56 protein-coding genes and 1 pseudogene (2 of these 57 cut by a window edge) are annotated in these 55,252 nt (G+C 68.8%); 33 read left to right on the top strand and 24 right to left on the bottom strand.

What is annotated here, in order from left to right; translation table 11 throughout:
* Together K244_RS22380 and K244_RS0120350 are read right to left on the bottom strand one after the other, a co-directional pair.
* On the bottom strand, positions 1-1,341 hold the 5' portion of the coding sequence (locus tag K244_RS22380; RefSeq protein ID WP_020188146.1) for an ATP-binding protein. The gene continues 210 nt to the left of window position 1, outside the view; the window shows 1,341 of its 1,551 coding nt (coding positions 1-1,341); the start codon lies at positions 1,339-1,341; the stop codon falls past the left edge of the window.
* Complete coding sequence (locus K244_RS0120350) at positions 1,334-2,038, bottom strand: response regulator transcription factor (RefSeq protein WP_020188145.1); 705 nt, start codon at positions 2,036-2,038, stop codon at positions 1,334-1,336. The genes K244_RS22380 and K244_RS0120350 overlap by 8 nt, the downstream gene beginning before the upstream one ends.
* Positions 2,039-2,546: 508 nt before the next feature.
* Between K244_RS0120350 and K244_RS0120345 the strand changes: the two genes are divergently transcribed.
* The 13 genes from K244_RS0120345 to K244_RS0120285 all read left to right on the top strand — a co-directional run bounded on the left by K244_RS0120345 (position 2,547) and on the right by K244_RS0120285 (position 16,334).
* Positions 2,547-2,822, top strand: coding sequence for a hypothetical protein (locus tag K244_RS0120345; RefSeq protein WP_155931883.1), 276 nt, complete (start codon positions 2,547-2,549; stop codon positions 2,820-2,822).
* A gap of 329 nt (positions 2,823-3,151) precedes the next feature.
* Positions 3,152-4,459, top strand: a complete 1,308-nt coding sequence (locus K244_RS0120340; protein ID WP_024816651.1) for a transporter substrate-binding domain-containing protein — start codon at positions 3,152-3,154, stop codon at positions 4,457-4,459.
* A 131-nt stretch (positions 4,460-4,590) separates the two neighbouring features.
* Positions 4,591-5,466, top strand: coding sequence for an urea ABC transporter permease subunit UrtB (urtB, locus tag K244_RS0120335; RefSeq protein WP_020188142.1), 876 nt, complete (start codon positions 4,591-4,593; stop codon positions 5,464-5,466).
* A gap of 45 nt (positions 5,467-5,511) precedes the next feature.
* The gene (gene urtC / locus K244_RS0120330) at positions 5,512-6,615 is read left to right on the top strand and encodes an urea ABC transporter permease subunit UrtC (protein WP_020188141.1); all 1,104 of its coding nucleotides are present in this window, start codon (positions 5,512-5,514) and stop codon (positions 6,613-6,615) included.
* 8 nt (positions 6,616-6,623) lie between these two features.
* Positions 6,624-7,370, top strand: a complete 747-nt coding sequence (gene urtD, locus K244_RS0120325; RefSeq protein ID WP_020188140.1) for an urea ABC transporter ATP-binding protein UrtD — start codon at positions 6,624-6,626, stop codon at positions 7,368-7,370.
* Complete coding sequence (gene urtE / locus K244_RS0120320; protein ID WP_020188139.1) at positions 7,367-8,071, top strand: urea ABC transporter ATP-binding subunit UrtE; 705 nt, start codon at positions 7,367-7,369, stop codon at positions 8,069-8,071. The genes urtD and urtE overlap by 4 nt, the downstream gene beginning before the upstream one ends.
* 186 nt (positions 8,072-8,257) lie before the next feature.
* Positions 8,258-8,698 carry a hypothetical protein gene (locus tag K244_RS0120315; RefSeq protein WP_020188138.1) on the top strand — a complete coding sequence of 147 codons (441 nt, stop codon included), beginning with the start codon at positions 8,258-8,260 and terminating at the stop codon, positions 8,696-8,698.
* 147 nt (positions 8,699-8,845) lie between these two features.
* Positions 8,846-11,233 (top strand): N,N-dimethylformamidase beta subunit family domain-containing protein, encoded by a 2,388-nt coding sequence (locus K244_RS0120310; protein WP_036307175.1) that lies wholly within the window; start codon positions 8,846-8,848, stop codon positions 11,231-11,233.
* Positions 11,234-11,313: 80 nt separating this feature from the next.
* The gene (locus K244_RS0120305; protein WP_020188136.1) at positions 11,314-12,405 is read left to right on the top strand and encodes a ring-hydroxylating oxygenase subunit alpha; all 1,092 of its coding nucleotides are present in this window, start codon (positions 11,314-11,316) and stop codon (positions 12,403-12,405) included.
* 4 nt (positions 12,406-12,409) lie between these two features.
* Entirely contained in the window at positions 12,410-13,108 is a 699-nt protein-coding gene (locus K244_RS0120300) for a tetratricopeptide repeat protein (protein ID WP_020188135.1), read from the top strand.
* Positions 13,109-13,113: 5 nt separating this feature from the next.
* Entirely contained in the window at positions 13,114-13,410 is a 297-nt protein-coding gene (locus tag K244_RS0120295) for a hypothetical protein (protein ID WP_020188134.1), read from the top strand.
* 250 nt (positions 13,411-13,660) lie between these two features.
* Positions 13,661-14,476 carry a TorF family putative porin gene (locus K244_RS0120290; protein ID WP_024816649.1) on the top strand — a complete coding sequence of 272 codons (816 nt, stop codon included), beginning with the start codon at positions 13,661-13,663 and terminating at the stop codon, positions 14,474-14,476.
* A 115-nt stretch (positions 14,477-14,591) separates the two neighbouring features.
* Positions 14,592-16,334 (top strand): nitrilase-related carbon-nitrogen hydrolase, encoded by a 1,743-nt coding sequence (locus K244_RS0120285; RefSeq protein WP_020188132.1) that lies wholly within the window; start codon positions 14,592-14,594, stop codon positions 16,332-16,334.
* Between the two features lie 35 nt (positions 16,335-16,369).
* Here K244_RS0120285 and K244_RS0120280 read toward each other — a convergent pair whose 3' ends face one another.
* Together K244_RS0120280 and K244_RS23785 are read right to left on the bottom strand one after the other, a co-directional pair.
* Positions 16,370-17,746: a PLP-dependent aminotransferase family protein gene (locus tag K244_RS0120280; RefSeq protein ID WP_020188131.1), complete on the bottom strand. Its 1,377-nt coding sequence runs from the start codon at positions 17,744-17,746 to the stop codon at positions 16,370-16,372.
* Between the two features lie 15 nt (positions 17,747-17,761).
* Complete coding sequence (locus K244_RS23785) at positions 17,762-17,950, bottom strand: hypothetical protein (RefSeq protein WP_155931881.1); 189 nt, start codon at positions 17,948-17,950, stop codon at positions 17,762-17,764.
* Positions 17,951-18,047: 97 nt separating this feature from the next.
* On the opposite strand from K244_RS23785, the gene K244_RS0120275 reads away from it, so the two are divergent.
* The 9 genes from K244_RS0120275 to K244_RS0120235 all read left to right on the top strand — a co-directional run bounded on the left by K244_RS0120275 (position 18,048) and on the right by K244_RS0120235 (position 25,924).
* Entirely contained in the window at positions 18,048-18,530 is a 483-nt protein-coding gene (locus K244_RS0120275; RefSeq protein ID WP_020188130.1) for an MSMEG_0572/Sll0783 family nitrogen starvation response protein, read from the top strand.
* Positions 18,531-18,700: 170 nt separating this feature from the next.
* Entirely contained in the window at positions 18,701-19,753 is a 1,053-nt protein-coding gene (locus K244_RS0120270; protein WP_020188129.1) for a Nit6803 family nitrilase, read from the top strand.
* A complete protein-coding gene (locus tag K244_RS0120265; protein WP_051460175.1) occupies positions 19,668-20,807 on the top strand; it encodes an MSMEG_0568 family radical SAM protein in 1,140 nt (379 codons plus the stop codon). Before K244_RS0120270 ends, K244_RS0120265 begins: the two co-directional genes overlap by 86 nt.
* Positions 20,789-21,331 (top strand): MSMEG_0567/Sll0786 family nitrogen starvation N-acetyltransferase, encoded by a 543-nt coding sequence (locus K244_RS0120260; protein ID WP_020188127.1) that lies wholly within the window; start codon positions 20,789-20,791, stop codon positions 21,329-21,331. The genes K244_RS0120265 and K244_RS0120260 overlap by 19 nt, the downstream gene beginning before the upstream one ends.
* A complete protein-coding gene (locus K244_RS0120255) occupies positions 21,328-22,317 on the top strand; it encodes a sll0787 family AIR synthase-like protein (protein ID WP_020188126.1) in 990 nt (329 codons plus the stop codon). Before K244_RS0120260 ends, K244_RS0120255 begins: the two co-directional genes overlap by 4 nt.
* Positions 22,314-23,471: an MSMEG_0565 family glycosyltransferase gene (locus K244_RS0120250; protein WP_020188125.1), complete on the top strand. Its 1,158-nt coding sequence runs from the start codon at positions 22,314-22,316 to the stop codon at positions 23,469-23,471. Before K244_RS0120255 ends, K244_RS0120250 begins: the two co-directional genes overlap by 4 nt.
* Entirely contained in the window at positions 23,464-23,745 is a 282-nt protein-coding gene (locus K244_RS0120245; RefSeq protein WP_020188124.1) for an MSMEG_0570 family nitrogen starvation response protein, read from the top strand. Before K244_RS0120250 ends, K244_RS0120245 begins: the two co-directional genes overlap by 8 nt.
* Before the next feature lie 23 nt (positions 23,746-23,768).
* Positions 23,769-25,034 carry an MSMEG_0569 family flavin-dependent oxidoreductase gene (locus K244_RS0120240; protein WP_024816646.1) on the top strand — a complete coding sequence of 422 codons (1,266 nt, stop codon included), beginning with the start codon at positions 23,769-23,771 and terminating at the stop codon, positions 25,032-25,034.
* Positions 25,035-25,036: 2 nt separating this feature from the next.
* Positions 25,037-25,924 (top strand): Pnap_2097 family protein, encoded by an 888-nt coding sequence (locus K244_RS0120235; protein WP_020188122.1) that lies wholly within the window; start codon positions 25,037-25,039, stop codon positions 25,922-25,924.
* Here K244_RS0120235 and K244_RS0120230 read toward each other — a convergent pair.
* The 3 genes from K244_RS0120230 to K244_RS0120220 form a co-directional block, all read right to left on the bottom strand.
* On the bottom strand, positions 25,905-26,153 hold the full coding sequence (locus K244_RS0120230) for a DUF2934 domain-containing protein (protein ID WP_020188121.1): 249 nt from the start codon (positions 26,151-26,153) through the stop codon (positions 25,905-25,907). The genes K244_RS0120235 and K244_RS0120230 overlap by 20 nt on opposite strands.
* A gap of 60 nt (positions 26,154-26,213) precedes the next feature.
* Positions 26,214-28,025, bottom strand: a complete 1,812-nt coding sequence (locus K244_RS0120225) for a monovalent cation:proton antiporter-2 (CPA2) family protein (protein ID WP_020188120.1) — start codon at positions 28,023-28,025, stop codon at positions 26,214-26,216.
* A gap of 145 nt (positions 28,026-28,170) precedes the next feature.
* A complete protein-coding gene (locus tag K244_RS0120220) occupies positions 28,171-28,356 on the bottom strand; it encodes a hypothetical protein (protein ID WP_020188119.1) in 186 nt (61 codons plus the stop codon).
* 539 nt (positions 28,357-28,895) lie between these two features.
* On the opposite strand from K244_RS0120220, the pseudogene K244_RS0120215 reads away from it, so the two are divergent.
* From K244_RS0120215 to rfbA, 6 genes and pseudogenes are all read left to right on the top strand, one after another.
* Positions 28,896-29,174 (top strand): annotated as a pseudogene (locus K244_RS0120215) (LysR substrate-binding domain-containing protein); the annotation flags it as partial.
* A gap of 173 nt (positions 29,175-29,347) precedes the next feature.
* Positions 29,348-30,391 (top strand): fatty acid desaturase, encoded by a 1,044-nt coding sequence (locus tag K244_RS0120210; protein WP_020188117.1) that lies wholly within the window; start codon positions 29,348-29,350, stop codon positions 30,389-30,391.
* Between the two features lie 78 nt (positions 30,392-30,469).
* Entirely contained in the window at positions 30,470-31,024 is a 555-nt protein-coding gene (gene rfbC, locus K244_RS0120205) for a dTDP-4-dehydrorhamnose 3,5-epimerase (RefSeq protein ID WP_020188116.1), read from the top strand.
* A 10-nt stretch (positions 31,025-31,034) separates the two neighbouring features.
* Positions 31,035-32,078 (top strand): dTDP-glucose 4,6-dehydratase, encoded by a 1,044-nt coding sequence (rfbB, locus tag K244_RS0120200; protein ID WP_020188115.1) that lies wholly within the window; start codon positions 31,035-31,037, stop codon positions 32,076-32,078.
* 7 nt (positions 32,079-32,085) lie between these two features.
* Positions 32,086-32,943: a dTDP-4-dehydrorhamnose reductase gene (gene rfbD / locus K244_RS0120195; RefSeq protein ID WP_020188114.1), complete on the top strand. Its 858-nt coding sequence runs from the start codon at positions 32,086-32,088 to the stop codon at positions 32,941-32,943.
* A complete protein-coding gene (rfbA, locus tag K244_RS0120190) occupies positions 32,940-33,824 on the top strand; it encodes a glucose-1-phosphate thymidylyltransferase RfbA (protein ID WP_020188113.1) in 885 nt (294 codons plus the stop codon). Before rfbD ends, rfbA begins: the two co-directional genes overlap by 4 nt.
* 16 nt (positions 33,825-33,840) lie before the next feature.
* On the opposite strand, the gene K244_RS0120185 is transcribed toward rfbA, so the two are convergent.
* The 10 genes from K244_RS0120185 to K244_RS0120140 all read right to left on the bottom strand — a co-directional run bounded on the left by K244_RS0120185 (position 33,841) and on the right by K244_RS0120140 (position 43,691).
* Positions 33,841-34,596: an ATP-binding cassette domain-containing protein gene (locus K244_RS0120185; RefSeq protein ID WP_020188112.1), complete on the bottom strand. Its 756-nt coding sequence runs from the start codon at positions 34,594-34,596 to the stop codon at positions 33,841-33,843.
* Positions 34,593-35,543 carry an iron chelate uptake ABC transporter family permease subunit gene (locus tag K244_RS0120180; protein WP_020188111.1) on the bottom strand — a complete coding sequence of 317 codons (951 nt, stop codon included), beginning with the start codon at positions 35,541-35,543 and terminating at the stop codon, positions 34,593-34,595. Before K244_RS0120180 ends, K244_RS0120185 begins: the two co-directional genes overlap by 4 nt.
* Positions 35,536-36,510, bottom strand: a complete 975-nt coding sequence (locus tag K244_RS0120175) for an iron chelate uptake ABC transporter family permease subunit (protein WP_020188110.1) — start codon at positions 36,508-36,510, stop codon at positions 35,536-35,538. The genes K244_RS0120180 and K244_RS0120175 overlap by 8 nt, the downstream gene beginning before the upstream one ends.
* Complete coding sequence (locus K244_RS0120170; RefSeq protein WP_155931879.1) at positions 36,507-37,478, bottom strand: siderophore ABC transporter substrate-binding protein; 972 nt, start codon at positions 37,476-37,478, stop codon at positions 36,507-36,509. Before K244_RS0120170 ends, K244_RS0120175 begins: the two co-directional genes overlap by 4 nt.
* A 101-nt stretch (positions 37,479-37,579) precedes the next feature.
* A complete protein-coding gene (locus tag K244_RS0120165) occupies positions 37,580-38,542 on the bottom strand; it encodes a pirin family protein (RefSeq protein WP_020188108.1) in 963 nt (320 codons plus the stop codon).
* Between the two features lie 113 nt (positions 38,543-38,655).
* Positions 38,656-39,780 carry an iron-containing alcohol dehydrogenase gene (locus tag K244_RS0120160; RefSeq protein WP_020188107.1) on the bottom strand — a complete coding sequence of 375 codons (1,125 nt, stop codon included), beginning with the start codon at positions 39,778-39,780 and terminating at the stop codon, positions 38,656-38,658.
* Positions 39,781-39,984: 204 nt separating this feature from the next.
* Positions 39,985-40,989 (bottom strand): NrtA/SsuA/CpmA family ABC transporter substrate-binding protein, encoded by a 1,005-nt coding sequence (locus K244_RS0120155; RefSeq protein WP_020188106.1) that lies wholly within the window; start codon positions 40,987-40,989, stop codon positions 39,985-39,987.
* 10 nt (positions 40,990-40,999) lie between these two features.
* Positions 41,000-41,737: an ABC transporter ATP-binding protein gene (locus K244_RS0120150; protein WP_020188105.1), complete on the bottom strand. Its 738-nt coding sequence runs from the start codon at positions 41,735-41,737 to the stop codon at positions 41,000-41,002.
* Entirely contained in the window at positions 41,734-42,618 is an 885-nt protein-coding gene (locus tag K244_RS0120145; RefSeq protein WP_020188104.1) for an ABC transporter permease subunit, read from the bottom strand. The genes K244_RS0120150 and K244_RS0120145 overlap by 4 nt, the downstream gene beginning before the upstream one ends.
* Positions 42,615-43,691: an LLM class flavin-dependent oxidoreductase gene (locus K244_RS0120140; RefSeq protein ID WP_020188103.1), complete on the bottom strand. Its 1,077-nt coding sequence runs from the start codon at positions 43,689-43,691 to the stop codon at positions 42,615-42,617. The genes K244_RS0120145 and K244_RS0120140 overlap by 4 nt, the downstream gene beginning before the upstream one ends.
* Positions 43,692-43,934: 243 nt before the next feature.
* Between K244_RS0120140 and K244_RS0120135 the strand changes: the two genes are divergently transcribed.
* Positions 43,935-44,255: a hypothetical protein gene (locus K244_RS0120135; protein ID WP_020188102.1), complete on the top strand. Its 321-nt coding sequence runs from the start codon at positions 43,935-43,937 to the stop codon at positions 44,253-44,255.
* A gap of 25 nt (positions 44,256-44,280) precedes the next feature.
* Here the strand turns inward: K244_RS0120135 and K244_RS0120130 are convergent, their stop codons facing one another.
* The 3 genes from K244_RS0120130 to K244_RS0120120 all read right to left on the bottom strand — a co-directional run bounded on the left by K244_RS0120130 (position 44,281) and on the right by K244_RS0120120 (position 46,717).
* The gene (locus K244_RS0120130; protein ID WP_020188101.1) at positions 44,281-45,579 is read right to left on the bottom strand and encodes a cation:proton antiporter; all 1,299 of its coding nucleotides are present in this window, start codon (positions 45,577-45,579) and stop codon (positions 44,281-44,283) included.
* A 96-nt stretch (positions 45,580-45,675) separates the two neighbouring features.
* Complete coding sequence (locus K244_RS0120125; protein ID WP_020188100.1) at positions 45,676-46,212, bottom strand: 2'-5' RNA ligase family protein; 537 nt, start codon at positions 46,210-46,212, stop codon at positions 45,676-45,678.
* Between the two features lie 100 nt (positions 46,213-46,312).
* Positions 46,313-46,717: a helix-turn-helix domain-containing protein gene (locus tag K244_RS0120120; protein WP_020188099.1), complete on the bottom strand. Its 405-nt coding sequence runs from the start codon at positions 46,715-46,717 to the stop codon at positions 46,313-46,315.
* Positions 46,718-46,944: 227 nt separating this feature from the next.
* Here K244_RS0120120 and K244_RS0120115 point away from each other — a divergent pair, with 227 nt between their 5' ends.
* A complete protein-coding gene (locus K244_RS0120115) occupies positions 46,945-47,961 on the top strand; it encodes an LLM class flavin-dependent oxidoreductase (protein ID WP_024816645.1) in 1,017 nt (338 codons plus the stop codon).
* A gap of 127 nt (positions 47,962-48,088) precedes the next feature.
* The gene (locus K244_RS0120110) at positions 48,089-48,985 is read left to right on the top strand and encodes a LysR family transcriptional regulator (protein ID WP_020188097.1); all 897 of its coding nucleotides are present in this window, start codon (positions 48,089-48,091) and stop codon (positions 48,983-48,985) included.
* 23 nt (positions 48,986-49,008) lie between these two features.
* Here the strand turns inward: K244_RS0120110 and paoC are convergent, their stop codons facing one another.
* From paoC to paoA, 3 genes are read right to left on the bottom strand one after another with little or no spacing between them, the layout of a single operon-like run.
* Positions 49,009-51,204, bottom strand: a complete 2,196-nt coding sequence (gene paoC / locus K244_RS0120105) for an aldehyde oxidoreductase molybdenum-binding subunit PaoC (RefSeq protein WP_020188096.1) — start codon at positions 51,202-51,204, stop codon at positions 49,009-49,011.
* Between the two features lie 4 nt (positions 51,205-51,208).
* Positions 51,209-52,159: a xanthine dehydrogenase family protein subunit M gene (locus K244_RS0120100; RefSeq protein WP_020188095.1), complete on the bottom strand. Its 951-nt coding sequence runs from the start codon at positions 52,157-52,159 to the stop codon at positions 51,209-51,211.
* Positions 52,156-52,797: an aldehyde dehydrogenase iron-sulfur subunit PaoA gene (paoA, locus tag K244_RS0120095; protein ID WP_024816644.1), complete on the bottom strand. Its 642-nt coding sequence runs from the start codon at positions 52,795-52,797 to the stop codon at positions 52,156-52,158. Before paoA ends, K244_RS0120100 begins: the two co-directional genes overlap by 4 nt.
* 260 nt (positions 52,798-53,057) lie before the next feature.
* Between paoA and K244_RS0120090 the strand changes: the two genes are divergently transcribed.
* Positions 53,058-53,309, top strand: a complete 252-nt coding sequence (locus tag K244_RS0120090; protein WP_020188093.1) for a hypothetical protein — start codon at positions 53,058-53,060, stop codon at positions 53,307-53,309.
* Positions 53,310-53,318: 9 nt separating this feature from the next.
* Here K244_RS0120090 and K244_RS0120085 read toward each other — a convergent pair whose 3' ends face one another.
* The gene (locus tag K244_RS0120085; protein ID WP_020188092.1) at positions 53,319-53,981 is read right to left on the bottom strand and encodes a TetR/AcrR family transcriptional regulator; all 663 of its coding nucleotides are present in this window, start codon (positions 53,979-53,981) and stop codon (positions 53,319-53,321) included.
* A 270-nt stretch (positions 53,982-54,251) separates the two neighbouring features.
* On the opposite strand from K244_RS0120085, the gene K244_RS0120080 reads away from it, so the two are divergent.
* Positions 54,252-55,252, top strand: partial view of an NtaA/DmoA family FMN-dependent monooxygenase gene (locus K244_RS0120080; protein ID WP_020188091.1) — the 5' portion only. Its footprint extends 313 nt past the window's final position; only the first 1,001 of its 1,314 coding nucleotides appear in the window; its start codon is at positions 54,252-54,254; its stop codon lies off the right edge, out of view.

Genomic DNA, 55,252 nt, shown 5'->3' with positions numbered 1-55,252 from the left:
CGTCCGCGTCTTCAGGTTGTAGTCCGCCACGATCAGCTGGGGCACGACGCCGCCTTCCACCAGGCGGATGGCTTCGCTTTCGTCGGCCGCCGCATGCACGTCGATCCCCCAGCGGCGCAGCAGCTGGGTCATGGTCTCGCGCAAAATGTCGTCGTCCTCGACCAGGATGACCGGCGTGCCGACGAACTCGCCCGCGACCGCCTCGCTGATCTCCACCTCCCGGCCGGCCTCGCTGTGCCAGATGTTCCCGAGCGGCACGGTGACCGAGAAGATCGAGCCCTTGCCGACCTCCGAGCGCAGGCGGACGGGGTGCTCGAGCAGCTCGGCCAGCCGCTTGACGATGTTGAGGCCGAGGCCGAGGCCGTTCTTCTGCATCCGCCGCTCTTCGGTCGCGCGGTAGAACTCGTCGAAGACCCGCTCGCGGTCCTGCGGCCGCACGCCCCGGCCGGTGTCGACGACCTCGATGCGGAGGTTCTTTCCCTCGCGGCGGCATCCGACCACGACGCCGCCGACCTCGGTGAAGCGGATCGCGTTGGCGACGAAATTGCTGAGGATCCGCTCCAGCAGCGCGCGGTCGGTCGCGATCGTGCCCCGCGGGGCGACGAACTTCAGCCGCAACGCCTTCTCCTCCGCCTGATGGCGGAACTGGATGTCGAGGCGCTCGAACAGCTGCGACAGCTGGAACGAGGTGATCCGCGGCTGGATGCGGCCGGCGTCGAGCTGCCCGATCTGCAGCAGCGCGCCGAGCAGATCCTCCATGATCGAGACGGCCACGCCCATGGCGTGCAGCATGTCGGAGCGATGCTCCTCGACCGGCTCGCGAATGCAGTTGTAGATCAGGATCTTGAGCGATGCGAGCGGCTGGCGGAGGTCGTGGTTCGCGGCCCGCAGGAAGCGCGACTTCGCCTCGTCGGTGGCCTCCGCCGCCTCCTTGGCGAGCTGCAGCGCCGTTTCGTTGCGCTTGATCGCGGTCACGTCGGTGAAGGTCACCGTCATCCCGCCGACGCGGGAGGCCGCATGGGTCACCTGCATCACCGCGCCGGTCGCGAACAGATAGTCGCGCTGCTTCTCGACGCCGAAGTCGGCGATCTCCTCGCGCTCCCACGCGTCCGGCTCGCACGGCAGGAAGCACTCGTGCGAGCGCGCCATGGCGGAAACGAAGGCGTCGTAGGTCATCCCGACCGACGCCGGGAGATCGCAGGTCTTGCGGAACCGGTCGTTGACGTAGAGCAGGCGGCGATCCTCGCCCCAGACCAGGATGCCGTTGGGCGCGACGTCGAGGCCGGCCCAGATGGCGGCCAGCCGATCGTCCGCGCCCGCGGCGCGGTCGGTATCAGCCACGTCCTGCGGTCGCCGCGGCGCCGAACCGGCTGATGGCGTAGTGCACCGCGGCGGAACGATCGCGGATGTTCAGCTTCCGCATGGCGTTGCCGAGATGGACGCGGACGGTCTGGCTGCTGAGCTCCAGCTCCTCGGCGATCCGCTTCACCGAATAGCCGCGCCCGAGCAGGCTGAGAACGCCCCGCTCGCGGGCGGTGAGGGCGTCGAGATCGCGCTCGGGATCGATCGCGGCCGCCACGGCCTTCGTCGCCTCGGCCGAGGCCGGAGCCCGCGGCGCCGCCGGCGGCTGTGCGGAGGCCGAGCGCTCGATGATCCGGCGGGGGAAACTGACCTCGCCCGCGAGCACCCGTTCGAGCGCGCGCTCGATCTCCGGGCCGCCGGACGATTTGGGAATGTAGCCGATCACGCCCTGTTCGACCGACCGCAGGACGTGGTCCACGTCCTCGTGGACCGACACGACCACTACGGGGACGTCGGGGAAACTCGCGCGCAGCCGCCTCAGTCCGTCGAAGGCGTCGAAGCCGGGCATCACGAGGTCGACCAGCATCAGATCGATGTCGTCGTGCTCGACCAGCATGGCGGCCGCCTCGTCGAACGTTTCGGCCTCGTAGGTCTCGAGCGCCTGATGCAGGCGCCGCATGACCTGCTTCAACGACTGTCGAACCACCCAGTGGTCGTCGGCGATGAGAACCTTCATGCCTTCACGCGATCGTTTCTCTCGGCGCTGCGTTGCGTCTAGCGCTGACGCTGCTTCGACGCGCGCGCCGCCCGGCCATCCAAACCTTCTGTCACGATTGCCGCACCTTTCCAAGAGGACAGCAAAGCCGCTCCACCGCTGCTTTGGGCCAACCGACGGCACAGGGCTTGGTCATCGCGAACGGCGACAAGCGCCGCGCGAGACCTCACGCGGCCGCGAAACTCAACGGACTCCGCGTCGCTCGGAGGCTCGTCGCCTTCTGCGCTCGACGCGAAGACGACAGCTTGACGGCTGGATCGACGCGGCGTTAGCCTCGACAAATATCTAGACAATACATCTAGATTAAACCGCGCACTGCGACGGCTATCCGTGGGAAGCGATCGATGAGCCCCCTCTCCCGGCCGCTGGGCTAACCGGCATGCTCCCGAAGCCCGCCGCTGGTGATCTCAGGACTCTTCCGGAGCGCCGGCGCTACGGACGAAAACAGCGCGAGTTTTTGCGGTCCCTCGTGACCGACGCCGTGATCGGCGAGCACCGCCGCGCCCCGCAGCCCGGCCAGCGCAGCGAAGCGCTCGAGCGGCTGATGGTCTATTTCCAGCGGGAGGCTGCGGCCGACGGCTACGCGGTGCTGGTGGTGAAGCCGTTCGAGGCCTACCGACTCGTTGAAAACGCAAGGGGCTTGGGCCTTGGACCCCGCGCCCTCGACGACCAGCTCTACGCGTCGCCGGAGGAGGCAGAGCACGGTCTGTTCCTCCGCCGCATCCACGACCTCTTCGAAACATGACGACGCCGGCGCGCGCAACCGCGCGCTCCGCCCTCGGCGCAAGTAAGCCGACAGATCAGGCGAGCCGCCTCCGCCGACCGCTTCGCCGGGGCTCACGGCCGAATCCGCTCAATTTCGCGACGCCGTGCACAGCAAGGGAGCGGCCTTTGAGCACGAAAACGGCGCCGGGCTGCGTCGCACGGAGAAATTTCCATGCCTCTAAAGAAAGACCTTGACGACCTTTCGCACCGCACCCTAGCATCTAGATGTAAAGTCTAGTTGCAAGTGCTTGAGCCTTGCCGGACCGCCTTTTCTTTCGCCTTTACGCCTTTCACCTAGGGGCCGCCCACATGCAGTTCACCCGCCGTAATTTACTGAAGACGACGGCAGCGGCCTCCGCCGCTCTTGCTGCGCCGCATCTTTGGTTGCCGACCGCCAGCGAGGCCTGGGGCGCGACCCTGAAGAAGGGGGAGCCGATCAAGGTCGGCCTGCTGTTCTCCCTCACCGGCTCGCTCGCGGTTCCGGAGGAAGATTCGACCCTCGTGATGCAGTACGCCATCGAGGAGATCAACAAGGCGGGCGGCGTCGCCGGCGTGCCGATCGAGCCCGTGATCGTCGACGCCAAGTCGGACTTCGCGGTCTACTCCGAGAAGGCCAAGGAGCTGATCCTGCGCGAGAAGGTCATCGCGCTGTTCGGCTGCTACACCTCGGCGAGCCGCAAGGCGATCCTGCCCACCGTCATGCAGCGCGACCACCTGCTGTACTACCCGACCTGCTACGAGGGCGCGGAGTGCACACAGAACACCATCTGCACCGGCCCGCTCGCCAACCAGCACTCGCAGGACCTGATCCCCTTCATGGTCCAGCAGTTCGGCAAGCGCGTGTTCTTCGTCGGCTCGAACTACGTGTGGCCGAAGGAGTCGAACAAGAACGCCAAGGTGTGGTTGCAGAAGGCCGGCGGCGAGCTGCTTGGCGAAGAGTACATCCCGCTCGGCAGCTCCGAGTTCGGGCCCGTGCTGAACAAGATCCGCGAAGCCAAGCCCGACTTCATCTTCTCGACGGTGGTCGGCGCGTCGGACATCGCGTTCCACAAGCAGTTCAAGCAGGAAGGCTTCAAGGCCGACAAGATGCCGATCGCCTCGCTCACCACCGGTGAGATCGAGACGCGCGCCATGGGCGCCGAATTCGGCGCTGGCCACTTCCTGTCGGCCCCCTACTTCCAGTCCCTCGACAACCCCACCAACAACAAGTTCGTCGAGAGCTTCCTGAAGTCGAAGTACGGCAAGAACGGCACGACCCACTACAACATGGAGGAGACCTACACCTCCGCCTACGTGTTCAAGGCCGGCTTCGAGAAGGCCGCGGCCGCGGTGGGCTTCGAGAACGTCACGCCGCGCGCGATCCGCGATCATTCGGGCGGCGTCCGCGTCGAGGACAACGTCTCGCCGGAAGGCCTGATCTGGATCGACGAGAACAACTTCAACTGCTGGCTGAAGCCGAAGATCGGCCAGTGCCAGGCCGACGGCACCTTTAAGATCGTGAAGGCCGCCGACAGCCACGTCGCGCCGGACCCGTACTCGATCTACCCCGACGCCGGCGTCTGCACCAAGGACGGCCTCAAGTCGCCCGACGGCAAGATCCGCAAGAGCGTCATCTGACCTGACGTCTCCGCCCCGCGGCGCCCACGCGCCGCGGGGCACGTTTATTGCAACGCAACATCAGCGCCGCGCTCGCCGACGGCGCGACTTGCGCTGGAAGGGCCCAAAGCGGGCGAAATGGGTAAGGCGCCATGGATCTTGGATCGCTACTGAACGCGCTCATTCTGGGCGTCAGCATCGCCAGCATCTGGCTGATCGCGGCGCTCGGGCTCACGATCATCTACGGCACGGCCGGGGTGATCAACATGGCGCACGGCGAGTTCATCATGCTCGGCGCCTACAGCTCCTATATGCTGCAGTTCTATCTCGGGCTGCCCTATCTGCTGTGCCTGCCGGCGTCCTTCGTGATCGTCGCGCTGGTCGGCCTCGCGCTGGAACGCGGGCTGATCCGCTACCTCTACAACCGCCCGCTCGACACATTGCTCGCGACCTACGGCGTCTCGCTCGTGCTGATGCAGGGCGTCCGCCTGATCTTCGGCAGCGACCCGAAGTACCTCGCCGTGCCGGAGATGTTCCAGAGCAACGTGATGCTCGGCTCCGCCTCGATCTCGGCGTTCCGCATCGTCGTCCTCGCCATCACCGCCTTCCTCGTGTTCGCGCTCTGGCTGCTGTTCTACAAGACGCGGTTCGGCGTGCAGGTCCGCGCGGTGATGCAGAACAAGGAGATGGCGGCCTCCTTCGGCATCAACTCCGGCCGCATCTACATGATGACCTTCGCGCTCGGCGCGGGCCTCGCGGGCGTCGCCGGCGCGCTGTTCGGCGTGCTCGCCATCGTGCTGCCGACCATGGGCGCGAGCTATGTGGTGCAGGCATTCCTCATGGTCGTGGTCGGCGGCGGCTCCCTCGCCGGCAGCGTGGTGGCGAGCGGCGTCACGGGCGAGATGCAGTCCGTCTTCGCCTTCTTCACCAACGACACCTTCGCCCGCTTCATCATCTTCGTGCTGATCGTGGTGTTCCTGCGGTTCCGCCCGCAAGGCCTCTTCGCCCAGGCCGGCGCGCGCCGATGAGCGCGCTCTCCATCAGCAACGCCACCGCGGGATCGCTCTGAGACCATGGGAAATCTCTATCACAACAAGACGGCGCAGTGGCTGGTCTACGCCGTGTTCTTCGCCGGCTTCGCCATCATCCCGATGACGGTCGACGACAGCTTCCTGCTGAACCAGCTCGCGACCTACGGCGTCTACGGGATGCTGGCGCTGTCGATCAGCCTGTGCTGGGGCTTCGGCGGCATCCTGAACCTCGGCCAGGGCATCGCCTTCGGCCTCGGCGCCTACGGCATGGCGATGACCATGCAGATGCAGACCCAGGACGAATCCAATCCGATCCCGCCGTTCATGCTGAACAACAGCCTGGACCACCTGCCGATGCTCTGGCAGCCGTTCCAGAACACCTACGTCGGCATGATCCTCGCGGTCGCGGCGCCCACGCTGTTCTGCGCGGTGTTCGGCGGCATCATGTTCCGGGCGCGCGTCTCGGGACCGTTCTTCGCGATCATGACGCTCGCGATGCTCTCCGCCTTCTACACCATCATCATCGACCGCCAGCCCTACACCGGCGGCGTCAACGGCCTGACGCCGCCCTCCTCCCTGCAGTTCGCGGGGTTCGAGGTCGATCCCTACAGCCCGACCGCCTATTGGGTGGTGTTCGGCTTCCTGCTCGGCGCCACCGTGATCGCCAAACTGATCACACAGAGCTCGTTTGGGCTCGTGACCCAGGCGATCCGCGACGACAGCGAGCGCGTCCGCTTCCTCGGCTACAGCGTCGCGGGCTACGAAACGGTGATCTACACCGTCTCCGGGCTCATCGCCGCGATCGCCGGCTGCTGCTGGGTCATGCTGGTGCAGTACGTCTCGCCGGCCCAGCTCGACGTCGGCTTCAGCCTCTCGATGGTGATCTGGGCGGCGATCGGCGGGCGCTACTCGCTGCTGGGATCGATCCTCGGCGCCTTCATCATCCAGGGCGCGCAGAGCTACCTCGGCGACACCTTCCTCGCCACTTGGCTCCTGATCCTCGGCGGCTTCTTCATCATCGTCGTCCGGTTCCTGCCGAACGGTCTCGCGAGCCTGGTCGAATCCGGCCTCGGCCTGTTCGCGGCCAAGCGTGGACCGGCCTCGGCCGAGCCGAACGGCGACGCCAAACCCATTCCCGCGGAGTAAAGGCGGCGATGCCAGGCCTTCTCGAAATCCACAATCTGTCGAAGAGTTTCGACGCCACCAAAGTCATCAACGACTTCAGCATGGAGGTCACCGAGGGGACGCTCTGCTGCCTGGTGGGTCCCAACGGCGCCGGCAAGACCACGACGATGGACCTCATCACGGGCCGCATCAAACCGACCTCGGGCAGGATCGTCTTCGCGAACGAAGACATCACGGCGAAGCACGAGCACATCATCGCCCGCGCCGGCATCGGCCGGAAGTTTCAGGTGCCGGCGGTGCTGCGCGACATGACGGTGCGCCAGAACCTCGAGGTCGCCTACAGCCGGCAGACCAACCCGTTCTGGAACCTGTTCAAGTTCCGCGTCACGGGCCTCAAGCAGAAGCTCGACGAGATCGCGACCCTCGCCGGCCTCACCGACCGCCTGAACGACCGCGCCGGCATCCTCTCCCACGGCGAGACACAGTGGCTTGAGATCGGCATGGTCTTGATGCAGGAGCCGCGGCTGCTGCTGATGGACGAGCCGATCGCCGGCATGACCGAGGGCGAGATCGAGAAGACCGTCCGTATCTTCAAGGATCTCCGCAAGACCGCGACCCTCGTCGTCGTCGAGCACGACATGGGCTTCGTGCGCGAGATCGCGGACGAAGTCGTGGTGATGCACATGGGATCGCTCCTCGCCCAGGGCACGATCCAGCAGATCGAGGGGAACGCGCGCGTGCGCGAGGTCTACCTCGGCGAGCAGGAGGCGGCATGACCACGCTGCTCAACTTCGAGAACGTCACGTCGTATTACGGCGCCACCCGCATCCTGAAGGACTTCTCGTTCGAGCTGGAGCAGGGGCAGTGCCTCTGCGTGCTCGGCCGCAACGGCGTCGGCAAGACGACGCTGATGCGGACCATCATGGGGCTGACCGATCGCTCCACCGGGGCGATCCGCATCAACGGCGCGGAGCTTTCGGGCAAGCCGACCAACGTCCGCGCCACCTACGGCTTGGGCTACGTGCCCCAGGGCCGCGGCATTCTCTCGGACTTCACGGTGCGGGAGAACATCCTGCTCGGCACCTTCGCCCGCGCCGACAAGGCCTCCGAAATTCCCGACATCTGCCTGAGGATCTTCCCCTATCTCAAGGAGAACCTCGACAAGCGCGCCGGCCTGCTGTCGGGCGGGCAGAAGCAGCAGCTCGCGATCGCCCGCGCGCTCGCGGTCGGCCCGCAGATCCTGCTGCTCGACGAGCCGACCGAGGGCATCCAGCCAAACATCGTCAACGAGATCGGCGAGATCCTGAAGATGTTGAACAAGGAGCTGGGCATCAGCCTGATTTTGACCGAACAGCACATCAAGGTCGCCCGCAAGCTCGGCGACGCCTTCCTGATGGTCGACAACGGCCGCGTCGTCGCGCGCGGCCCCATCGCAGAGATGACCGACGAACTGGTCAACCGCCATATGACCATCTAGACGTTTACGCGAATAAACATCTAGACGTATCGTCCAAATTGATTGCGCCTACGCTGGAATTGGTTTAGTTTCGGCAAGTCATCATCGGCGGGACGATGTCTTACTCCCGCCCGGTATAGTGTCCTTCCGCAGCTCTTTATTGCGGCGGGTCCAGCTTTTTCATGACTACGCCTTGGGAGGACTGCAATGATTCCGATCCCGAAGAAGGGCACGCCCGAACGCGAAGCCCTGATCAAGGAGCACAAGGAATGCGTCGACTCCATGAAGGGCGTCGCCGGCTTCTCGGTGCTGAAGTGCGAGACGCCCGGCGACACCACGGTGGTCACCGGCGGCGTCCATGAGGATCCGGTCCTGAGGCGCGTCCTGCTGCGCATGCGCGGCGAGTCGCCCAAGGGCAAGCTGATCGTGATCTGCACCAAGATCGACGCCGAATGGCGCATCGGTCGCCTGTCCGGCATCCGCGGCGTGCCGCCGGAGTTCGTGAACGACAAGGTCTACACGGACGAGCAGGAGATCCAGCACGACATCTTCCTGATGCGGCTCGACGAACTGCCGGAGACCGCCGGCATGCCCGAGCATTTCGAGGAAGGCTGGAAGCACCGCGACGACAACTGGCCGGTGACCTGATCCTTCGTCGCTTCGGTCTTTGAAGCTTTAGACCCGTCCAGCTCGCTTCACGCATGAACGCCCTTCGCGCGGCCCTGTCAGGGGCCGCGGATGCCGACGGCTTGCCTGACGCCAGCACTCACCTTGGAGACTGACCCCATGTGCGCCATGCGGTTGACTGGATACGCTGACAAATTCAGCGTCCACCCCGGCGACAAGATCAAGTTCTACGTCAATTGCGACGGACCCGCCGAATTCAAGGCCGAGATCGTCCAGATGATCCACGGCGACACCAACCCGCGTGGTCCGGGCTTCATCGAGAAGCCCGTCGCAAGCGACGTGACCGGAACCTACAAGGGCCGCAAGCAGATCATCCACGGCGGATCCTATGGATACGTCGAAGACGCGAAGCAGTTCCACGTCGAAAGCTTCACCCTGCAGTGCTGGATCTGGCCGACCACGCCGAAGACGCATCCGCGCTACTGGAAGCATGGCGCCCAGGGCCTCGTCACCAAATGGACCGACGGCAAGGGCTATGGCCTGTTCATCAATGAGGACGGCTTCGTCGAACTGCGGATCAACGAGCACAAGATCACCACGGGCGCGCCGATCCGCGACCACGCGTGGCATTTCGTGGCGGCGAGCTTCGACGCCGCGACCGGCGACGTCACGCTCTACCACGAGCCCCAGATTGTCTACGCGCTCGATCCGGTGATCGAGCCCGTCAAGACCATCGTGGACGCCACGATCGTCCACACCGCCGCTCCCGTCGCGCTTGCGGCCTATGTCGAGAAGATCGACGACGATCCGCTCGCCGCGTCGTCGCTGCCGAAGGGCGTGTGGTTCACCGGCAAGTACAACGGCAAGATCGACAGCCCGCGCATCTGCAACAAGGCGCTGAGCCGGTTCGAGATCGAGCAGATGAAGGGCGGCGCGCAGCCGGGCCTCACCGAGCGCCGCAACTCCGGCCCGACCGGCGCGCTTTCCGGCGTCATCGTCGCCGCGTGGGACTTCTGGGACGGGATCAGCACGATCGTCGCCAAGGACAACGGCCCCTACCGTTTCGACGCCCAACTGGTGAACTGCCCGACCCGCGCCCTGACGGGCTACAACTGGGCCGGCGAGAACTTCGACTGGAAGCACGCCAAGAAGGAATACGGCGGGATCCACTTCCACGACGACGACGTCGACAACGCCCGCTGGGACGTGGACGTCGAATGGCTGGCGCCGGACGACGTCAAGAGCCGGTTCTACGCGCTCAAAATCACGACCGCGGAAGGCGACGAGGACTATGTCCCGTTCTGGATCGTCCCCGAGATCGGCAAGGAGCAATCCAAGATCGCCGTGATGGTCCCGACCATCAGCTACATGGCCTACGCCAACGAGCACGTGGCCTGCAACGCCGGCGGCGCGGAGCTGTTCGTCTACCGCGTGCCGATCATGCAGCACCAGAACATGTTTCTGGCCGAGCACCGCGAGTACGGCGGCTCGATCTACGACACCCACACCGACGGCTCCGGCATCTGCCTGTCGTCGCGGCTGCGCCCGATCCTGTCGATCCGGCCGAAGTACGACCACTTCCTGGCGCAGGCGCCCTGGCAGTATCCCGCCGACCTTCACCTGATCTACTGGCTGGAGCAGATGGGCTACGAGTACGATGTGATCACCGACGAAGACGTCACCTACGACGGCCTCGCTCGGCTCGAAAACTATAACGTCGTCATCACGGGCTCGCATCCCGAGCACAATTCCGGCACGCAGCTCGACGCCCTGCACAACTACACGCAGCGCGGCGGCCGGCTGATGTATATGGGCGCGGACGCCTGGTACTGGGTGCATTCGTTCCACCCGGCCTACGATCATCTCGGACGCGGCGTCGTCACCGAGATGCGCCGCTGCGAGAGCGGCATCCGCACCTGGCGCGCGGAGCCTGGCGAATACTACCACCAGGGCACCGGCGAACTGGGCGGCATGTGGCGCTTCCGCGGCCGTTCGCTCTATTCGGTCGCCGGCGTCGGCATGACGAACGAAGGCTTCGACATCTCGACCTACTACAGCCGCACGCCGGACAGCCTTGACCCGCGCGTCGCCTGGGCGTTTGAGGGCATCTCCTACGACGAGCCGATCGGCAATTTCGGCCTCGTGGGCGGCGGCTGCGCGGGCCTCGAGCTCGACATCGTCGACGTCACGCTGGGCTCGCCGCCCCACACGCTCGCGGTCGCGACCTCGGCCGGTCGGCACACGGAAGCCTATCTGCTGGTCATGGAGGACTTCGGCTTCAACCAGCAGGGCCTCGACGGCACGGTCCACCCGCGCGTGCGCGGCGACATCGCGTTCCACGAGACGCCGAACGGCGGCGGATGCTTCGCCTTCTCATCAATCGCCTTCTGCGGCTCGCTGCCCTGGAACGAGGGCAAGAACAACGTCTCGACCCTGGTCGGCAACGTGCTGAACCGCTTCATGGCGGACGGCCCCCTGCCGCCCCCGCCGGCCGGCGCGATCAAGCACCGCGGCCGCGCCGACTACGAGTCCCCCGCTCTGGCGTCGCGCGCTTAAACGCGCGGGGCCAGCCGCCGGCGCCCGCACTCTTCCCCTGCGGGCGCCGGCTCTTCCATCGATCAATGAGGGATCGGACCATGTCGCACAGACCCGACCTCGGCTATCACGACGAGGGGCGCGACCTGGCGTCGTCCGCCTTCTACGCGGAGGCCCTCGGCGACGCGCCCCGCGTGCTCCCGCCGGCGGCGTTCCGGTCGCTGCCCTTCACCCTGCTCGAAGACGAGGCGGTGTGGACGCGGGACTGGATCTGCGTCGGCGCGCATGAGGCGATCCCGCACGTCGGCGACCTGCTGCCCTTCACGATCGGAACCCATGGCGTCCACGTGCAGCGCACGGAGGGCGGCCTCGCCGCGCGCTTCAACAAGGCGCAGCACGGCGGCTGCCGCATGGTGCCGCTGCAGTGCCAGACCGGCGCCAAAACCAAGTGCTCCTTCACCTCCTGCGGCTACAGCCGCGACCGGTCCGCGATCCCCGCGCGCGATCTCGGCGAGGGCGCGCCGGAGATGCACCAGTATCTCGGGCTGCGACCGGAGCGGCTGCTGACCGCGCACGTCCGCAGCTGGGGGCCGCTGATCTTCGTCAACCTGGACGTCGCGCCCGCTGCGCCCGAGGCCAGCCTCGCCACGCTGAACCAGCTCGGCGGCTTCTTCGGCAACCACAAGAGCGCCCGGTTCGACGGGATCTGGCTCGAACATCCCGCCAACTGGAAGCTCGTCGGGCAGCATCTCGCCGGCGGCGAGCCGCTGTTCGACGACAGCGACCGCTGGCTCCTCGGCGTGACCACCTTAGCCGACGGCCGCGAAGCGCGCACGGCCTGGCTGTTTCCGAACCTCGTGCTGCTCGCGACCGCCGACGAGACCTGCGTCGTCGTCCTCCAGCCGACCGCGATCGGACAGACGCTGTGCCGCGTCTCGGTCTATGGCGAGGGCGCTGCGACGAGCGCAGCCTTCTGGCGCGCCGAGATCGACCGACGCGCCGGCGGGGCCGCCCAGGAGCATCTCGCGCTGTCGCGCTGGGGCACGCAGTTCCGGCCCGAGACCATCGGCGCGCCGCCCCCCCGCCAGTCCGAACCTCACGGCCTCTGGATGCAGCGCGCGCTCGCGGAGCGGGTGGCCCGGGCGCCGCGCGAGGACCTTCCCCAGCCCCTGTTCCAGAATCCGAGAGGCTGATCCCATGCTCTCCCTTCAGATCCCCGTCGACGACGCCACGGTGATCGGCGCCGCGGTCTCCGCGTACAAGCGCGGCGACTTCGACGACGCCTTCGCGCAGTTCTCGAGCCTCGCCGACGCCGGCGACGCGGAGGCCAAGACCTGGCTCGGCGCGATGTACGCGCACGGCGAGGGCGTGTCCGCCTCGCTCCCGAAGGCCTTCGCCCTCTATCTTGAAGGCGCCGAGGCGGGCAATCCGCTCGCGCAGACCAACGTCGGCGCGATGCTGGCGATGGGACAGGGCGTTGCGACCGACGTCCCCGCCGGCGCCGCCTGGCTGCGGCGCGCCGCCGAACAGGGCGACGTGTTCGCCCAGTACAATCTCGCGACCCTCTGCTCGAAGGGCGAGGGCGTCGGGCTCGATCCCGTCGAGGCGGCGCGCTGGTATCGCGCGGCGGCGGAGGCCGGCCATTACCCGTCGCAGGCGCGTCTTGGGTTTTTGTACGCCAACGGAATAGGCGTCGAGAAGAACCGGGCGCAGGCCTATGTCTGGCTGTCGCTGGCGGCCCAGCATGGCGTCGGCTCCGCGCTCAACGCGCTGGAGGCGATCGCCGGGCAGATGTCCGCCGACGAGAAGCGCGAGGGCGCCGCGGGCGTCGAGCGCTGGCGCTCGCGCACGGCCGAGACCTCCCGGCACGCCCGCCTCAATCCGATGCCCGGCTGACCGCGATGGTGTTCAGCCCCCAGCAGGTCAAGTTCGAATTCCTGAGCTACATCAAGGAATTCGGCGGAAATCCAACGGAGTGGCGCGTCGGCTGCGCCGAGGATGCTAGGGCGGCGCTGTTCGACGAGAACGCGGTGGATCAGGACCGCGACATCTGGCTCTGGAAGCCGACCTTGTCGGCTGCGGCCGCGCGCATCGTGTTTCGATACCTGACCGAACAGCTGCACGTGCCCTCCGCGGACAGCACAACCAGCGGTTCAAGCATCTTTCTGTTCAAGCGGAGCGACCTGCCGCTTGTTTGATCATTTCATCTAGTCAGACTGCCTTTTGCTGCGGCGCCCGCGCGTAGTTTTAATCCGATCATCGCGAGCAACGTGCGGCGTCTTGCCTCGCGTGTGCATGTCTTTCCAATCCCTTAACCGCCAATCCGAAGTGCTGCATTCTCGCAACACGTGCTTCTCTTCTTCGCCAGCGCAGCATTTTTGGCCTAGCGACCGCATCTAGATGAAGCTTAGATGACTTATCAGAATTGTCTGACGGGGACCTTCGGGAATGTCTTACGCTATGAAACTTGCCTGCGCCGCGCTCGTCGGGGCCGCGGCTCTGCCGCTGAGCGACGCCGCCATGGCCGCGGATCTCGCCGCCCCCGAAGCCTTCGTCGTCGAGACGATGTCTCCGATCGACGTCTCGTTCGGCGTGAAGTTCGCCACCGAGTACAACCTGCGCAGCGTCAGCCAGAGCAAGGGCGACCCGGCGGTCCAGGGCTACGTCGAAGTCTCGGCGTTCGATTGGGTCTACGCCGGCTTCTGGGCGTCGAACGTCAACTTCGGCGGCGCTGACCCCACGGCCGAGCTCGACTACTACGGCGGCGTGCGTCACACCTTCGACGCGCTGACCCTCGACGCCGGCTTCCTCTACATCGACTACGTCGGCCAGATCAACGGCACGCGTTCGCTCGACTTCTGGAAGATCTACGGCATCGCGAAGTACGCGGTGACCGCCGACTTCTCGGTCGGCGCAAACGTCTATTGGACGAGCGACTTCGTCAACATCGGCGACGACAGCACCCACAGCTCGCTGTTCGCCAAGTACTCGATCCCGTCGTCGCTGATGCCGATCCCGGACGTGGGCGCCTACGTCTCGGCCGAAGTCGGCAAGTTCTGGATCAAGTCGCCCATCATTCCGGACTACACCTTCTGGAACGCCGGCGTGGGCTTCACCTACAAGGCGATGACCCTCGACCTTCGCTACACCGACAGCAACCTGTCGCGTCGCGAGTGCGCCACCTTCATCGGCCAGTTCAACTCGTGCGGCGATCGCTACATGGCGAGCCTGTCGTTCGACACGTCCTTCAGCAAGCTGAAGTAACCGACCCCACTCCGGCTTTCAGCCGCGGCGTCGCGCCCCTGAACAGGCGCGACGCCTTTTCCTGTTTGAACGACGCCCGCGTCAGGCGGCGTCGTCTTCTCCGGCGGAGATAACGGTGCCGATCTTCAAAGCAGCAGCGGTCCAGTTCGAACCCACGATGTTCGAAAAGGAGCGCAACATCGCGCGCCTGCTCACGCTCGTGCGCGAAGCGGCGGACAACGGCGCGAAGCTGATCGTGACGCCCGAGATGGGGACGACCGGGTACTGCTGGTTCGACCGGGACGAAGTCGCCTCCCAGGTCGAGACCATCCCGGGACCGACGACCGATCGCTTCGCCGCGCTCGCCCGGGAGACCGGGACCTACATCGTCATCGGAATGCCGGAGGTCGACCCGACGACCAACCTCTACTTCAACGCCGCCGCGCTGATCGGTCCCGAGGGCCTCGTCGGCAAGCACCGGAAGAGCCACCCCTACATCTCCGAGCCGAAATGGGCGGCGCCGGGCGATCTCGGCCATCAGGTGTTCGAGACGCCGATCGGCCGCATCACGCTGCTCATCTGCATGGACATCCACTTCGTGGAGACGGCGCGGCTCGTCGCGCTCGACGGCGCCGACGTCATCTGCCACGTCTCGAACTGGCTGTCGGAGCGCACGCCGGCGCCGTACTGGATCAGCCGCGCGTTCGAGAACTCCTGCTACCTCATTGAGAGCAACCGCTGGGGCCTCGAGCGCACGGTGCAGTTCTCCGGCGGCAGCTGCGTGATCGAACCCGACGGCGCGATCGCGGCGGTGATCGACGGCGGCGACGGCGTGATCTACGCGGACGTCGACACCGACCGGGCGCGGGCGCGCACCGTGCTGGGCGAGCCGACCTTCGCCCAGCGCCGCCCCGAGCTCTACGCCGAACTCGCGACCGGCCAGTCCGGCTGGAACCCGCTCGACTTCCACGGCCTCTATGGCCACCAGCCGCTCCCGGCGGGCCGCGTGTCCAAGGTCGCCGCGGCGCAGTTCAGCCCGACCTCCGACGTCGACGCCAACCTCGCCCGCATCGCGGAGCTCGCCGCGGACGCCGCCGCGCGCGGCGCCAGCCTGGTCGTGTTTCCCGAGCTGTCGCTCACAGGCCTCGACGATCCGGCGAGCCGGGCGGAGCCGCTCTCGGGCGTCGCCGTGACGCGCCTCTACGCGATCGCGGCCCGGCTCGGCGTCCACATCGTGGCGGGCCTTGCCGAAGCCGACGGCGACGCCGTCTACAACGCCGCCGTCCTGGTCGGCCCCGAGGGCGTCGCAGGCGACTACCGCAAGACGCATCTCAGCGACCACGACCGGCCCTGGGCCACGGCGGGCGACCGCTGGCGCGTGTTCGACCTGCCGCTGGGGCGCATCGGCCTCCTGATCGGCCATGACGCGCTGTTCCCGGAAGCCGGCCGCGTGCTCGCGCTGAAGGGCTGCGACCTGATCGCCTGCCCCGCCGCCCAGGGCGGCGTGTTCTCCTACGGGCACGCGGGCACGACGGTGCGGCAGAACTATCCGATCCCGACCGGCGCGGACCCCGTGCACTGGCACCATTTCCGCGCGCGGGCGGGCGAGAACAACGTGGTGCTCGCCTTCGCCAACGTGGTCGACGCCGAGCGCGGCTATGCCGGCAAGAGCGGCGTGTTCGGGCCCGAGACCTTCACCTTTCCCCGGACCGAGTCCGTGGTGTTCGAGGGCGAAGGCGTCGCGGTCTCGACGCTCGACACGACGAACCTCGCGACCCCCTACCCCACCAATCCGATCCGCCGGAAGGACCTCGTGACGATGCGCCAGCCGCACCACTACGTCCCGCTGGCGGTCGCGCGGGACAACGTCCGGAGCTGAGACGCCGTCGCTGACCCTTCGAGGAGAAGCGTGCGTCAGATGTAGGACGAGGCGAGCTCAGGCGGCTCGGCCAGCGCGTGGCCGATGAACTCCAGCGCGCGGCGGATCTCGTCGCGGGTCGACGGGCCGCCTATGCACACGCGCACGGCCTCGCTCGGCGGGCCGCCGGCGGCGAAGGCGTCGCTCGCGACCACGCCGATGCCGGTGTCGCGCAGGTGCCCGACGAAGGACGAGCGGTTCCAGGGAGCCGGCAGCGGGATCCAGAGGTTGAAGCTCAACGGGTCCGCCACGAAGGATCCCGCCGGCAGGATCTCGGTCGCAAGCTTCTGGCGCGCCGCGGTTTCGGCCCGGATGAACCGCAGGATGGCGTCGGCCGTGCCGTCCTCGATCCAGGCGGTGGCGAGCGCGACGGTGAGTGGCGAGGCCATGACGTTCGCGGCCCGGAGCGCCGCCACGAAGGGCCACGAGGCTTTCGCGCTCGGCGCCACCACATAAGCCGCACGCAGTCCCGCGCCGATGCATTTGGCGAGGCCTGCGACGTGCCAGGTGAGGTCGGGCGCGATCGCCGCGAAGGGCGAGATCTTGCGCGTCGGGATGAAGCCGTAGGCGTCGTCTTCGACGATCGGCAGATCGTGGAGCCTCGCCACGTCCGCGAGGGCCGCGCGCCGTTCTTCCGAGATCGTCAGGGTCGTGGGGTTCTGCAGTGTCGGGTTGAGGTAGAGCGCCTTGGGCTCCAGCCGCTCGCAGGCCTCGTCGAGGGCGGCCGGCGTCACGCCGTCCGCGTCCATCGCCAGACCGACGAGCCGGACGCCGAGCTGCGCCGCGATCGCCCGCACGCCGGGGTAGGTCACGGCCTCGCACAGCACCACGTCGCCGGGTTTGGCGAGGATGCCGAGAATGCCGAGCAGGGCCGCGTGCGCGCCCGGGGTCACGAACAACCGGTCCTGCGACGGCACCAGCGCGCGGCGGCCAAGCCAGGCCGAGGCCGCGTCCTTGTCCGCCGGCGACCCGCCGAAGTTCTGGTAGCGCAGCCGGCTCACGAGGTCCCGGCCGACCTGCGCGAGCCCGCCCCGCATCATCTCGAGCAGCTCGGGCTCCGTCGGCTCGGGCGGCAGGTTCATGGTGAGATCGGCGGAGAGCCTCGCGGAGGCGCGCAGCGCCGCGGTCTTGGGCGCGCCGAGAACGAAGGTGCCCTGCCCCACGCGGCTGTCGATCAGGCCGCGCTTGCGGGCCTCCGCGTAGCCGCGCGCGACGGTGGTGAAATCCATGTCGAGGCGCTTCGCGAGCGTCCGTTGGGGCGGCAGGCGATCGCCCATAGCAAGCCGGCCGGACTTTACATCGGCCGCGATCACGTCGGCGATCGCGAGGTAGCGGGGCTTGTCGCTGAGCGTCAGGTCGGGGGTCCAGGGCATCGACGGTCGCGGCTTTCACAGAAGCGTCGCAGGCAATATTGACTGGATTGAAGCGGCCGTCCAGCGCCCAATCAATGCATTCAATTTCATGCCCAGCAGATGCGCATCAGGCGCCCTCATCCTGCGCAATTCCAAGAGAATCCGTTTGCCGAAATGAGCATAAGCGCCAAAATTGAATGTATTATTGAATGCATATTGCGTCATTCAATGACCGCATTCCTAAAACGGCGATTGGCACGCGGATTGCTCTTTTGTTTGCGACCTGCGGCCCGCGCCGCGGAGGCCACACGAGGAGAGAGCGATGCCCGAAGTGACGAAGCCCGCCAATCAGAAGGGCGACTTCCTGGTCGATTACGAAACCAAGGTGTTCGAGGACGTGAAGGCCGCGCCCGGCGAAAAGGCGCTCGTCACGTTCCACACCGTCGCCTTCGAAGGCTCGATTGGCCTCGTGAACCTGCTGCAGGCCTCGCGCCTGATCGCCAAGGGCTTCGAGACCTCCGTCCTGCTCTATGGCCCCGGCGTCACGCTCGGCGTGCAGCGCGGCTTCCCGAAGCTCGGCGACGAGGCCTTCCCGGGCCACCTCAACTTCAACAACCGGATCGAGAAGATCCTCGCCGACGGCGGCAAGGTCTACGCCTGCCGGTTCGCGCTCCAGGCGCTCTACGGCCACGGCGAAGGCGCGCTGATCCCCGGCGTCACGCCGATCAGCCCGCTCGACGTGCTCGACATCGTGCTCCTGCACCGCAAGGAGAACGCCTTCATCCTCGACACCTGGACGCTGTGAGCTCGGCCTTGAACGCGAAGAGCCCCCTCACCCGCCATCGCTGACGCGATGTCGACCTCTCCCCGCCGGGGAGAGGTGAAGAGAGGGCGCCGCCGCCTCTTACCTCTCCCCAGTGGGGAGAGGTCGGCCCGAAGGGCCGGGTGAGGGCCCCTGACGTCAGGAGGATGAGCATGACCGAGAAACGCACGGTCCGCGCCGCGGCCGTCCAGATCGCGCCCGACCTCGAGGACGGCGCGGGCACGCTCGACCGCGTGCTGAACGCGCTCGACGGCGCGGCGGGCAAGGGCGCGGAGTTCGTGGTGTTCCCCGAGACCTTCCTGCCCTGGTACCCCTACTTCTCCTTCGTGCATCCACCGGTCACGACCGGCGCAGAGCACCTGAGGCTCTACGAGCACGCCGTCGCCGTGCCCGGGCCCGTCACCGACGCGGTGTCGGCGGCGGCCCGGCGGCGAGGCCTCGTGGTCGTGCTCGGGGTGAACGAGCGCGACCACGGCTCGCTCTACAACGCCCAGCTGATCTTCGACGCCGACGGGACGCTGAAGCTCAAGCGCCGCAAGATCACGCCGACCTACCACGAGCGCATGATCTGGGGCCAAGGCGACGGCTCGGGCCTGCGCGCGGTCGACACCAAGGTCGGCCGCGTCGGCGCGCTGGCCTGCTGGGAGCATTACAACCCGCTCGCCCGCTACGCCCTCATGGCGGACCATGAGGAAATCCACGCCGCCCAGTTCCCGGGCTCCATGGTCGGGCCGATCTTCGCCGACCAGATGGAGGTGACGATCCGTCACCACGCGCTGGAGAGCGGCTGCTTCGTCGTCAACGCCACGGGCTGGCTGACCGACGCGCAGCGCGCCCGGATCTCGCCCGACGAAAAGCTCCGCAAGGCCCTCACCGGCGGCTGCATGACGGCGATCGTCTCGCCGGAGGGCGCGCATCTCGCCCCGCCGCTCACCGAGGGCGAGGGGATCCTGATCGCCGATCTCGACATGGCGCTGGTGACGAAGCGCAAGCGGATGATGGACTCAATCGGCCATTACGCCCGGCCCGAGCTCCTCAGCCTCGTCCTCGACGACCGTCCGCAGGCGCCGCTGCGCCGGTCCGACACTCATTCTTCCTGGAGCGCATCCGATGACGCCGATGCCGACCAAGCCGAAGCCGACGCTGCGGACCGAGGAGCTGATCAACGAGTTGCAGTCCTTCGGGGTCCGGCTCGTCGACCCTAGCGCCGGCGCCGCCAGCCGGCGCGGCGGCGCCGGGCCCTCCGACCACAAGGCGATCACCATCGACGGCATGACGGTGATGGCGCCGGTGCACACCGCGCCAGCGTTCGACAGCCCCTATCTCGTGGAGAAGCCCGACGCCTTCGGCCGCAGCCGCATCACCCGGGACGGCGCGGTCGTGGCGGAGGCCTCGTTCCCGCTCGGCCCGAAGTTCTACGAGCTGACGACGGCCGAGGGCGTGCCCTACCGGCACATCGCCACGTTGCACGGCCGCGACGTGCTGGCGACCACGGTGCTGCAGACCTGCATCCGCTACCAGAGCCGCACCAAGACCTGCCAGTTCTGCGCCATCGGCCAGTCGCTCGCCGCCGGCCGCACCATCGCGCACAAGACGCCCGCCCAGCTCGGCGAGGTGGCGGAGGCGGCCGTCCGGCTCGACGGCGTCCGGCACATGGTCATGACGACCGGCACGCCGAAAGGCGCGGACCGCGGCGCCGTCGTGCTGGCGGACAGCTGCGTCGGCGTGAAGGCGCGGGTGAACCTGCCGATCCAGGTCCAGTGCGAGCCGCCGGACGACGACGCTTGGTTCGAGCGCCTGCGGACCGCGGGCGCGGACGCGCTCGGCATGCATCTCGAGGCGGTGTCGGAGCCGGTGCGCCAGCGCATCATGCCCGGCAAGGCGACGGTGTCCGTCGAACGCTACTTCGAGGCCTTCGCGGCGGCGGCGCCCGTGTTCGGCCGCGGCCAGGTCTCGACCTACATCCTCGCCGGCCTCGGCGACACAGCCGAGGAGATCCTCGCCGTCTGCGAGCGGCTGACGGCGCTCGGCGTCTATCCCTTCGTGGTGCCGTTCACGCCGATCTCCGGCACGCCGCTCGAAAGCCATCCGACGCCGCCGGCAGCCTTCATGGCCTCCATCCTGGGCCCCCTCGCCCGCATGCTGATCGCAAGCGGCCTGCGCTCCGTCGACGTCAAGGCCGGCTGCGCGAAGTGCGGGGCGTGCTCGTCGCTTGCGGCCTACGAACGCGGAGAGAGCGCATGTTCTTCGAAGCGGTGACCCCCTTCGTCCCGACCGGCTACCAGATCAAATGGGCGGTCGGTGAGTGGGAGCGGCGCGGCGCGGCGGCCCTGCGCCGAAAGGTGTTCTGCGAGGAGCAGAAGATCTTCGCGGGCGACGACCGCGACGCGCTCGACGAGGTAGCGATCCCGCTGGTCGCGGCGTCGTCGCTTGCGGTCGCCTACGACGCCGTGGTCGGCACGGTCCGCATCCACGAGAAGGCGCCCGGCGTGTGGTGGGGCTCGCGGCTCGCGGTCGACGCCGGGCACCGGCGCGTCGGCGCTCTGGGCGCGGCGCTCATCCGACTCGCGGTGTCCTCGGCCCATGCGCGCGGCTGCACGCGGTTCTTCGCTCATGTGCAGGAGCAGAACGGCCCGCTGTTCGAGCGGCTGCGCTGGCGCCCGCTGGAGACCGTCGTGCTTCATGGCCGCCCGCATCTCAGGATGGAGGCGGACCTCGCCTTCTATCCGCCCTTCGCGACGCCGGAGGCCGGGTTCCTGACGCTCGTCCGGAGAGCGGCATGAGCCTCGCCCTGGACAGCACGGTCGATCTCGAGGCGCTGGCGGCGGCTTTGAGGTCCGGCCGCGGGATGGAGGCCAAGGCCGACATCGCGGCGGCCGTCGCGCGCCTCGGCGTCTCGGGCGCGTCGGTGGTGGCGGTTGGCGACGACTGCGCGGCGATCCCCGAGGGCGACGGCTATCTGCTGTTCGCCATCGAGGGCTTCATGAACGCCTTCGTGGAGAGGGATCCCTGGTTCGCCGGCTGGTGCGGCGTGATGGTGAACCTGTCCGACATCGCCGCCATGGGCGGGCGGCCGATCGCGGTGGTCGACGCCGTCTGGGCGAACGGCGAGGCCGGAGCCGCGCCGGTGCTGGACGGCCTGCGCGACGCCTCCGCCCGCTTCGGCGCGCCCATCGTCGGCGGCCACAGCAATCTCGCCTGCGACCGCGGCCAGCTCTCGGTCGCCGTGCTGGGCCGGGCCCGGCGCCTGCTCACGAGCTTCGACGCGGCGCCCGGCGACCGCCTGATCGCCGCCATCGACCTGCGCGGGCGCTACCGCGAGCCCTTCGACAACTGGGAGGCCGCGACCGACGCGCCGTCGATGCGCTTGCGTGGCGACCTGGAGCTCTTGCCGGAGATCGCGGAGGCGGGCCTCAGCCGCGCGGCGAAGGACATCAGCCAGGCCGGCGTGGTCGGCACCGCCGCCATGCTCGCCGAATGCTCCGAGGTCGGCGTTCGGATCGATCTCGACGCCGTGCCCCGGCCGGACGGCGTTTCGCTGGAACGCTGGCTGCGGAGCTTTCCGAGCTTCGGCTACCTGATCGCCGCGCCGCAGAACCACGTCGACGCGATCCTTGGCCGGTTTCATGCGCGCGGGATCGCCGCCGCCGATATCGGCGGGATCACCCGGGGCGGCCGCGTCGAGATCGCGTCCCACGGACGCGTCGCGACCGTCTGGGACCTCGCCTCGCGTCCGCTCATCGGCTGCGCCGCAGGACCGGCGTCATGACGGCGCCTCTCCGCATCGCCTTGCTCTGTCATTCGGTCAATCCCCGCGGGAGCGTCGTTCACGCCATAGAGCTCGCGAGCGCCCTGCGCGACCTCGGCCACACGCCCGTGGTTCACGCGCCCGACCCCGCGGCGCGCGGGTTCTTCCGCCCGACCGCGTTCGAGACCGTCTGCGTCGAGGCCGCCCCGGTCGAGGGCGACACCCACGACATGGTGGTCAGGCGGGTCGAGGACTACCGCCGGCATTTCGCGAAGCCGGAGAACCGCCGCTTCGACGTTTTCCACGCTCAGGACGGGATCTCCGGCAACGCGCTCGCGACGCTCAAGGACGACGGGCTCGTCCGCGCCTTCGTGCGGACGGTGCATCATCTCGACACCTTCGCGGACGCCCGCGTCGCCGCGCTGCAGACGCGCTCCGTGACGACCTCCGACGCCCAGATCGTCGTCAGCGACCTCTGGCGCGCCGCGCTCCGCGCCCGCTACGGGCTGGAGCCGACGCTCGCCGGCAACGGGGTCGACGCCCGCCGGTTCCGGCCCGATCCGGACGGCCGCGAGGCGACGCTTCGCCTCCGCCTCGGGCTCGGCTCCGGTCCGATCATTCTCTCGGTCGGCGGCGTCGAGGAGCGCAAAAACGCGCGGCGGCTGCTGGAGGCCTTCCGGCAGGTCCGCCGGTTCCACGAGCGGGCGCAACTGGTCATCGCCGGCGGCGCCTCGGTGCTCGACCACGGCGATTACCGCGCGGCCTTCGAGCGCGACGCCGCCGCGAGCGGACTTCCGCCGAGCGCGCTGATCCGCACCGGGCCGCTGCCCGACGCCGACATGCCCGCGCTCTACCGCATCGCCGACGTGCTCGCCTTCCCCTCGGTGCGGGAAGGCTTCGGCCTCGTGGCGCTCGAGGCGATGGCGAGCGGAACGCCGGTCGCCGCCTCCCGCATCGCGCCCTTCACGGAGTACCTCGGCGACGGAGACGTCGCCTGGTGCGACCCGCTGAACCCGGGATCGATCGCGAACGCGCTGATGCTGGCGCTGGCGGAACCCGTCCGCTCGCGGCTCGCGGAGCGCGGCCAGGCGGTCGCGCTTCGCCGCGACTGGCTCTCCGTCGCCCGCACCCATCTCGACGTCTACAGCCGCTTGACGGAGGCCGCCCATGCCTGAAATGCGCTTCATCATCCGCTGGCCCGACGGCGCGGAAGAGAGCTGCTACTCGCCCTCGCTCGTCATCTCCGAACACATGACCGCGGGCGAGAGCTATCCCGTCTCCGACTTCGCCGAGCGCTGCCGCACGGCGCTGAACATCGCGAGCGAACGGGTCCGCGCGAAATATGGCTTCGCCTGCTCCAGCGCGCTCGACCAGCTCGGACGGATCGAGCGGGCCTCCGCGCGCTTCGCGCCGGACGCCCCCGTCACCGTCGTCTCCTTCGAAACCTGATCCTCCGGGAGGACAGCATGAGCATGTCCGAAACTCCGCATTTCAGCGTCGTCGTCGTCGGTGGCGGCCAGGCGGGCCTCTCCATCAGCTACTGGCTGCAGCGGCGCCAGATCGACCATCTCGTGTTCGAGAAGCGCTCCGCCGCCCACACCTGGTCGACGCAGCGCTGGGACAGCTTCAGCCTGGTCACGCCCAACTGGCAGTGCGACCTGCCGGGCCACCCCTACGACGGCCCCGACCCGGACGGCTTCATGAAGAAGGACGAGATCGTCGCCTATGTCCGCGGCTTCGTGGAGAAGGTGAAGCCCCCGATCCGCGAGGGCGTCGGGGTGACGCGCGTGACGCGGCGGCCGGAGGGCGGCTTCGCGATCGCGACCTCCGAGGGCGACTTCACCGCCGACGAGATCGTCGTGGCGTCCGGCGGCTACCACACGCCGATCATCCCGCGCATGGCGGAGAAGCTGCCGAAGTCGATAGCGCAGATCCACTCCGAGCAGTACCGCAACGCCGACCAGCTGCCCGCCGGCGAGGTCCTGGTGGTGGGCTCCGGACAGTCCGGCGCCCAGATCGCCGAAGACCTCCACCTCGCCGGCCGCAAGGTGCATCTCGCCGTCGGCGAAGCGCCGCGATGCGCCCGGTTCTACCGCGGCCGCGACGTCGTCACCTGGCTCGCGGACATGGGCTACTACGAGATGACGGTCGACAAGCATCCCCTGCGTGAGGGCGTGCGCGACAACACCAACCACTACGTCACCGGCCGCGACGGCGGCCGCGACATCGACCTCAGGCGCTTCGCGACCGAGGGGATGGAGCTCTACGGCGTGCTGGAGGACTACGACGACGGGATCCTGCGCTTCCGCCAGAACCTCGCCTCAAGCCTCGATTTCGCAGACCGCACCTACAACGGCATCAACGCCGCGATCGACAAGCACATCGCCGAGACCGGCGTCGAGGCGCCGCCGCCGTCGGTCTACGCGCCGGTGTGGACGCCGCCTGCCGAGCGCGGAACGCTCGACCTTGCGGGCTCCGGGATTACGTCGATCGTCTGGTGCATCGGCTTTACGCCGGACTTCCGCTGGCTCGACGCGCCCGTGTTCAACGGCGCCGGTCGTCCGGTCCATCGGCGGGGCGAAACCGAGGTCGAGGGCGTCTCCTTCATCGGCCTGCCCTGGCTGAACACCTGGGGCTCCGGGCGCTTCGGCGCGGTCGGCCGCGACGCGGAGTTCGTGGTGTCCAGGATCGCGGATCGGCTGTCGCGCAAACGCGCGCCGCTCAGCGTCGCCGTCTGACCATGAACGTCGCGGTCGACCGCTCGGCGCTCGAGGGCGCCACCGTCTTTGCGGGTCCTGTCCGAACGACGCGGGTGACGCTCGGCATGCCGGAGCTATGCCTCGGCGGCGTCTCTGAGACCTGGTTGCTGAAAACCTGCGGCGACCTGCACTGGCGGCTCATCGCCGAATTCTGCGGCGTCGCGGCCGCGGACTTCCGGGACGTGACCGGAGAGAAGATCTACGCCGCGTTCTGCGCCATGCAGTCCGAGGCTCTCGCTCTCGACGCCTTCGTTGAGCATGACGAGCTGACGATCCGCTCGGAGATTACGCGGGTCTCCCGCACTCGCTTCGCCAGCACCCATTGGCTTCAGCGCCGCGGCGCGCCGGCGGGGAAGGTCGCGCTGCTGTCGACCTTCGTGAAACGCGCGGAGGGGGACGGCAACCGGTCAATCGCTAAGGTCGGCCTGCCCGGACTGCCGGCGTTCGGAAGCTTCCAGCCCGCTCCGGCGATCGCCGGCCTGCCGGCGCTGCTACGACCGGGGCGTTGGACCGCGCATCTCGGGTTCAAGCGAGGCGAGGGCCTCGACGCTTCACGTTTCGATATCCGGCCCTGCCCGAGCCAGGACTTTAACGGCGCGGAGCTGCTGTACTTTTCGGCCTATCAGGGCTTCGCCGACCGCGCGGAGTGGGAGCTGACCGACCTGCCGGCCCGCGGCGTCGCTGTCCGCGAGCGCGAAATCGTGTTCCACGGCAACCTCGAGCCCGGCGAAGGCCTCGTGGTCCGCCTGCGCGGGACCATGCCGGTCTTGGGCGAGATACGTCATTGGATGTCGCTGGAGGCCGCCGCGGATGGGCGGCCCCTCGCGGACATCTTTACGACGAAAGCGATCAGTTCCCGGGGCCGGTGATCCCCCCGCCGGGCTGGCTTTCCGACGACGGATCGCTGCCCGGAAAGCTCTCCTTCAACGTCTCGTCGAGCCGGCTCTCCTTGTCGGCCTCGGAGCCTTCGACGTCAGTCCCAGCGCCCTCGACGTCGCGGCGCGCCTGCTCCCAGTGCTCCTCCTCGCGCCCGATCGGCTGGCCGGCCTCGATCCAGATCTGGTAGGCGCGTTCCCGAATTTCCTGTGTGCGGTCCATTGCGAATTCTCCTTTCGAAGGAGACGCCGCGGAGACCGTGAAAGTTCCGCCGGGACATCGTCAGATCGCCTCCGGCTGCGGCGCCCCCTGGTCCACGATCTGGCCGGCGCGGCGCGGCCGGGTGAGCGGCGTCGGGATCGGCGCGTTGCCGCGGATCAGGCTGGAGCCGGAGTGGATGTCGCCCGCGACCTGGAGCGCGAACCGCTCCGCGTCCCGCCGCCGCACGTCGTCGGCGATCTCGGACGCCTCCTCCTCCGGCACGCCGAGGGCGACCAGCGCCGCCTCGCCGAACGCCATGGCGGATTCGAAGGTCTCGCGGATGTGATAGTCGACCCCGGCCCGCACGAGATCCATCGCGTGACCGCGGTCGAACGCGCGCACGAACAGCTTGGCGAGCGGAAACTCGGACTGCACCAGCTCGACGATCTTTTCCGCCGCCTCCTGCTTGTCGACGCACACCAGCACCGCCCGCGCCTGGCCCGCGCCGGAGGCCCGCAGCGTGTCCAACCGCGTGCCGTCGCCGTAGTAGACCTTGAAGCCGAAGGTCGCGGCCGCCTCGATCATCTCGACGTCGTTCTCGATGATGGAGACTTCGAAGCCGCGGGCGAGCAGCGACTGGCTCGCCACCTGCGCGAACCGGCCGAAGCCGATCACCAGCACCTCGCCGCTGAGGCCGTCCGCCTTGTCCACCCCGTCGAGCGACGGCGCGCTGCGGGGCATGAGGCGTTTGAGCGCCAGCGCGGTGAGCGGCGTCAGCGCCATCGAAAGGATGACGACCGACGTGAAGATAGCGTTGGTCGGCGCGTCCATGATCCCGACCGCGGAGGCCGCGGAGTAGAGCACGAAGGCGAACTCGCCGCCCTGAGCGAACAGCGCCACGCGGTCGATCGCCTCCCGCGAGGACGAGCCCAGCAACCGCGCGACCCCGAAAATCGCGGCCGCCTTGACGGCGATGAACAGCGCGGTGAAGGCGAGGATCGTTGGCCAGTGAACGGAGATCGCGGCCAGGTCGAGCGACATGCCGACCGCCAGGAAGAACAGGCCGAGCAGGATGCCGCGGAACGGCTCGATGTCGGCTTCGAGCTGGTGGCGGAAGGTCGATTCCGACAGAAGCACCCCGGCGAGGAAGGCGCCCATGGCCATCGACAGGCCGCCGAGCTCCATGAGCAACGCCGCGCCGAGCACCACCAGCAGCGCCGCCGCCGTCATCACTTCGCGGGCCTGGGAGCGGGCCAGGATCCGGAACATCGGGTTCAGCAGGTAGCGGCCGGCGAGCACGAGGCCGGCCACCGCCGCGATCGCGATCGCGATCTCGCGCCAGCGGTCGGCGGCGTTCTCGCCGCTGTCGGCCGGGGCGATGAAGGCCACGATCGCAAGCAGCGGCACGATCGCGAGATCCTCGAGCAGGAGGATCGACACCGCCTTCTGGCCTTGCGCCGTCGACGTCTCGCCGCGCTCGTCCAGCATCTGCATGACGACGGCGGTCGAGGACAGCACGAAGCCCATGCCGGCGACGAAGGCGACCGCCAGGTCAAGTCCCGCCGCGGAGCCAGCCAGCGTCAGCAGCGCGCCGGAGGCGACGACCTGCGCCACGCCGAGGCCGAAGATCTCGCGCCGCAGCGCCCACAGCCGCGAGGGCTGCATCTCGAGGCCGATGACGAACAGCAGCATTATGACGCCGAACTCGGCGACGTGAAGGATCGCGCCGGGATCCGAGAATAGCCCCAGCCCGAATGGGCCGATGACGAGGCCGGCTGCGAAGTAGCCGAGCACCGAGCCCAGCCCCAGCCGTCGGAAGATCGGCACGGCGACGACGCCCGCGCCGAGCAGCGCCACGACCTGCACCAGTTCGCTCTGGCCTTCAGCCGCCATCGTTCAAAGCCCCCGCTTCGCATATCCTGAGCGAAGAGGCTTAGCCGGCCCGTCGCCGCCGCGCATGCCAATGCGCGGCCTGCGGCGTCACGAGGCGCTGCGAACGGGCGATCGCGGAGACAGGCGTGGCCGATCGGCCACGGTTTCAGCGCGCGGCGGCCGCGAAAATCGCGCGGGCGGCGCGGCTGGCGTCGGCGGCCGAGCGGAACACCTTACCTTCGAGCGCCAAGGCTTCGGAGACCGCCGCGAAAAAGCGGTAGCCGCCGCGATCCTGGCGCACGACGAGACCGGCCTGCCGGCCGCGCACTTCGATGACGAACGCTGCGCTCATGGCGCGCTCCTTTTCACGTCTCTCAAGAAAGAACCCCGGCGCCGTCGCGGCGGCCGGACCACATCGACCCTGGCGTCAGGGGCGACATCGTCCCGCAGCCGCGCGGAGCCGGGGTTTGAGGTGGTCGAGAGAGGACGTCGGGAACGCAGGCATGACGGACCTTCGGGGCTGTCGGAACCACGGGCGTTCGTCACGCCGTGGCGCTTTAGCGATTGGTGACGCGGCGCAAGCTGCTCGTTCAAAAGCCGCGGCGTTCAGTCGGGGACGACCGAACACAAAGTGACGATGCGTCAGACCGATCGCCCGGTCAACATAAATATATTCATTACATAGATTTTATATTTTTCGTTATGAAGGGCTGGACCGAGCCCGCGCGCCGCAAGCGCCACGATCTCGGTAGGCGTCGCGAGCGGGCATCGCCTCGGGGCCGATGACGGTCAACCCGGTGGACAAGCCCGCTTTCTAGGCGGAGGCCGGCGACCGCCGCCGCACCCAGTAGACCGCGATCGCGTAGTGGCCGATCGACAGGAGAAAGCGACGGCATGCGGTTCGACCGCAGCTTCCTCGCCATCGCGGCGGCGGTCGAAGGCCTCGGCGTGGCGCTGGAATCGACGCGTCTCGCGGAACGCGAACTGAAGGCCGGTCGGCTGGTCGCGCCGCTCGCCGGCCGCGCCCTCGACGTTCGCTATGTCGGACACCATCTTGTGTTTCCGCAGGCGAGCCGGCAGCCGCGGCCGGTCCGTCTGTTCGCGCACTGGCTCCTGGCCGAACTCGAGGTTGCGACCGTGCAGGATTTCGCCGACCCGCGCGATGGGTGACGCCTCTTGGGCCGCCGTCTAGCGCACGAAATGATGGATGTCCGCGGCCGCGCAGGATATGCGGGGGCTCCCCGCGGGCTTGCGGGGCGGCGCGTCGCATACGACTTGCCGTGATCGATCTCCGAACTCTCCACAGCTGGCAGCCTCACCGCCGCAGCAGAAAGCGACGCGCCATGGCGCCGGACGACAGCCGAACGGCCTCCCTGGACGCGAACCAGCTGCGCGGGAAACTGCGCGCCTACCACGAGCCGAGCACCGCTCGCAGCGTCTATGAAATCGGCCTGACGGTCGCGTTGTTCGCGGGAACCTGGGCGGCCATGGCGGTCGCGTTGAACCAGGGCCTGGTGTGGCTCTACCTGCTGCTGATTGCGCCCGCCGCCGGCTTCCTCGTGCGGCTGTTCATGATCCAGCACGACTGCGGCCACGGCTCGTTCTTCCCGCGCCGCTCCGCCAACGACTGGGTCGGCCGCGTGATCGGCGTGTTCACCCTCACCGACTACGACTACTGGCGGCGCAGCCACGCCGTGCACCACGCGACCTCCGGCAACCTGGACCACCGCGGCGTCGGCGACATCGACACGCTGACGGTCGCCGAATACCGGGCGCGCTCGCCCTGGGGCCGGCTGCGGTACCGCCTCTACCGCAACCCGCTGGTGATGTTCGGCTTCGGCCCTTCGTACGTCTTCATCCTGCAGGGCCGCCTGCCCGTCGGCTTCATGCGCAAGGGACGGACGCTCTGGCTCAGCACCATGGCGACCAACGCCGTCATCGCGCTGATCGCGGGCCTGATGATCTGGGCCGTCGGGGCCAGCTCGTTCTTCCTCATCCAGCTGCCGGTGGTCGCGCTCGCCGCCTCCGCCGGCGTGTGGCTGTTCTTCGTCCAGCACCAGTTCGAGGAGACGCACTGGCGCGAAGGCGACGAATGGAACGCCTCGGAAGCCGCGCTGCACGGCAGCTCGCACTATGATCTTCCCGCGCCGTTCCAATGGCTGACGGCGAACATCGGCATCCACCACGTCCATCACGTGTCGAGCCGCATCCCCTACTACCGCCTGCCGGAAGTGCTCCGCGACTTCCCCGAGCTGCGCGCCGTGGGACGGCTGACGTTCACTGAGAGCCTGAAGTGCGTGCCGCTCGCGCTGTGGGACGAGACCGCCCGCAAGCTGATCTCCTTCAAGGAGGCGCGCCTGGCGGGGCTTTCCCCCAGCCCGGCCTGATTGTTAGAAATCTCGACGGCGGGGGGATTCACGCGAATATCCCCCGGAGTGGGCCGCACTGGAGCCATGAAGGGGCGCATGCGCGTCGAGCGAACCGACATCGCGGGCCTGCTCATCATCGCTCCGCCCCAGTTCCGGGACGACCGGGGCGTGCTCTCGGAAACGTGGAGCAAGCGTCGGCTCACCGACGCGGGCCTCGAGCTTCCGGAGTTCGTCCAGGACAACCGCTCGCTGTCGACGCGCCGCTGGACCCTCCGCGGGATGCACTACCAGGCGCCGCCGCACGGCCAGGGCAAGCTCGTGCGCTGCGGGCGGGGACGGTTCTTCGACGTCGCGGTGGACGTCCGGACGAGCAGCGCGACCTACGGGCGGTCGTTCGGCCTCGAGCTCAGCGCGGACAACGGGCTGCAGCTCTACATCCCCGAGGGCTTCCTCCACGGACTGCTGACGCTCGAGGACGATACTGAGGCGCTCTACAAGTGCACCGCGGACTACGCTCCGGACGCGCAGGGCGCCGTCCGCTGGGACAGCTGCGGCGTGGACTGGCCAGCGCCGGCCGGGGTCGCGCCGCTCACCTCGGCCCGCGACGCCGAGGCGCAGCCCCTCGCCGCCTTCGTCTCGCCGTTCGCATGAGGAGCGGCCCATGCGCCTGATCGTGACCGGCGGCGCGGGGTTCATCGGATCGGCCGTCGTGCGCCTCGCCATCCGCGAGGGCCATGACGTCCTCAACATCGACGCGCTGAGCTACGCCTCGTCGCTCGCGAACGTCGCCGAGGTTTCGGGTTCGGCCCGGCATCGCTTCGCGCACGCCGATATCCGGGACGCCGAGGCGATGCGCGCGCTGTTCCACGACTACCGGCCGGACGGCGTGATCCATCTCGCCGCCGAGACCCACGTCGACCGCTCGATCGACGCGCCTCGCGTCTTCGTCGAGACCAACGTCGTCGGCACGCTGAACCTGCTCGAGGCGGCGCGCGTCTTCTGGCTCGACGCGGGCTCGCCCGCGCGCTTCCGCTTTCTGCATGTCTCGACGGACGAGGTGTTCGGCGCGCTCGACGCCGACGGCAAGTTCACCGAAGCCTTGCCCTATGCGCCGAACAGCCCCTACGCGGCCTCGAAGGCGGCGTCGGATCATCTGGCGCGGGCGTGGCATGCGACCTACGGCCTGCCGGTCGTCCTCACGAACTGCTCGAACAACTACGGCCCGTTCCAGTTCCCCGAGAAGCTGATCCCGCTGACGATCCTCGCGGCGCTCGGCGGGCGGCCCCTCCCGGTCTATGGCGACGGCCGCAACGTGCGCGACTGGCTCTACGTGGAGGATCATGCGGCTGCGCTGCTGCTCGCGCTCTCATGCGGAGTCGTCGGGCGAAGCTACAACGTCGGCGGCGACGCCGAAGCGACGAACATCGACATCGTCCGCGCGCTTTGCGCGATCCTCGACGCGAAACGGCCGAAGGACAGCCCCTACGACCGCCAGATCGCGTTCGTCGCCGACCGGCCCGGCCACGATTTCCGCTACGCGATCGACGCGACCCGCATCCGCGACGAGCTGGGCTGGGCGCCGCGCACGACGCTGCAGGTCGGCCTCGAAACGACGGTGCAATGGTTTCTCGACAACGAAGCCTGGTGGCGCGGCCGGATCGACGAACGCGCCGCGCGGCTCGGCCTCGGCGTGACGCCGCCATGAGTCCGCGATGACGCTCCTCGTCTTCGGCTCCACGGGACAGGTCGCGCGCGAGCTGGCGCTGGTGGCGCCCACGGCGCGCTTCGTCGGCCGGGCCGAGGCCGACCTGACCGATCCGGCGGCCTGCGCCCGGCTGATTTGCGACGCCCGGCCCGACGCGGTGATCAACGCCGCCGCCTGGACCGCCGTCGACCTCGCCGAAGAGCAGGAGGCCGCCGCGCGCGTCGTCAACGGCGAGGCGCCCGGCCGGATGGCGGAGGCCTGCGCGGAGCTTGGCGCTGCCTTCGTCCACATCTCCAGCGACTACGTCTTCAGCGGCGCCGGCGAGGCCCCCTGGCGCGAGGACGACGCCACCGCGCCGATCAACGCCTACGGACGCAGCAAGCGGCTCGGAGAGGAGCAGGTCCTGCGGCATGGCGGGCGTTGCGCGATCCTGCGCACCTCCTGGGTGTTCTCGCGCTTCGGCGCCAACTTCGTCCGCACCATGCTGCGGGCCGGCGAAGGCCGATCGTCGCTGCGCGTGGTGAACGACCAAATCGGCGGCCCGACGCCCGCCTCGGCTGTGGCGCGCGCCTGCCTCGATTTGGCGACCGGGCGGCGGGAATCCGGAGCACGCCCCGGCCTTTATCACCTCGCGGGAGCGCCCGACGTCAGCTGGGCGGGCTTCGCCTCGGCGATCTTCGCGGCGGCCGCGATGGAGTGCGAAGTGGTCGGCGCTCCCTCATCGGACTGTCCGCGGCCGGCGCGGCGCCCGTCCAACTCCCGCCTCGACTGCGGCCGGATTAAGCGTCATCTGGGCGTACAACGACCCGACTGGCGATCCGCGCTTGGCCCGATCGTCGGCCATCTTCGAACGGACGACGCGTGAGCACGAGAAAAGGCATCATCCTCGCGGGCGGATCGGGCACGCGCCTCTATCCGATAACCCACGGCGTGTCGAAACAGCTGATGCCCGTGTTCGACAAGCCGATGATCTACTACCCGCTGTCGGTGCTGATGCTGGCCGGCATCCGGGACATCGCGATCATCACCACGCCCGGCGACGCCGACCAGTTCCGGAAGGCGCTCGGCGACGGGCGTCAGTGGGGCGTCGAGCTGTCGTTCTTCACGCAAGACAGTCCGGACGGGCTCGCCCAGGCCTATCTGATCTGCGAGGATTTTCTCGCGGGCGCGCCGTCCTGCATGATCCTCGGCGACAACATCTTCTTCGGGCACGGCCTGCCCGAGATCCTCCAGGCCGCAAGCGCCGACCAGGGGGGTGGAACGGTCTTCGCCTACCGTGTCACCGAGCCCGAACGCTACGGGGTCGTGGCGTTCGACGCCGCGGGGACCGCGACCGCCATCATCGAGAAGCCGCAGGCGCCGCCGTCGAGCTACGCCGTCACGGGCCTCTATTTCCTCGACGGAACCGCGTCGCGGAAGGCGAAGGACATCAGGCCCTCCGGCCGGGGCGAACTGGAGATCACGTCGCTGCTCGAGCTTTACCTGCAGGAGGGCTCGCTGAGCGTGGAAAAGCTCGGCCGGGGGTTCGCCTGGCTCGACACCGGCACGCACGAAAGCCTGCTCGACGCCGGAAACTTCGTGCGGACGCTCCAGCAGAGGCAGGGGGTGCAGACCGGGTGCCCGGAGGAGATCGCGTTCCGCAAGGGCTGGATCACGGGCGAGGCCCTGTCCTCGATCGCCGCCGGACTGTCGAAATCGGACTACGGCCGATATCTCAAGCAGCTCTGCATGGAAGAAGGCTTCTAAAGCCTCGCCGTCGGCGTCACATGTGGTGCAGCGCCATCGGTCGGCCGTCGACGTCCACGACGCGCATGCGGTAGCCGAAGACGGCGTCCAGCGTCTCGGGCGTCATGATCTCCGCAGGCGCGCCCATCGCCACCAGCCGGCCGTCGCGCAGGGCGACGATGCGGTCGGCGTAGGCCGCGGCCTGGTTCACGTCGTGGAGCACCGCGACGATTGTGCGGCCGGCGTCGGCCAGCGCCCGCAGACGCCGCATCAGGTCGCGGGCGTAGCGCATGTCGAGATTGTTGAGAGGCTCGTCCAGCAGCAGGGTGTCGGTCGCCTGCGCCACCGTCATGGCGATCAGCGCGCGCTGGCGCTGGCCGCCGGACAGCGTCTCGACGAAGCGCTCCTTGAGCGGCGTCAGGTCGAACTGGTCGAGCGTCGCCGCCACCACCGCGTCGTCCTCGGGCGTCAGCCGTCCGCGGCTGTGCGGGAAACGGCCAAAGCCCACCAGTTCGCGGACGCGCAGCCGTCTCGCGACGCCGGGATCCTGGCGCAGCACGGCGAGCGTCTTGGCGAGCGTCCGACCCGGGGTCGCGTCCACCGGCAGGCCGTCGACCGAGATGCGCCCGGTCTGGAGCGGCTGCAGCCGGGCGATCAGCGACAGCAGCGACGACTTGCCCGCGCCGTTCGGCCCGATCAGCGCCGTCAGCCCGCCTTTCGGCAGCGTCAGGCTGACGTCGTGCAAAATCCGCGCGCCGCCGCGCGTCAGTGAGACGTTCTCGATCCGGATCATCGCCGGGCCTCCGAGATCAGGAAGGCGAGGAAGACGACGCCGCCGAGGAATTCGGCCACGATGCCCAGCGCGCCCTCCCCGCCGAGGCCGTGCTGCAGCAGAGCCTGTCCGCCGACCAGAACGACGACGCCCACCAGGACCGCCGCGGGCAGCAGCACCGCGTGGCGGCGGGTGTCGACCAGGCGCTCGGCGACCGCCACAACGAACAGCCCGAGGAACACGACCGGCCCCACCAGCGCGGTCGAGACGGCGACGAGAAGGGCGGTCAGCGCGAGCAGCCCGACCGCCGAGCGCCGCCAGTCGAGGCCGAGCCCGGTGGCGGGGTCGGCCCCGAGCGCCAGGACGTCGAGCGCGCGGCGCGCCCGCCAGATCGCAGCGACGGAGACGACCGTGACGACGCCTGCGATGGCGAGCAGGTCGCTGCGGACCACGTTGAAGCTCGCGAACGTCGCGCCCTGGATGGCGGCGAAGGCGGTCGGATCGACCAGGCGGATCAGCAGCGCCGAGAGACTGCGGAACAGCACGCCGAGCACGACGCCGCTGAGCAGCATCAGCGTGACGTCCATGCGCGCGCGGAGCAGCGGCAGGAACAGCGCGAGCGCCATGCCGAGCATCAGCGCCGATTCCCCCGCGAACTTGAGGCGCGGGTCGAGCGCCGCGAAGCCATGGGCGCCGAGGCCGAACACCAGCGCGGTCTGGCCGAAGGCGTAGAGCGCGTCGAGCCCCATGATCGCGGGGGTCAGGATGCGGTTCGCCGTCACGGTCTGGAACGTCACGGTCGAGGCGGCCACCGCGACCGCGACGAGAACGAGCGCCAGCAGCCGCACGCCCCGAAGCTCGAGCGCGAAGGCGAGATCGCCGCGCAGGTTGAGGCCGAGGAACGCCGCCGTCGCGACGAGCGCGAGCACGCTAAGGAGGGCGAGCGCCAGCCGTTCGCGCTTAAGCACGGGGCGGCCGCGGACCGAAGAGCAGCCACAGGAACGCCGCCGCTCCCACGACGCCGAGCACCGTGCCGACCGGCGCTTCGTAGGGATGGCGCAGCAGCCGTCCGAGCACGTCGCAGCCGAGCGTCAGGCTTGCGCCCGCAAGCGCCGCCCACGGCGTCGCGCGCCGAAGGTGATCGCCGACGAGACGGGTGACGAGGTTCGGCGCGACCAGGCCGACGAACGGGATCATGCCGACCGTGGTGACCGTAATCGCGGAGACCACCGAGACGATGACGAGGCCGAGCCGCATCATCGCCGCGTAGTCAAGCCCGAGGCCGACGCTCGCGTCACGGCCGAGCGACAGCACGGTCAGCCGGTCCGCCGCCCACCAGGCGAGGCCCGTCGCGGCGGCGGCCAGCCACAGCAACTCGTACCGCCCGCGCAGCACGCCGGAGAAGTCGCCGTTGATCCAGACCTCCACGTACTGCAGGAGGTCGGTGCGCCAGGCGAGGAAGGTCAGCGCGGAGCCGAGCACGGCGCCGTAGGCGAGGCCGAACAGCGGCACGAGCAGTGGCTGGGTCGGCGGCAGCCGCTGGGCGACCTCGACGAACAGCGAGGAGGCCGCCAGCGCCGCCGCGCTCGCCGCGGCCATCTTCAGCGGCAGCGAGGCCGCGGGCCAGAGCAACGTGACCGCGAGAACGCCGAGCGCCGCGCTTTGGCCGCCGCCGGCGGTCATCGGCTCGACGAAACGGTTGCGCGCGAGCGTCTGCATCACGAGCCCTGCGACGGCGAGGCCCGCGCCGGCGAGGATGGCGGCCAGGGTCCGGGGCAGCCGGCTCGCCGCGAGCAGCGTCCAGGCCGCCGGATCCTGCGTCAGGCGCGCGAGGCTTAGATGCCCGGCGCCGACGAACAGGCTGGCGACGGCGAGCGCCAGCAGCAGCGCGACGCCTGCGAGACCCGCCGGCGACGCGTGGGGGACAGCCCTCATTTTGCCGCGTCGAACGCGGCGGTCATGGCCTTCAACGTGCGGGTCAAAGCCTGCACCCCGCCGCCCGCGACATAGAAATCGGCCGGCGGGAGGTAGATCACCTGCCCTTTCTTCCAAGCCGTCGTGCCGGCGACGAGCTCGTTGTCCAGCGTCGCCTGGGCGCTTGCGCCCGGGGCGCCGATTGCGGCCCCGCGGTCGACGACGATCAACCAGTCCGGGTTCGCCTGCGCGATCAGCTCGAACGACGCGGCCTCGCCATGGACGCCCGCCTTGACCTCCTTGATGGCGGGCGGGAGGCCCAGCGCCTCGTGCACCCAGCCGAAGCGCGTGCCCGGCCCGAACACCGAAATCTTCGGCCCGGTCGTCATCAGGATGAGCCCGGTCCCCTTGCCCTGCGCCGCCGCGCGGGCGGCCTGCTCGGCGGTCTCCAGCTCGACCTTCGCCGCCGCGGCCTCCGTCTCACGGCCGAACAGCGTTCCGTAGGCCGCAAGCCTCGCCTTGGCCTCCCCCACGAGATCTGCGCCGGTCATGCTCATGTCGATGGTCGGCGCCAACTTGCGCGTCGCCTCGGCCCGCGGAGACGAGCGCCCGCCGACGATGACGAGGTCCGGCTTCAACGCGCTGAGCGCCTCGAGATCCGGTTCGAACAGGGTGCCGACATGCGCCGCCTTGGCGGCGATCGGCTCGAGCGCGGGCGCGTAGAGCTTCTCCGGCACGCCGGCGGGGACGACGCCGAGCCTGTCCAGCGTGTCGAGCGCCGACAGATCGTAGACCGCGACGCGCTTTGGCGGCGTCGCGACGTCGACCGGACCGGACGCGGTCATGATCTCGACGGCGGAGGCGGGGCCGACGGCGCAGGCGAGAGCGGCGATCAGCGGGAGAACGTGCGCGCCCTTAAGGAAGCCGGACATACCGCGCGTGCGGCGGACGTCGCCGCGCCGGGCGGTCGCCTTCGTTGCGCGCCCCATCGCCTGTTCCGCCATTCGTTCGTCTCCCGTCAACGCAAGCGCCGCGCACGCGACGCTGACCGAAGAACGAGTCAGCTCGGCAAAACCCGTAAAGAAGGCGGTCAGACGCGGTCCGCGCCGCCGGTGGCGCGCTGCGGCGCGCTCAGCGAGGCCGGCAACGGAATGAACTCGTGCTCATCGCCGGGCACCGCGTCGAAACGGCCTTTCGCCCACTCCTCCTTGGCGAGCTCGATCCGCTCGAGTCGCGAGGAGACGAAGTTCCACCAGATGTAGCGCGGCCCCTCCATCGGCTCGCCGCCGAACAGCATGAACCGCGCGTCGGAGCGGGCATGGATCGTGATCGGGTCGCCAGGTCGCAGAACGAGGAGCTGGCCCGGCGCGAACGCGTCGCCTGCGATCTCGATCTCGCCGGCGATGGTGTAGATCGCGCGCTCCTCGTAGGTCGCGTCGATCGGCAGGCGTCGTCCTGACGCGAGGCGGACGTCGGCGTAGAGCGTCGGCGACGCGACGGCGAGCGGCGAGGTCTCGCCGAAGGCGGCGCCCGTGATGAGCCGCGCCTCGACGCCCTCCACGTCGATCACCGGCAGCGCCGCCGCGCCGTGGTGCATGAAGGCGGGGTCCGCCTCCTCGATCGCGGTGGGAAGCGCCATCCAGGACTGGATGCCGAAGAGTTTCTGGCCCGTCCGCTTGCGGGTTTCGCTGGTGCGCTCGGAATGCACGATGCCGCGCCCGGCCCGCATCCAGTTCACCGCGCCGGGCTGAATGGCGATCTCGGTGCCGAGGCTGTCGCGGTGGAGGATCTCGCCTTCGAACAGATAGGTCAGGGTCGCGAGGTTGATGTGCGGGTGCGGCCGGACGTCGATGCCCTGATCGGTCAGAAACTCCGCCGGGCCCATCTGGTCGAAGAAGATGAAGGGTCCCACCATCTGGCGCTTGGTCGACGGCAGCGCGCGGCGCACCACCATCTCGCCGAGATCGACCGCCCGCGGCACGATCAAGGTCTCGATCGCGTCGGTGGACGGGCGGTCGCCGATCACGGGATCGGGACAGGGGCTCCAGGTCATGGCGTCGTTCCTCCGCCGCAATCCGCGCTGAAAGAGCGCCTCGCCGGGCGGCGATTGAAGCCCGGTTTCGGCGCGTCGGCAATCGCGCGGCGGGCCGCCGCGCCCCTACCGCCTCAACCCATGCGGTCGTCCAGCAGCGCCCGGTACTCCTCCGCGCTGGGCTGGCGCGGCGCGGTCGCGTGGCTGTGGTCGGCCAGCGCCCGCTCGACCACCCACGGCAGCACGTCCTCGGTGACGCCGAGGGTTCCAAGTCCTGCCGGCACGCCGAGCCGCCGGTTGAGCGCGTCGAGCTCGTCCGCAAGGTCCGTCTCGGGGGCGAGGCCCATCGCCGCCTTCAGGCGCTCGATCTTGTCGCCAACGTGGCCGGCGCTGAACCGCAGCACCGGCGGCATCAGGATGGCGTTCAGGGTGCCGTGGTGGAGCGACGCCGTCTTGAGGCCGCCGAGCGCATGGCTGAGGGCATGGACCGCGCCGAGGCCTTTCTGGAAGGTCAGACCGCCCTCGAGCGCGCCCATCATAAGCTCAGAGCGCGCCTCGATGTCGCCGCCGTCGGCGCAGGATCGCTCGATGTGCCGCCAGATGCGCCCGGCGCCGTCGAGAGCGATCGCCTCGGCCGGCGGATTGAAGCGGGGCGAGAGCAAGGTCTCGATGCAGTGCGACAGCCCGTCCAGCGCGGTCGCGGCGGTCAGCCACGCCGGCAGGCCGAGCGTCAGCTCGGGGTCGCAGATCGCGAGTTTCGGGATGAGGTGCGGGCTGATGAAGCCGAGCTTCCGGCCGTCGTCGAGGCTGATCAAGGCCGCGCGGCCGACCTCCGAGCCGGTGCCCGCCGTGGTCGGAACGGCGATCAGCGGCGCGACCGCGGCGATCTTCGGGATGCCACCCAGGATAGCGGCGTAGGTCTCCAGCGGACCGTCGTGGGTCGCCAGCAGGGCGACCGCCTTCGCGAGGTCGATCGGCGACCCGCCGCCGGCCGCCACCAATCCGTCGCAGCCGCCGGCCTTGTAGACTTCCAGCGCGGCGAGCGCCGCGGATTCGGTCGGGTTGGTCGGGACGTCGAGAAACACCGGCGATCCCGCCGGGCAGAGCGCCGTGATGCGGTCGACGATCCCCGCCGCCTTCAGGCCTCGATCCGAAACGATCAAGGGGCGGGAAATCTTGAGGCCCTGGAGCGCTTCGCCAAGCCGCGCGACGGCGCCAATCTCGAAGTCGATCGTCGTGAGATAGGTGATCGGAGGCATTGTTCATTCCCCGGGCTTTTGATCGCAGCCCAAGGCAATCGCCCAGGTCGGAGCAATTGACAACCGTCGAAGACGCACCGGACGTTGACCCTGTCGTCGTCCCACGGGCCAATCCGTTCGAGCCGTGGCGACATGCGCATCCCGGGATCTCAAGAACGCCGGTTCCGACCTCGGATCAACCGAGGCCGGCCCGCGACGTTCGCTTCAGACTTTGGCGAGCAGGTCCGTCACGGTCACCTTTTCCGGCAGGACCTTGCGCTCGACCAGCCAATCGGCGGCCTTCTGCAACTGAGCGACGAAGGCCTCGTCGGTGACGGGATAGATCTCGTAGCGCCGCTTTCGCTCGAGGAAGAGGTCGCGGACGGCGTCGGAGTAGCGCGGCGGCGACCCTTGCGCGATCGTCTCGGCCTCCTGCGGGTTCGCGCTCGCCCACTCCGCCTCGCGGGCGAAGCCGGCGTTCACCAGCCGCACGATGTCGGCGTTCTCGGTCGCGAAGGTGCGCGAGGTCAGCCAGGTCGTGAAGTCGATCTGGAAGTCGAGGTCGCGCTCCTCAACGAAGATGTCGTGCGCCTTGTACTCGGCGCGGGCGATGTCGACGCTGGGGCTCCACATCGACCAGGCGTCGACTTTTCCGGAGGCGAGCGCGGGCGCCGCGTCCGGCGGGTTGAGGTAGACGACGTTCACCTTGGAGCGGTCGACGCCGTATTTCTCCAGCGCCGCGACCAGCAGGAACTCGCCCAGCCCCGAGCGGTTCACCGCCACCGACCTGCCGACGAGGTCCTGGACCTTTTCGATCCCCGAGCCCTGGCGGGCGATGATCGAGGTCGTGCGCGGGCGGTAGACCAGGAACTGAGTGAAGACGAGCGGCGAGCCGGCGCTGATCGCGGCGAAGGCCGGCGTCGTCGAACCGCCGAAGCTGAAGTCGGCGCTGCCGCCCGTCACCGCCTGCAGGGTCGGCGCGTGGTTCGGGAACGGACCGACCCACTCGACCTTGAGGCCCTGATCGTTCAGCGCCTTCTCGAACGCGCCGCGCTCCTTGGCGATGAGGGTGAGGCCGCCGGACGGACCGAAGGTCAGCCGGACCTTGTCGGTGTTGCGGGCGGACGCAGGGGCCGCGCCCCCGAGCGAGAAGCCGCCGGACAGCGCGCCGGCGGCGAGCGTCGACCCCGCGAGGAACGTGCGGCGCGAAGGGGTGCGGAAGAACGACATGGGTTGGGCCTTAAGCGGGCGTTTGAGAGAGGGAGAAAGACGAACTCCGTCGGCGATCCGCCGGCAGGACGCCGAATTGGGCCAGCAGGTCCGCGCGTGCGGCCTGGATCGAGACGTCGTCCGAGAGCCGGATTTCGTGGGCGATCGCGCCATCGCGCATGAGCAGGATGCGGTCGGCGAGCGCGAGCGCCTCGTCGACGTCGTGGGTGACGAGCAGCACGCCCGGCCGGTGGCGGGCGATCAGCTCCTTCACGAGCTGATGCATCCGAAGACGCGTCAGCGCGTCGAGCGCTGCGAAGGGCTCGTCGAGCAGCAGCAGTTCGGGCTCCTGCACCAGCGCGCGGGCGAGCGCGACGCGCTGGGCCTGGCCGCCGGAGAGGTTGCGCGGCCAGTCGTCCAGCCGGTCGCCAAGGCCGACCTCCGCGAGCGCCTCCGCGGCGCGCGTCCGGGCGCCGTCTTTCGGCTGGCCAAGCGAGACGTTCCGCCAGAGGCTGTCCCAGGGCAGCAGGCGGTGCTCCTGGAACACGACCGCCGGGCGTCCCGGCGCGTCGACAGACCCGCCGTCGATCGGGTCGAGGCCGGCGAGCGCGCGCAGCAGGGTGGTCTTTCCGCAGCCGCTTTCGCCGAGCAGGGCGACGAACTCGCCGCGCTGGATGGTCAGGTCGAGGCCGTCGATGACGGTGCGCTCGCCGTACCGCCGGACGAGGCGGCGGACGGCGACCGCGGGAGTGGCGGCGACCGGGCTCATCGGGCGCCCTTCGCATAGTTCGGGTGCCAAGCTAGCAGCCGGCGCTCCAGCAGGCGGGCGATCGTATCCGAGCCGGCGCCGATCAGCGCGTAGATCAGAATGGTCAGCACGATCACGTCGGTGCGGAGGAACTCGCGGGCGTCCATGGCGAGGAAACCGAGGCCCGCCTGGGCGCCGACGGTCTCCGCCACGACAAGCGCGAGCCAGGCGACCGCCAGCGCATAGCGCACCCCCGTGAGGATCGAGGGCAGCGCGCCCGGCAGGATGATGCGCCGGATCGTGGTCCAGCCCGACAGGCCCTGCACCCGGGCAAGCTCCAGCAGCTTCGGGTCGACCTGCCTTATGCCGAGGATCGTGTTGATGTAGATCGGGAAGACGACGCCGAGCGACACGAGGAAGATTTTCTGCCCTTCGCCGACGCCGAACCAGATGATCGTGAGCGGCAGGGCGGCCAGGAACGGCACGGCGCGGATCATCTGGACGCTGCGGTCGATGGCGGCTTCCGCGAGACGTGAGAAGCCGACCGTGACGCCGAGCGAGAAGCCGATCAGGCCGCCTATGGCGAAGCCCGTCGCCGCCCGGAGGAGGCTGACGCCGAGGTCGTAGAACAGGCCTCCTGTGGAGGCGAGCGTGATCGCCGTCTGCACCACCTTGCTCGGGGCCGGCAGCACATGCGGCGCGACGTAGCCGCCGCGGCACAGCGCTTCCCAGACGATGAGCACGACGACCGGCGCGGCCCAGGACAGCGCGAGCAGCCCACGCTGGCTCGCGCCGCCGCCGGCGGCCTTCGCGCGTGAGGCCGGCCGGGCGGACGACGCCCGCAGGCCCGGCTTGGGCTCAAGCGCGTAGCCGCCCTCGACGCGAGGATCCGCAACGCTCATCGGACGTCCCTCAGGCCGGGCGCGACCGTCGCCGCAGACCGGCCAAGCCGCGGAAAGATCTCTTCGGCGAAACGCCGCATCTCGGCGCGGAAGGGCTGGAACTGCAGCATGAAGACCTCGACGCCGGCGGCGTGGAACGCCGCGATGCGTTCGGCGACCTGGTCGTAGCTGCCGACGAGGCCGGCCGCGGTGCCCCCGTTGGTGCCGACGGAGGGGTTCTTCGCGATCGTCTGGAACATCACCACCTTCGGGTCGGTGTTGGCCTTTTGGATCGCCCGGTCGGCCTTGTCGCGCTCGGCGAGCGTCGCGAGCCTGCGGTGTTCGGCCTGGGCCTCGGCCTCGGTCTCGCGGGCGATGACGAAAGCCGCGAGGCCGAAGCGCAGCGGGCTTCCCGCGCGCGGCCGGGCCCTGAGGTCGGCGATCAGCCCCTCGACCGCGGCGAGCGGCTGTCCGTTGATGAACCAGACGTCGCTGTGCTCGGCCGCAAGCTCCCGCGCGGGCTCGGACTCGCCCCCGAGATAGATCCGGGGCCGCTCGCGGAATTTGCCCGCCGGCGCCAGCACGTAGCCGTCGATGGCGAAGTGCTCGCCCCGGTGGGTGACCGTCTCGCCGCGCAGCAGCCGCTTCACGATCGAGAGCCACTCGCGGCCGTAGGCGTAGCGCAGGTCGTGGTCGAGGAAGGGGATGCCGGCTCTGTCGAATTCGGCGCGGTTCCAGGCGTTGATCAGGTTAAGGGCGAAGCGCCCGCGGCTGATCTCCTCGATCTGCAGCGCCATCTTGGCGAGCACGACCGGGTGGTAGAGCGCCGGCTTGATCGCCGAGATGATTTCGATGCGCTGCGTCAGCGCCGCGAGGCCAGCGGACGCCGTCCAGGCCTCGAGCTGGTCGTGATCCGGCACGTGGGGGTTTGCGGTGTGCTGCGCAACGAGCACGGAGTCGTAACCAAGCGCTTCGGCCTCGATGACCGTGGCGCGGTTGTGCTCCCATGAAGCGTCGTAGGGCTCCAGCGGGTCATGGGCCGCAGCGCGCGGCCCGTGCACAGGCGCCCACACGCCAAACTCGATCTGCGACATCTCCAAACCCTTCGCCGTCGTCCCGGGCATTCCTCCAAAACTTCATCGAACAAGTCAATACAATCGATAAAATAGATATACTGAAAGCCGCGTTTGTAGGAAGCCTGCGTTGCGGCCGGCTCTTCCGATAGCGCCATCGACGCTATGTTCCAGGCGTGCGCCGCAGGGTGCCGACGCTACGCGCCCATTCGCGAAACGGAGCTGCCCTGCATGTCCAAAGCCGACTCACCAAACGAGAGGGTGATGGCGCGTCATCCCGTGAGCCCCGACGGCCGCTATTTCGTCGTGAAAGGCCGATTGTGGAGGCTCAGCAACCCCGCCCTGTCGGACGAGGAGCGGCAGCGGCTCGTGTCCGAGCTGATGTCGGCCCGCAGCGCCGTACGGACGGCGCGCGGCGACCCGACGGCGCTCAAGGCCGCGCGGGACCGGGTTCAAGCCGCGAAGGTCGCGCTGGGGGAGCGCGGAGCTGTTTGGTGGACGGATGGGGCGCCTGACCTGAACCGGAAGCTCGCCCGAAACACCGCCTACGCCGCGTGGTTTGAGGCGCAGGACGAGCGGGGCTAAGGGACGTCGACGCGAGCGCCGCGCGTCACCGCGCGTTTTGGACCGCAGGCCGCGGCTCGTCCTGATCGGGATCTCGACCCTGGCTGCGGTCGAGCCTGCGCATGATCGGCGTGACGGTTAGCCCGTGCATGAGGATCGAAAGCAGGATCACCAGGCCGACGACGGCCCAGAGTCGTTCGCCTCCCTCGGCGGGCATGTGGTTGAGGCCGTAAGCCATATAATAGATCGACCCCACGCCGCGTATTCCGAAGAATGCCAGCGTCAGCCGCTCCCGCCAGTCGGCGTCGTGGCCGATCAATCCGATCAGCCCTGCGATCGGCCGGACCACGACCAGAATGACAAGGGCCGCGGCGACGTCGACCCACTGGAGCGGCGCCAACAGGCCGCTGACGAGCGCGCCGCCGAACAGCAGCAGCAGCGCCATCATCATGAGGCGCTCGATCTGCTCCGCGACCTCGTGCATCCCGACCTGAAACTCGTGGTCGCGGTGCGCGTGCCGGAAGGTGAGCGCGGTCACGAAGACCGCGAGGAAGCCGTAGCAATGGATGATCTCGGTCAGGCCGTAGGACACCAAAGCGGCCGACAGCGCGATCAGTCCGTCGCCGGTCTTGGCGAGCTTGGACTCCGCGGGCACATGGAACGTCAGCCACCCGAACGCCCGGCCGATGACGTAGCCGGCCGCGACCCCGGCGCCGATCTCCCAGATCACATTGACGGCGATCCATTCGGTCAGCCACGGCGCGCCCGTCACGGCCGACGCGGCGAGCGCGATTGCGAGATGGACGAACGGGAACGCGAAGCCGTCGTTCAGTCCGGCCTCCGCCGTCAGCCCGAACCGGACGTCGTCCTCGTCCTCCGACTTCGGCGGTCCGACCTGGACGTCCGCCGCGAGCACGGGATCGGTCGGGGCGAGCGCCGCGCCGAGCAGCAGCGCCACAGTCCATGACATGCCGATCCACCACCCGCCGATCGCCGTGATGGCCACGATGCTGAGCGGCATCGTCACCACGATCAGGCGCAGGGCGACGGACCAGCGCCGAACGCCGAACACTCGGTCGATCTTCAATCCCGCGCCCATCAAGGCGATGACGACCACGAGTTCCGAAAGGCGCTCTGTCAGCTCGGGGTAGCGGGTCGGGAGCGGCTCGAGCGTGATCTGAGGAAGCGCGAACAGAGCCGCGCCAAGCGCGATGCAGATGATCGGCAACGACAGCGGAAGCCTCCGCAGCGCCGTAGGCAGCCACACGACCAGAGCGATGAGGAGCCCTGCCCCGGTGAGCGCGAGGATGTAGGGGTCGGGAAGCCAAGTCTGCGGGATGTCCATGGCCTTGAACGGTCCACGCCGCCGGATCGATCCGGCGGCGGCGCGCAGCGCTGATATGCCCTCGGCCCACGTGGGCGGACGCGCGGACTTCGCCCGCTACTCCGCGGAGAAGTCGAACGCATGGACATGCTCCCAGGGTCCGCCGAGATAGCGCCAGAGGTCGAGGCCCGGAGCGAGGAAATCGTGGGGCGCGAAGCCGCTTCGCAGGCGCGCCAGCAGATCTTGGGCGACGGCGGGCGCGACCTTGTTCTGGACCGTCACATGGAGCCCGCCGAAGTTGAGGTCCTGGGACGTCAGGCGCGGCCGCCACTCCGTGGCGAGGGCGCGTCTGATCTCAAGCGTGTCGGGGGACGTGAGGCGAAAGGCGACGCCGCGGCCAAGCGACGCCACGGAGTCCACCGTCACCGAGGGCGGAGGGCGTCCGTCCATGATCGCGCGGAGGCGTTCGATGATCTCCAGGACCTCTTCGCCGGGGAGATGGTGGAACAGGGTGACGTGCGCCGAAAGGTAATTGCGCTCCGGAGGAAAGTGCTCCTGGCGCAGCGCGTCGAACCTGAGCTGCCGCGCCTGATCGAGGCGGAGCGTCAGAATGAGCGGCGGCGTGTTCCGAGGCTTGGCCGACGCGTCGCTCAACCCCAGTATCCTGATGCGCAGGAGTGAGCGCGGTCCAACGTTCCGCCGTGCGCTGCGTTCGGGCGGTGCCGCCCGCCGCACAAGACCTGCCGGGGCCTGCTCATGACGCTTCCCTGCGCTCGTCGTCGAACGCCGTGCGGGCGCGTTCGATCGCCGGCCGGTTCTCTTTCGCCCAGCGAGCAAGCGCGACGGCGTGCGTCTGCAGCGAACGGCCGAGATCGGTGAGCTCGTAATCGACCCGCGGCGGAATGCTCGGTGTCATGGTCCGCGTCACGAGCCCGTCGCGCTCGAGACCGCGCAGCGTCAGGGTCAGCATCCGCTGGGACACGCCTCCGATCAGTCGTTTGAGCTCGTTGAAGCGCTTGGAGCCGTCGGCGAGGAACATCACCACCAGCACGGTCCACTTGTCGCCGACCCGCGCCAGCACCGAGTTCACCATCCGGCAGTCGTGGGATTCCGCGCCCGTGTAGCCGGGGATGGGATCATCGGCGTGCCTGCGTTCCAATCATGTGCCTCCTTGCGATCAGGCTCTAAGAGTAACTTATAGAGCCTCGGTTACAAACCGATACCAAGGACCGCGATGAAACTCCTCCATGTCGACGCCAGCGAGGGGACGGCGGTTCGCGCAAGTCGGGCGGCCTCACGTTTGCGTCGGTATACGCCTCGGTAAAGGACGACCGGCCGCCCCGCCCGCACGGGTCGGCGGCCGACAGCACATGTAGAGTGGACGTCATGAAGAAGATCGGGTTCCTTTCGTTCGGCCATTGGTCGCCCTCCGCCCAGTCGCAGACCCGCTCGGCGGGCGACACCCTGCTCCAGTCGATCGACCTCGCCGTGGCGGCCGAGGAGCTTGGCGCGGATGGCGCCTATTTCCGGGTGCATCACTTCGCGCGCCAATTGGCCTCGCCGTTTCCGTTGCTCGCGGCCGTCGGCGCGAAGACGAGCCGCATCGAGATCGGCACCGGCGTCATCGACATGCGCTATGAGAACCCGCTCTACATGGCCGAGGACGCGGGCTCGGCCGACCTCATCGCCGGCGGGCGGTTGCAGCTTGGCATCAGCCGCGGCTCGCCCGAGCAGGTGATCGAGGGCTGGCGACACTTCGGCTATGCGCCGGCCGAGGGCGAGAGCGACGCCGACATGGGTCGGCGTCACGCCGAGGTCTTCCTGAACGTGCTGCGGGGCGAGGGCTTCGCCCAGCCCAGCCCGCGCCCGATGTTCCCGAACCCGCCCGGGCTGCTGCGCATCGAACCGCACTCCGCAGGCTTGCGCGACCGCATCTGGTGGGGATCGGCGTCCAACGACACCGCCCTCTGGGCCGCACACCACGGGATGAACCTGCAAAGCTCGACCTTGAAGAAGGACGAGAGCGGGGAGCCGTTCCACGTGCAGCAGGCCAAGCAGATCCGGCTCTATCGCGACGCCTGGAAAGACGCGGGCCACGCACGGACCCCGCGCGTCTCGGTCTCGCGTTCGATCTTCGCCCTCGTGAACGAACAGGACCGCGCTTACTTCGGTCGCAGCGACGGCGACGACCAGATCGGGGTGATCGACGACATGCGGGCGATCTTCGGCAGGTCCTACGCGGCCGAACCCGACAAGCTGGCGGCGGCGTTGAAGGCGGACGAGGCGATCCAGGAGGCCGACACGCTGCTGCTCACCGTCCCGAACCAGCTGGGCGTCGCGTACAACGCCCATGTGATCGAGGCCATTCTGCAGCACGTCGCTCCCGCCTTGGGATGGCGCTGAATCGGTCGGTCCCGGGCCGACGGTTCAGCCCCGCGCCCGCCCCGTGAGGCGTCGCGAGCCCCGATCTAGCGCATGCGGCGGAGATCGATTAGACCTCATAAACCACATAGACTGATGAGGGCTGATCATGAATTCCCGCGGCGACATCCGCGACGTGATCGCGTTCCTCGCGGTCGCCCGCGAGCGAAGCTTCACGAAGGCTGCCGCCAAGCTCGGCGTGTCCCAGTCCGCGCTGAGCCACACCATCCGCGGCCTTGAGGCCCGCATGGAGCTTCGTCTTCTCACGCGCACGACCCGGAGCGTCGCCCCCACCGAAGCCGGGGAGCGGCTGCTGCGTTCGGTCGGCCCGCGGATCGAGGAGATCGACGCCGAGCTCGCCGCGATGGTCGAGATGCGCGACAAGCCCGCAGGCGCGATCCGGATCACGGCGGGGGAACACGCGGTCTCGACCGTGCTCTGGCCCGCCTTGAAGCGGCTGCTGCCGGACTATCCCGACATCGAGGTCGAGGTCGTCACCGACCATGGATTGGTGGACATCGTGGCCGAGCGCTACGACGCGGGGATCAGGCTCGGCGAGGCCGTCGCCAAGGACATGATCGCGGTGCGGATCGGCCCGGACATGCGCATGGCGGTGGTGGGCTCGCCGTGTTACTTCGCCGCGCACGGCAAGCCGAAGGTCCCGCAGGACCTGACCGCCCACCGCTGCGTGAACCTCCGGCTACCGACGCTCGGCAACCTCTACCAATGGGAGTTCGAGAAGGCCGGACGGGAGGTGAAGGTCCGCGTCGAGGGCCAGCTGACGTTCAACACCATGACGCAGCGCCTGGACGCCGCGCTGTGCGGGCTCGGCCTGTCTTACCTGCCCGACGACCAGATCGAGCCCCATGTCGGCGAAGGACGCCTGGTCCGCGTGCTCGCCGACTGGTGCGCGCCGTTTCCGGGCTATCACCTCTATTATCCCAGCCGCCGCCACGCCTCGCCCGCCTTCACGGTTCTGGCCGAAGCCCTGCGTCACCGCGGATGACGCGGTGACGCTCCCGTCGTGACTCAGCCCACTTCCGGCAGCCGTTCGAGCACCTTGTCGAGCGTGATCGGGTAGTCGCGCACGCGGACGCCCGTGGCGTTGTGGATCGCGTTGGCGATCGCCGCGCCGACGCCGCAGATCCCCAGTTCGCCGACGCCTTTGGCCTTCATGGGCGACGACACCGGGTCGGTCTCGTCGAGGAAGATGACCTCCTGATGAGGGATGTCGGCATGGACTGGGACCTCGTAGCCCGCAAGGTCGTGGTTCACGAAGAAGCCCGAGCGCGTGTCGACCGCGAGCTCCTCCATTAGGGCCGCCCCGGCGCCCATCGTCATCGCGCCGATGACCTGGCTGCGGGCGGACTTCGGGTTGAGAATGCGGCCCGCCGCGCAGACCGCCAGCATCCGCCGGATGCGGGACTCGCCCGTCGCACTGTCGACGCCCACTTCGACGAAGTGCGCGCCGAAGGTCGACTGCTGGAAGCGCTTGTCGAGATCGCCGAACTCGATCGCGTCCTCGACGACGATGTCGCGCGCCTGCGCCGCCTGGCCAAGCGGCGCGGACTTGCCGCCCGCCCGGATCTCGCCGTCCGTAAACTCCGCCGCCGCCGGGTCGAACCCGACCTGCCGCGCCACCGCCTCGCGGAGCTTGACGCAGGCGGCGTAGACGCCCGCCGTCGAACAGTTTGCGCCCCATTGCCCGCCCGAGCCCGCCGACGCCGGGAAGCGCGAGTCGCCGAGGTTCACCGTCACATGGTCAAGCGGAACGCCCATCATCTCGGCCACGGTTTGCGCGATGATCGTGTAGCTGCCGGTGCCGATGTCGGTCATGTCGGTCTCGACGGTGACGCGGCCGTTCGCGGCGAGCCGCACGCGGGCGCCGGACTTCATCACCACGTTGTCCCGGAACGCGGTCGCGACCCCCATGCCGATCAACCAACGCCCATCCCGCGTCTGGCCCGGCCCCTTGCGCGCCGACCAGCCGAACTTGTCGGCGCCGGTGCGGAAGCAGTCGGTGAGGCGGCGCTGCGAGAACGGTCGCTTGGGATCCTCGGGATCGACCTGGGTGTCGTTCAAGACGCGGAACTCGATCGGGTCCATCCCGAGCTTCTCCGCCATCTCGTCCATGGCGATCTCGAGCGCCATCAGTCCCGGCGCCTCGCCGGGCGCCCGCATGGCGTTGCCCTCGGGAAGGTCCAGCGTCGCGAGTCGGGTCGCGGTGAAGCGATGCGCCCCGGCGTAAAGCAGGCGCGTCTGGTTGATCGCCTCCTCGGGCTTTCCGTCCGGCAGATTGCCGGACCAGGTCTCGTGACCGATCGCCGTGATCTTGCCGTCCCGGCCCGCGCCGATCTGGATGCGCTGCAGCGTGGCCGGCCGGTGCGTCGTGTTGTTGAAGATCATCGGGCGGGGCAGCGCCACCTTGACGGGCCGGCCTGCAGCCTTGGCGCCGAGCGCCGCAAGGATCGCATCGGCGCGCACGAACAGCTTTCCGCCGAAGCCGCCGCCGATGAAGGGGGAAACGACGCGGACGCTGTCCTTCGGCACGCCGAGCGTCTTGGCGATGTCGGCGACGCCCCAGTCGACCATCTGGTTCGAGGTCCAGACGGTCAGCTTGTCGTCGGTCCACACGGCCGTCGTGGCGTGCGGCTCGAGCATGGCGTGGGCGTGATCCGGGGTCGTGTAGCTCTCGTCGAACTTTACGGGCGCCGCCGCGAACGCCGCGGCGAAGTCTCCCGTCGCCGTGTCCGGCTTCTCGGTCTTCGGCCTGACGGCGCTCTCCTTGGCGCCCTTCAGGTCGAACACGCCCTTCTCCGGCGCATAGTCGACGCGGACCAGATTGGCCGCGGCTCGCGCCTGCTCGAAAGTCTCGGCCACCACCAGCGCGATGGCCTGGTGATAGTGCTGGATCTCGGGGCCGCCGAGCAACTTCGCGGTGTTGAACTTGCCAAGCCCGAGCGTTCCGGCGGTCTGGGCCGTCACGACGGCGATGACGCCGGGCGAGCGCTTGGCGGCGGCGAGGTCCATCGAGCGGATGCGGCCCTTGGCGATGCCGGCGCCGACCACATAGCCGACGGCGCCCTTCACGCCGAGGTCATGCCGCTCGTAGGCGTAGGGCGCGCGGCCGGTCACCTTCAGCGGACCGTCGATGCGGTCGAACGGCTTGCCCACGACCTTCATCTGGTCGATCGGGTTGGTCGTGGCGGGGGTGTCGAACTTCATGGGATCAGCCCCTCGCTTCGGTCAGGACGGCGTCGAGCGTGCGCTGGGCGAGCGTGAGCTTGAACGCGTTGTCGTGGGTCGGCCTGGCGTCGGCGAACAGGCCGTCGCTCACAGCCTTCGCGCCCCGGCCCATCTCCTTCTCCGCCGCCTCGACCCGCCAGGGCTTGTGCGCCACGCCGCCGACGGCGACGCGGCCGGAACCGTCCGGCTGGACGACGGCGGCGACCGAGACCAAAGCGAAAGCGTAGGACGCCCGATCGCGGACCTTGCGGTAGATCTGCGTGCCGCCAGCCGGCTTCGGCAGCGTCACGGCGGTGATCAGTTCGCCCTTCTCGAGCGTTGTCTCGACATGCGGCGTGTCGCCCGGCAAGCGGTGGAACTCGGCGATCGGGATGGCGCGCGTCGCGCCGTCGGCCCGGACCGTTTCCACCACCGCGTCGAGCGCCCGCATAGCGACGGCCATGTCGCTCGGGTTGGTGGCGATGCAGGCGTCGCTAACGCCGACGACGGCGAGCTGGCGGCTGAAGCCGCCGATCGCAGAGCAGCCGCTCCCGGGCGACCGCTTGTTGCAGGGCTGGTTGGTGTCGTAAAAATACGGGCAACGGGTGCGCTGGAGCAGGTTGCCCGCGGTCGTGGCGCGGTTGCGCAGCTGGCCGGACGCCCCGGCGAGCAGCGCGCGCGACAGCAGTCCGTAGTCGCGGCGCACCCGGGCGTCGGCGGCGAGGTCGGTGTTGCGGACCAGCGCGCCGATGCGCAGCCCTCCCTCCCCGGTCGGCTCGATCGTGTCGAGCTTCAATCCATTGACGTCGATTAGGTGCTGCGGCGTCTCGATCTCGAGCTTCATCAGATCGAGAAGGTTGGTGCCGCCGGCGATGAACTTGGCGCCCTCGGTCCGCTCGGCCGCGGCCGCGGCTTCGGCGGGCGAGCCCGCGCGCTCGTAGCTGAAGGCTTTCATGCGCGCCTCCCGGCGACTTCGGTCATGGCGTCGACGATGTTGGAGTAAGCCCCGCAACGGCAGATGTTGCCGCTCATCCTCTCGCGGATTTCATCGGCGGTCGGCTCGAAGGCGGCGGTGAGATCCGCCGAGACGTGGCTCGGGATCCCCGCCTTGATCTCCTCCAGCACCGACACCGCGGAGCAGATCTGTCCCGGCGTGCAGTAGCCGCACTGGTAGCCGTCGTGCTTCACGAAGGCGGCCTGCATCGGATGCAGGTTGTCGGGAGAGCCAAAACCCTCGATCGTCGTGATCTCGCTGCCCTCGTGCATCACCGCGAGCGACAGGCAGGAATTCATCCTCCGGCCGTCGACGATCACCGTGCAGGCGCCGCACTGGCCGTGGTCGCAGCCCTTCTTGGTGCCGGTCATCTCGAGCCGCTCGCGGAGAACGTCGAGCAGGGTTGTGCGGGTGTCGACGTCGAGCCGCTTCGCCTGTCCGTTCACGGTCATCGCGACCGCCGCCATGGTCGGGGCCCGGCTCGCCGCCGTCGCCGTCTGCGCGCCGGCCGCGACGGGCGCCGAAGCGGCCGCAGCCGTTGCGGCGGCCGCGATCATCACGTCGCGTCGGGACAATTCCAGCTCTTTGGGCGGTGCCATGAAATGCTCCGTGCTCCGTGAACGGGCGCGTCCCGTCGGCTTGTCAGGCCCAGAGCAAACTAGAGTTCATCTAAACAAGGATAAGGCTTTGAAGCCGCATGCCCTTATGAGCAGAAATCATCAATACGTGGTTCCGAACGCTGTAACGCTCATGTGATGGCGCGGTTCGGAACCAGTTGGCTACCGATTGAACCCAGACCCACGGCCCCAGCGGCCTCGCCGCCTCGCTCGGCTTCGTCGACACGCGCTACGCCGACGACATGACCCTCTCCGCCTCCGGCGAGGCCGCCGCCAAGGTCAGCGCGCTGCTGAAATTCGTGAACGAGATCGTCGCGGCCGAAGGCTCCGTGGTCCATCCCGACAAGACGCGGGTGATGCGCCGCGGCGGGCGCCAGGAGGTGACGGGCCTCGTCGTCAACGAGCGCGTGGCCATGCCGCGCGACGTGCTGCGACGGTTCCGGGCGCTGTTGATCATTCGCCACGTCCTGCGCCGTCGCAGGCGGCGGCGCTGAGCCCGCGCGTCAGGTCGCCGGGGGAACATCGAGCAGCGTCGCGACCAGTTCGCGGAGGTCGGCGATGTCGCTCCCGATGCGGCCGTCGCGGCGGCTCGACGACGCGTAGAAGATCCCGTCGAGCTGAAGGCTGATGGTCCGGGCCGTCTTGACGACGTCGACCTCCCTGAACTGCCCCGCGGAGATTCCGCGGGCGACGCAGTCCTCGAGCAGGCCTTGCTCGAAGGCGTAGAAGTCCGCGATCAGCGTTCCGGCGCCCGTCCTGTCCTCGCTGGACGCGGAGTGGTCGGACATCAGCTGCGTCATCCGAGCGACCGTGGGCGCGATCGACACATGCAGATCGAGCCACGAGAAGATCTCCGAACGAGGGTCGGCGGCCGTCGCGCGCCCGGCCGCGTAACCGCCGCGCAGCTGCTCGATCGCGTATCCGAGGGCGCGCCGGAACAGGTCCTCCTTGCTCTCGAAATAGTGGTAGATCAGCGCAGGGTTGATGCCGCACGCAGCGGCGATGTCGCGCATCGTGACGTTTGAATAATGCCGCTCCGCGAACAGCCTGAGCGCTTCGTCGAGGATCAGTTCGGTCCGCAGCGCCGGCGCAAGCCGCCGCCGAGTCTTGGACGAAGAACCGCCTGACGGGCTGGGCGCCCCGCGCGCAATCGGTGCCTTCGTCACAGGCGCCTCCCACGGGACTCAGCCCTTTCGGTCCGACAAAGGCGCCTAGCTTTTGCGCTGCACATCGACGGTCTCATGGGTCATATTAAACACGTGTTTAATAGCGTCGTCGAGCGCGGCGCGTTGGTTGGGGACGCGATGGAGATCGGATCCAGCGCGTTCTGCGCGGAGCGTATCGCTGTAGGGAACGGCCTCCGCGTCCGAGGCGCGTGTCCACACCCGACGCGCGCCCATGCGACGACGCGCTGCGCCCTTGAGAAGGACTGACCCATGGCCGACAAGCGCTTCCACCTCGGTTGGTTCATGAACTTCACGCCGGACGAGTGGCGCGAGCCCTTCGGGCAGGGCGGGCGGCCGTGGGACGGCCAGTTCTATGTCGAAATGGCGCGGTCGCTGGAGCGCGCGTGCTTCGACTACATCATGATCGAGGACAAGCTGATGGTGCCGCAGACCTATGGCGGCTCCGCCAAGGCCTCGCTGAACCACGGCATGATGGTGCCGAAGCACGATCCTGCCCCACTCGCGGTGGCGATGGGCATGGCGACGCGGCGCCTCGGCGTGATCGCCACCATGTCGACGATGGCCTATCCGCCGTTCCTCATGGCGCGCCTCTGCTCCACCATCGACAGCCTGACCAACGGCCGGTTCGGCTGGAACGTGGTCACCTCCGCCGAAGACCTGATGGCGAAGAACTTCGGCATGGATCGTCTGCCGCCGCGCGACCAGCGCTACGAGATGGCGGACGAGTACATGGAGGTGATGGGCAAGCTGTTCGAAAGCTGGGATCCGGACGCCGTCGTGCTCGATCGCGACGCCGGGATCTACGCCGACGAAACCAAGGTCCGTCCCATCGATTTCGAGGGCAAGTACTACAAGGTCCGCGGCCCGCTCAACACGGTGCCGTCGCCCCAGGGCCGCCCGATCTACGTGCAGGCTGGCGCCTCGCCGAAGGGCCGCGACTTCGCCGCGACCCATGCGGACTCGATCGTCTCGGTCGCGAGCGGCGTCGAGGAGATGCGGAAGTTCCGCGAGGATATCCGCGCCCGCGCCGAAAGGTTCGGACGCGACCCGGACTCGATCAAGGTGATGTTCTGCGTAACCCCGACGCTTGGCGAGACCGACGCCGAAGCTCGGGCGAAGCACGAGCGCATGCTGAACTCGCCGCATTTCATCGTCGACACGTTGGCCTCGCTGTCCGCCATCACCGAGATCGACTTCGCGCAATACGATCTCGACAAGCCGCTGCCGGAAAAGCTCGTCACCAACGGCGA

This window comes from Methylopila sp. 73B (genome assembly GCF_000526315.1).
Classification (GTDB): Bacteria; Pseudomonadota; Alphaproteobacteria; order Rhizobiales; family Methylopilaceae; genus Methylopila.
The sequence above is the reverse complement of the archived record's forward strand: the minus strand, read 5'-3'. Positions and strand labels throughout refer to the sequence as shown.

Coding starts and splice junctions, on each gene's coding strand:
- K244_RS0120315 (WP_020188138.1), top strand. CDS start 8,258: ATGATTCCGATCCCGAAGAAGGGCACGCCCGAACGCGAAGCCCTGATC.
- rfbD (WP_020188114.1), top strand. CDS start 32,086: ATGACGCTCCTCGTCTTCGGCTCCACGGGACAGGTCGCGCGCGAGCTG.
- K244_RS0120165 (WP_020188108.1), bottom strand. CDS start 38,542: ATGACCTGGAGCCCCTGTCCCGATCCCGTGATCGGCGACCGCCCGTCC.
- rfbB (WP_020188115.1), top strand. CDS start 31,035: ATGCGCCTGATCGTGACCGGCGGCGCGGGGTTCATCGGATCGGCCGTC.
- K244_RS0120150 (WP_020188105.1), bottom strand. CDS start 41,737: ATGAGCCCGGTCGCCGCCACTCCCGCGGTCGCCGTCCGCCGCCTCGTC.
- K244_RS0120160 (WP_020188107.1), bottom strand. CDS start 39,780: ATGCCTCCGATCACCTATCTCACGACGATCGACTTCGAGATTGGCGCC.
- K244_RS0120155 (WP_020188106.1), bottom strand. CDS start 40,989: ATGTCGTTCTTCCGCACCCCTTCGCGCCGCACGTTCCTCGCGGGGTCG.
- K244_RS0120090 (WP_020188093.1), top strand. CDS start 53,058: ATGACCCTCTCCGCCTCCGGCGAGGCCGCCGCCAAGGTCAGCGCGCTG.
- K244_RS0120140 (WP_020188103.1), bottom strand. CDS start 43,691: ATGTCGCAGATCGAGTTTGGCGTGTGGGCGCCTGTGCACGGGCCGCGC.
- K244_RS0120110 (WP_020188097.1), top strand. CDS start 48,089: ATGAATTCCCGCGGCGACATCCGCGACGTGATCGCGTTCCTCGCGGTC.
- K244_RS0120175 (WP_020188110.1), bottom strand. CDS start 36,510: ATGAGGGCTGTCCCCCACGCGTCGCCGGCGGGTCTCGCAGGCGTCGCG.
- K244_RS0120225 (WP_020188120.1), bottom strand. CDS start 28,025: ATGGCGGCTGAAGGCCAGAGCGAACTGGTGCAGGTCGTGGCGCTGCTC.
- rfbC (WP_020188116.1), top strand. CDS start 30,470: ATGCGCGTCGAGCGAACCGACATCGCGGGCCTGCTCATCATCGCTCCG.
- K244_RS0120220 (WP_020188119.1), bottom strand. CDS start 28,356: ATGAGCGCAGCGTTCGTCATCGAAGTGCGCGGCCGGCAGGCCGGTCTC.
- K244_RS0120115 (WP_024816645.1), top strand. CDS start 46,945: ATGAAGAAGATCGGGTTCCTTTCGTTCGGCCATTGGTCGCCCTCCGCC.
- K244_RS0120310 (WP_036307175.1), top strand. CDS start 8,846: ATGCGGTTGACTGGATACGCTGACAAATTCAGCGTCCACCCCGGCGAC.
- K244_RS0120270 (WP_020188129.1), top strand. CDS start 18,701: ATGACCGAGAAACGCACGGTCCGCGCCGCGGCCGTCCAGATCGCGCCC.
- K244_RS0120295 (WP_020188134.1), top strand. CDS start 13,114: ATGGTGTTCAGCCCCCAGCAGGTCAAGTTCGAATTCCTGAGCTACATC.
- K244_RS23785 (WP_155931881.1), bottom strand. CDS start 17,950: ATGACGCAATATGCATTCAATAATACATTCAATTTTGGCGCTTATGCT.
- K244_RS0120240 (WP_024816646.1), top strand. CDS start 23,769: ATGTCCGAAACTCCGCATTTCAGCGTCGTCGTCGTCGGTGGCGGCCAG.
- urtC (WP_020188141.1), top strand. CDS start 5,512: ATGGGAAATCTCTATCACAACAAGACGGCGCAGTGGCTGGTCTACGCC.
- K244_RS0120250 (WP_020188125.1), top strand. CDS start 22,314: ATGACGGCGCCTCTCCGCATCGCCTTGCTCTGTCATTCGGTCAATCCC.
- K244_RS0120245 (WP_020188124.1), top strand. CDS start 23,464: ATGCCTGAAATGCGCTTCATCATCCGCTGGCCCGACGGCGCGGAAGAG.
- K244_RS0120350 (WP_020188145.1), bottom strand. CDS start 2,038: ATGAAGGTTCTCATCGCCGACGACCACTGGGTGGTTCGACAGTCGTTG.
- K244_RS0120340 (WP_024816651.1), top strand. CDS start 3,152: ATGCAGTTCACCCGCCGTAATTTACTGAAGACGACGGCAGCGGCCTCC.
- K244_RS0120280 (WP_020188131.1), bottom strand. CDS start 17,746: ATGCCCTGGACCCCCGACCTGACGCTCAGCGACAAGCCCCGCTACCTC.
- K244_RS0120255 (WP_020188126.1), top strand. CDS start 21,328: ATGAGCCTCGCCCTGGACAGCACGGTCGATCTCGAGGCGCTGGCGGCG.
- K244_RS0120145 (WP_020188104.1), bottom strand. CDS start 42,618: ATGAGCGTTGCGGATCCTCGCGTCGAGGGCGGCTACGCGCTTGAGCCC.
- K244_RS0120135 (WP_020188102.1), top strand. CDS start 43,935: ATGGCGCGTCATCCCGTGAGCCCCGACGGCCGCTATTTCGTCGTGAAA.
- K244_RS0120210 (WP_020188117.1), top strand. CDS start 29,348: ATGGCGCCGGACGACAGCCGAACGGCCTCCCTGGACGCGAACCAGCTG.
- urtE (WP_020188139.1), top strand. CDS start 7,367: ATGACCACGCTGCTCAACTTCGAGAACGTCACGTCGTATTACGGCGCC.
- K244_RS0120275 (WP_020188130.1), top strand. CDS start 18,048: ATGCCCGAAGTGACGAAGCCCGCCAATCAGAAGGGCGACTTCCTGGTC.
- K244_RS0120100 (WP_020188095.1), bottom strand. CDS start 52,159: ATGAAAGCCTTCAGCTACGAGCGCGCGGGCTCGCCCGCCGAAGCCGCG.
- K244_RS0120265 (WP_051460175.1), top strand. CDS start 19,668: ATGCCGACCAAGCCGAAGCCGACGCTGCGGACCGAGGAGCTGATCAAC.
- K244_RS0120235 (WP_020188122.1), top strand. CDS start 25,037: ATGAACGTCGCGGTCGACCGCTCGGCGCTCGAGGGCGCCACCGTCTTT.
- K244_RS0120290 (WP_024816649.1), top strand. CDS start 13,661: ATGTCTTACGCTATGAAACTTGCCTGCGCCGCGCTCGTCGGGGCCGCG.
- K244_RS0120260 (WP_020188127.1), top strand. CDS start 20,789: ATGTTCTTCGAAGCGGTGACCCCCTTCGTCCCGACCGGCTACCAGATC.
- urtD (WP_020188140.1), top strand. CDS start 6,624: ATGCCAGGCCTTCTCGAAATCCACAATCTGTCGAAGAGTTTCGACGCC.
- paoA (WP_024816644.1), bottom strand. CDS start 52,797: ATGGCACCGCCCAAAGAGCTGGAATTGTCCCGACGCGACGTGATGATC.
- urtB (WP_020188142.1), top strand. CDS start 4,591: ATGGATCTTGGATCGCTACTGAACGCGCTCATTCTGGGCGTCAGCATC.
- K244_RS0120305 (WP_020188136.1), top strand. CDS start 11,314: ATGTCGCACAGACCCGACCTCGGCTATCACGACGAGGGGCGCGACCTG.
- K244_RS0120185 (WP_020188112.1), bottom strand. CDS start 34,596: ATGATCCGGATCGAGAACGTCTCACTGACGCGCGGCGGCGCGCGGATT.
- K244_RS0120130 (WP_020188101.1), bottom strand. CDS start 45,579: ATGGACATCCCGCAGACTTGGCTTCCCGACCCCTACATCCTCGCGCTC.
- K244_RS0120230 (WP_020188121.1), bottom strand. CDS start 26,153: ATGGACCGCACACAGGAAATTCGGGAACGCGCCTACCAGATCTGGATC.
- K244_RS0120170 (WP_155931879.1), bottom strand. CDS start 37,478: ATGGGGCGCGCAACGAAGGCGACCGCCCGGCGCGGCGACGTCCGCCGC.
- paoC (WP_020188096.1), bottom strand. CDS start 51,204: ATGAAGTTCGACACCCCCGCCACGACCAACCCGATCGACCAGATGAAG.
- K244_RS0120300 (WP_020188135.1), top strand. CDS start 12,410: ATGCTCTCCCTTCAGATCCCCGTCGACGACGCCACGGTGATCGGCGCC.